Below are 51,230 nucleotides of genomic sequence, written 5' to 3'. Positions count from 1 at the left end.
CAACTTGGCTACAGCTACAGCGAAAGATCCAAAAGATAAACCAATAACGGCTACTTCTACTGATCCTACGCCTTGTACAACTTGCCCTAAAGATCCTGAGTGTACAAATTGTACTATTACTGAATTAACACAAGCTCCAAAAATTGCTTTAGTAAAAACAGCAAGCATAGCTGGATCAGGTGCTAAAGGAGATGTAATTACATATACTTTTACTGTAACAAATACCGGAAATACAACGTTGACTAATGTAGTTGTAACCGACCCGATGATAGGATTAACTATAACTGGAAATCCAATTGCAACTTTGAATGTGGGTGCTTCCAGTTCTGTAATCAAAGGAACATACACTATTACTCAGGCTGATATTGATACCGGAAAAGTAACTAATAGTGCTTTGGCAACTGCTAAAGATCCAAAAGGAAATAATGTAACTGACATCTCTGGAACTACAGTAGAAAATGACACTCCTACTACTACTCCATTGACTCAGAATCCTGGTATGACTTTAGTGAAAACGGCTATTGTTAATAGTCATGGTACTGAAAGTGATGTGTATAGTTTTGTTGATGATGTTATCAATTATACTATAACTGTACAAAATACAGGAAATGCTACTATTCATAACATTATTGTAAAAGATCCTTTAACTGGATTAGATACTACAAATCAAGCATTCAGTCTTGCTCCAGGTGAACAAAAACAATTCTTAGAAAGTCACACCATAACATTAAATGATTTAAGAGAAAATAACATTACTAATACTGCTAATGCTAGTGGATTAAGTCCGAACAATACTCCTGTAACAGCCGAAGATACTTTAGTTATCGAAAGAGCTCAGGTATTAGGATGTGGAACCATACTTGTTCACAATGCTTTTACTCCAAATGGTGATGGAATAAACGAATTATTTAAAATTGACAATATTGATGATGTCATTTGTTATCCTGAAAATTCAGTTGAAATTTATAACCGTTGGGGAATACTAGTTTATGAAACTAAAGGATATGATAATCTAACTAAAGCATTCAAAGGCTACTCTGAAGGAAGAGTAACATTCGATAAATCGGCTGGATTGCCAACTGGAACTTATTTCTATGTTTTGAACTATACTGCTGTAGGTTTACAAGGCGAGATGATTGCTAAAAAACAGCAAGGATTCCTATACCTTTCCAGATAAAACAACTCAATTTAATACCTGAGGTTGATTAAAAACCTCAGGTATTATTAAAACTAAGTAAAATGAAAACAAAACTACTACTAATCAGTCTAATGTTTACAGCTATGGTAAGTTACGCACAACAAGATGCACAATTTACCCAATACATGTACAACACTATAAATGTAAATCCAGCCTATGCTGGTTCAAGAGGAGCTATGAGTATTTTTGCCTTGCATCGTACACAATGGGTTGGACTTGATGGAGCACCTACAACTAATACCGTTTCGATTAATACTCCGTTTAATGGGAGTAGATTAGGTTTGGGAGTATCAATTATTAATGATAGAATTGGACCAACAACAGAAAATACACTTTCTGCAGATCTATCCTACACCATCCCTACTTCTGAAAATGTGAAACTTTCTTTTGGACTTAAAGCTTCGGCCAACTTATTCAATTTAGATGTTAACAAATTAAATCCTGAAAATGCTGGTGATCCAAGCTTGCAAGCATTCGATAATAAAATATCACCAAATATTGGAGCAGGTATTTATCTTCACTCTGATAAGGCTTATGTAGGAGTATCTGTTCCTAACTTCATTGAAACAAATCGGTATAATGATAATCAAGTAAGGGTTAACAAAGAAAAAATAAACTATTATTTAATTGCAGGCTATGTAATGGATTTAAGTTACAACCTAAAATTCAAACCAGCTTTGCTGACTAAAATGGTACAAGGCGCACCTTTGCAAGTAGATGTTTCAGGAAACTTTTTGTTTTTTGACAAATTAACAGCAGGTATTGCCTATCGTTGGAGTGCTTCTGTAAGTGCTATGGTTGGTTTTCAAATATCTGATGCCATGTATATTGGTTATGGATACGACTTAGAAACTACCAAATTAGACAATTACAATTCAGGATCTCATGAAATTTTCCTGAGATATGAAATTTTCAAAAACAATAATAAAATTACAACTCCAAGATTCTTTTAAATACAATTATTATGAGAAATCACGACTTTTTTTACATGATAATAAGTATTTTTTCATGTACTGTTTATTCGCAAAATACGGCTGTAATTACTGCTAACAAAAACTATGTGAGTTACTCTTATGTCGATCCGTTAAAAACCTACGAAAGAGTAATTGAAAAAGGATATAAATCTACTGATATGCTGAAAAAATTAGCAAATGCACATTATTTCAATGATGAATTAATAAAAGCGGCCAAATGGTATCAGGAATTGTTTGCCTTAGCTAAAAGTACTGATTTAGAACCCGAATATTATTTTAGATATGCTCAATGTTTAAAATCTATTAATAAGAATGATGAGGCCAATGAAATGATGAAACTATTCAATCAAAAAACAACGGTGAATACAGCTTCAAATAATTAAAACTCCACGATTCATCTAAAAACAACTATTATGAAAAAAAATATACTCCTTTGCATAGCTATAGTAAGTGTTTTTTCATGTAACATTTATTCCCAAAAAGCTAAACTGGCATCAGCTGATAAAAAATATGACAGCTATGCCTACATTAATGCTATTAAAACGTACGAACGAATTGCTGAAAAGGGATACAAATCGGTAATGATGTATCAGAAGTTAGGAAATGCCTACTATTTTAATGCTGAACTAGACAAGGCAGCAAAATGGTATGGCGAATTATTTGCCGCAACATCTGATGTTGAACCTGAATATTATTTCCGTTACGCTCAGTCATTACGTTCTATTGGCGAAAATGATAAAGCCAATGAAATGATGAATAAATTCAACCAATTATCAGACAACGATAACAGAGGGCAATTATTCAAAAAAAATCAAAATTATCTTGATGCTATAAAAGAAAATTCAGGACGATTTAAAATCGAAAATGCAGGAATAAATTCTAAATATTCTGATTATGGAACTACCATGTATAATAACAAAATCTATTTTGCCACAGCAAGAGATACCGGTAGTTTAGGACATCGCAAGCATTCCTGGACCGATCAGTTTTTTACTAATTTATATACTGCTGATTTAAGTGATGAAATGACGGCATCCAACCCTAAAAAGTTTGATAAAGCAATCAATACTAAATTTCACGAATCGACTCCGGTCTTCACAAAAGATGGCACCACAATGTACTTTACCCGAAATAATTATCTTGATGGTAAAAGAGGAAAAGATGGAAAAAATGTAATTCTGGTAAAACTATACAAAGCTACTTTGGTAGATAATAAATGGGCTAATACCACTGCATTATCTTTTACTAGTGATAATTACAGTACAGCTCATCCAACATTAAGTGCTGATGAAAAAACATTGTATTTTGCCTCAGATATGCCCGGAACATTAGGACAATCGGATATTTTTAAAGTGAAAATAAACAGTGACGGAAGCTTTGGAACTCCTGAAAATTTAGGAAACAGCATCAATACAGCCGGGCGGGAAACCTTTCCTTTTGTAAATGACGAAAACGAACTCTATTTTGCGTCCGATGGTCATCCCGGTCTAGGAGGATTAGACATATTTGTTTCTAAAATAAATACCAACGGAACTTTTAATGAAGTGAAAAATATTGGAGCTGATGCTAATTCGTCCAAAGATGATTTTGCTTTTGTAATTGATACCAAATCCAGAAAAGGTTTCTTTAGTTCGAATAGAGATGGCGGTCAGGGATTTGATGATATCTACCAGTTTTTAGAAACTAAAAGACTCATTTGCGAACAACTATTATATGGAGAAATTACCGATTTAAATTCTAAAATTTTGCTTCCTGATACAAAACTGACTTTATACGATAGCCAGTTTAATCTTATTAGTACAACAGTTTCTGACGAAAAAGGAAACTATTCATTTGCTGTAGAATGTGGTAAAAGTTATAATGTAAGGGCTGAAAAACCAGAATATACCACAATAGAACAAAAAGTAAAAGTTCCTAAAGAAAACGGAAAAACCTATTTACCATTAGCTCTCGAAAAAGAACAATGCAAAGTAACTATAGGTGACGATTTAGGCAAATGCTTTGGCATTAAAATGATTTATTTTGACTTAGATAAATCAGATATTAGAATGGAAGCAGCACTGGATTTAGAAAAAATATTAGATGTTTTAAATCAATATCCTAGTATGAAATTAGATATACGTTCGCATACTGACAGCCGTGCTTCTTTCAAATACAATGAAGCATTATCAGACAGAAGAGCTAAATCAACTATTGCATGGTTAGTTAAAAATGGTATTAAAGCCAACAGATTAACTGGTAAAGGTTATGGCGAAAATCAATTAGTTAACAAATGTTCAGATGGAGTACAATGTACTGAAGAAGAGCACCAAATGAACCGTAGAAGTGAATTTATCATTACTGATTTATAACTCTAAACCACTTTCCTGATTTGAAAATTAAAACCTTGAAAGCTTAGTTCTCTTTCGAGGTTTTTTATTTACAATTATATCTAAAATTTCAATTTATTATATTGAAAAATATGCTACAAAATCTTACTAAGAACGTGATTATTACACTTTTTATCGAAAAAAATACTGATTTTAGACAACGTATAATTTTTTCTATTACATTTAGCAAAATTAATTTTTGAATTTTATTAAATAATCAATTAGAAAAAAGACATAAAAAACTAATTTCAACTTTTTAATTTTATAATATGAAAGTAACCCCAATCTTCTTTTTCATGTTAGCAAGTTTATTGTCTTACAATAGCTATTCACAAAGTTCAAAAGTATATACTACTGATAAAATAGGAAAAAGCTATGCTTATGTAAACGTAACGAAAACTTACGAGCGTATTGCCGAAAAAGGTTATAAATCAGTTGATTTATTCCAAAAATTAGGAAATGCATTTTACACCGAATTAAATATGGTAAAAGCCGCAAAATGGTATGGCGAATTATTTGCAATGACTACTGATTTAGATCCTGTATATTACAACCAATATGCAAAATCATTATATGCCATTGGCGAAAATGATAAAGCAAATGCAATTGTAGAAAAACTTGATAAAAAACTACATACTAATAAATAAAATATTGAGTTCTTAAATATTAAAAGAAACTACATAAAATAAAAAAGAGGTTATAATTTAAAATTATAACCTCTTTTTTTAATTTTAAGAGAATAGATTTGGGGCAAATACTCTCTTTTTTTAATACTAAGAAGACAGATTTGGGGCAAATACCTTCTTTTGTACTTTATTTATAAACCAAATTAACTAATCAATTCTTGCGAAAATATTTGTATAATATTTTTTTCCTGTTGCAGCATCTTGTCTGATAGAGATACCAAAGTGAGTATAGTTACCTACTATGTTAGCTTTATGTCCTGCACTGTTTAACCAGGCTTTAACTGCTGCTTCCGGACTATTATAATTAAAAGCAACGTTCTCTGCAACTGTAGTAGCTCCTAACAATTTCATAATGTTATTAGAACGATCTACAAAACCATCATGACTTGGCGCTTTTTTGTCAATCATATAATAATCATGTTCTTCAGATTTAAAAGAAATATGATTAATTTTTTCTAATGGATTTAATCCAATACTTACTCGATAATCATTAATCAGTTTCATAGTTTCTAACTCAACCTCACTGTAAGTGTAGTTTTCAACAACTACAGCACTAACTGAATCGGCGGTTTCTTCTGAAGAATCTGAAGAGCAAGAATTCATAGTAAATATCACTGTGAAAAGCAACATTAAATTGAGTAATTTTACTTTCATAAGCTAGTAGTTTAAGTTTAAAGTAGATTGTGGGGCAAACTCTTTAAAGGGTGTTAGTTTTTGTTTTTTGCTTACTCAAACATACAACACTTTATCGTTAAACTACAAAAAAAATCGACGAAATACACTTTTTGAATTAAAAAAGAGTTAATTTCTTACATCAAGGCGATAATCTGTCGATTTTCCAGGAGTAATCTTTTTGAACAGAATATCGAATTCTGTCATGCAAACGATTAGCTCTTCCTTGCCAAAATTCGACTTCAACAGGACGTACTAAATAGCCTCCCCAATGTTTTGGTCTCAATATAGCCTGATTATCAATATCTGATTCTAATTTTTTTAAATTATTTTCTAAAAATTCGCGGGAAGGAATCACTTCACTCTGATTAGAAACTATAGCGCCCAGCTTACTTCCTTCCGGTCTTGAATCAAAATAATTATCTGAAACAATTTCAGAAGTTTTTTCGGCTATACCTTTTATGATAACCTGACGTTCGGCTGAATGCCAAAAAAAAGAAAGACATACATTAGGATTTTGCTCAATTGCTTTTCCTTTTTCCGAATTATAATTGGTGTAAAAAATAAATCCTTCTTCATTGTATTTTTTTAGCAATACAACTCTCGATTTAGGAAAACCGTCTAATCCAAAAGTGGAAACCGTCATAGCGTTTACTTCTTCTGTACCTCCAAAATCTTCTACTTCGTGAAACCAGCGGTGAAAAAGATTAATAGGGTCTTGCGGAATATTAGTTTCCAACAATTCACTTTTTTCGTAAGATCTTCTGTAATTACTTAAATCTTCCATAGTATTTGTAATTATAAATAGTAGTATAAAAAATTATAGTTCGAAACTTTCTCCATCATCTGCTAATAGAACATTTGGAAAAATAGTTTCAGCTTCTTCTTTAAATAAAGAAATAGCGTCATATCGTGTAGAATAATGTCCTAAGACCAATTGCTTCACTTGGGCTTTTTGAGCAATTGTAGCAGCTTCTTTAGCCGTACTGTGCATTGTTTTTGCCGCTAAATTTGCCTCAGATTGTAAAAAAGTAGCTTCATGGTACAAAATATCTACATTTTCAATTATTGGAATGATAGCTTCATTATAAGCCGTATCCGAACAAAAGGCATAACTTTTAGGTTTTTCTGGATCGAATGTCAATTCATTATTACTCACGAGCGTTCCATTATCTAAAAGAATGTCTTTTCCGTTCTTGATATTTTGATAATAACATTTCTCAATCTGATATTTTTGAACGGCTTCAATATTTAATTTTCGTTGATCTAATTTTTCTTCGAATAAAAAGCCATTGGTGTAAACGCGATGTTTTAACGGAATCGTTTTAACCAAAACTTTATCATCTTCAAAAATAACTTCACTTTGATTAGAGGTTAATTCGTGAAAAAACAATCCGAAATTAGGCCAGGAATTAGATAATTTAAGTTGTAATAAGATAATTTCTTTGATGCCTTTTGGACCAAAAATATGTAAATCGTTATTTCGATTCAACAAGGAAAAAGTAGAAATCAAACCAATCAAACCATAAAAATGATCTCCATGCAAATGCGAGATGAAAATTTGGTTAATCTTAGAAAACTTGATTTTGTTTTTTCGTAATTGCACTTGGGTACCTTCGCCGCAATCAATAAGAAAAAGTCGATTTTTTATTTCGATTAATTGTGCCGTAGGATTAGTTAATGTGCGAGGTGTAGCTGCATAACAGCCAAGGATAGTTAATTTCAAAGTTTATTTGGTTAACTGGTTATTTGTTTAATCGTTATCTAAGAATCATTCGATTAAACTTTTAAACGAATAAACAATTAAACGATTTAAAACCCTAAATCTCTCTCTATTTCTTCCATCTCAATAATATCATGAGCTTCTAATAAAGAGGGAACTACGGTAAATTTTTCAGGCAAAGCGTTGTAATCAAAATCAGCAACTACAACCACAAAGGATTTTTTTGTTTTCTTATGCTTTTTAGACATGGGCAAAAACAATTTTAAATCACTTACAGGCAATTCTTCTTTGTAGCCTAAAAGATCAATAATAATATTATGATTTTCATAACTTTTATATTGATGTGTAACTTTCATTAAAAAAGCAGTAAAATTGCCCTGAGTATCTTTAATTGTAATAGTATGGTCTTTTTGATCTACTTTCATAGGTGTAAATTTAATTGTTAGATTACAAAAATCTAAAGTTACTAAGATTTTTTAACTTACTGAATTTTTGATGCTAAAAGATAAATCACAGCCATTCTGATAGCTACTCCATTTTCAACCTGATTCAAAATCACTGATTGTCCGGAATCAGCCACTTCAGATGTAATTTCGACACCTCTGTTTATAGGTCCCGGGTGCATGATTACAATTTCTTTATTCAAAGATTCTAATAAGGTTTTATCAACACCATATTGCTGTGCATATTCTCTGGTTGAAGGAAAATAATTCACATCCATTCTTTCATTTTGCACACGCAACATATTAGCAACATCACACCATTCTAAGGCTTTACGCAAATTAGGTTCTACTTTTACTCCTAATGACTCAATATATTTAGGAATTAACGTTTTTGGACCACAAACTTTTACTTCGGCACCTTGCATTTGCAAAGCATAAATATTAGATAAGGCAACTCTTGAATGCAGAATATCACCCACAATCACTACTTTTTTTCCGGCTACATCTCCTAGTTTTTCTCTAATAGAATAACTGTCTAACAAAGCCTGAGTAGGATGTTCATGAGCTCCGTCACCGGCATTTACAATACTTGCTTTAACGTTTTGCGATAAAAAGTGTGCTGCTCCTGGATTAGAATGGCGCATCACCACCATATCTACTTTCATCGAAAGAATATTGTTTACAGTATCAATAAGCGTTTCTCCTTTTTTAACTGAAGATTGTGCCGCCGAAAAACTAATTACATCGGCAGATAAACGTTTTTGGGCTAATTCGAATGATAATTTAGTTCTGGTACTGTTTTCGAAAAAAATATTGGCAATAGTAATATCTCGTAACGAAGGTACTTTCTTAATAGGTCGATTAATAACTTCTTTAAAATGATCGGCTGTTTCAAAAATAAGGTCTATATCATTCTTGTTAATATATTTGATACCTAATAAATGATTTACGCTTAATTCTTTCATTCGTTTACGATTATTATTTTATTATAGATGATTTCAGATGATTAATTGTGCTTAGTTAGTCACTAAATACACTGCATCTTCCCCATCATTTTCTTTCCAGCTTACTTTTACTTTCTCATCATTAATAGCATCTACCTGTCTTCCTCTATAGTCAGGCTGAATTGGTAAATCCCTGCTAAAACGACGATCAATCAATGTTAACAATTCAATTCCCGATGGTCTACCAAAAGACTGAATAGCTGTCAAAGCTGCTCTGATACTTCTGCCGGTGTACAATACATCATCAATAAAAATAACTTTCTTATTTTCGACAATAAAATTGATATTGGTTTTATTAGCTTCCAATGGTTTTTCGGTTCTTCGGAAATCATCTCTAAAAAATGTGATGTCCAGATAACCTAATTTTATTTCGGGAGTTTCATACTCTTTTTCTAAAACTTCTTTTAGTCTTGCTGCTAAAAATGTTCCTCTGGGCTGAATACCAATTAAAATTGTGTCTTTAAAATCGAGATGTTTTTCAATTAGCTGACAAGCCAAACGATGAAGAATGATATTGACTTCTTTTGAATTGAGTAAAACTTTTTGAGTCATAGTAAAGAGTTGTGTTGGGTCATGCAAATATACAAAATCAGATTTTATTTGTTAGACTAAATCAGGTTGTAAATATTTTTTTGAATAAAAGCTAATTTAGATGAAAACCCATAATTTTAGCAGTCATCAAAATAGTTTTATCATGACAGACTTAGTTTATAGAAATGCCAATAATTCAGATCTGAAAAGAATTGTCGAAATATACAACACAACAATAGCATCAAGAATGGTTACGGCTGACACTGAACTTGTTTCGGTTGAAAGTAGGCAAAAATGGTTTGATGAACACAATCCAAACAACAGACCTCTTTGGGTTATCGAAAACTCTAACAAAGAAATAATTGGCTGGGTAAGTTTTCAATCATTCTACGGAAGACCTGCTTATAATGCAACAGTTGAAATAAGTATTTATATTGACGAATCACAAAGAGGAAAAGGTTTAGGTAAACAAATATTGAGCTATTGTATTGAAGAAGCACCAAAATTAGGAATCAAAACACTGCTGGGTTTTATTTTTTCTCACAACGAACCTAGTTTAAAACTATTTAGATATTTTGGATTTGAAGACTGGGCAACACTTCCAAACATTGCTTTACTTGACGAACAAGAATTTGGATTAAAAATTTTAGGAAAAAGAATTGCATAACAGAATTTCACTTTACCTCTATACTAAATATTATAACTCTTTTAGAAAATTATATAATACTGAAGTTTTCCTTATCAAGTAACTTTAAATTAGGATAATTAACTAATTTAAAATTATAGAAATCATGCAAAATACACTAAAAAGAACACTATTGTTATTGACTGTTATGTTTACATTCACTAGTTGCGAAGTAATTGGCGGAATTTTTAAAGCAGGAATGGGTGTTGGAATATTTCTTGTTATAGCAGTTATTGCACTTATCATTTTTCTAATAAGTAAGATAGGTGGAAAATAATAATTACTTTACTTTTAATCATAAAAAAACCGAGTCATCACTGACTCGGTTTTTGATTTTAATACTAATTACTTAGTGTAAAATTATTTTACTTCTTCGTAATCTACGTCTTGAACGTTATCACCTTCAGCTTGTGGTTCAGCAGCAGCCTGACCTTGCTCTCCTTGAGCATACATAGCTTCAGTAGCAGTTTTCCAAGCAGCATTTACGTTATCTAAACCTTTTTGAATAGCCTCAAGATCTTGAGATTGGTGAGCCATTCTTAATTCAGTTAAAGCAAATTCGATAGCTGTTTTGTGGTCAGCTGCAATTTTATCTCCTAACTCTTTCAATTGAGATTCAGTTTGGAAAATAGTACTATCAGCTTCGTTTATTTTTTCAGCTCTTTCCCTTGCAATTTTATCTGATTCAGCATTAGCTTCAGCATCTTGCTTCATTTTTTCGATTTCTTCAGAAGTTAATCCAGAAGAAGCTTCGATACGGATATCGTGAGATTTTCCAGTTCCTTTATCAGTAGCAGTTACTTTAATGATACCATTAGCATCAATATCAAAAGAAACTTCGATTTGAGGAACTCCTCTTGGTGCTGGTGGAATACCATCTAAGTGGAAACGACCAATAGTTTTGTTATCAGCAGCCATTGCTCTAGCTCCTTGCAACACGTGTAATTCAACAGATGGCTGAGAATCAGCAGCTGTAGAGAATACTTGAGATTTTTTAGTTGGGATAGTAGTATTAGCTTCGATAAGAACAGTCATTACACCACCCATAGTTTCGATACCTAAAGAAAGTGGAGTAACGTCAAGTAACAATACATCTTTTACATCTCCAGAAAGTACACCACCTTGAATAGCAGCTCCAATAGCTACAACTTCGTCAGGGTTAACTCCTTTAGACGCTTTTTTACCGAAGAATTTCTCAACTTCTTCAACGATTCTTGGGATACGAGTAGAACCTCCAACCAAGATTACTTCGTCGATATCAGATGTAGATAAACCTGCATCTTTTAAAGCTCTGGCAACTGGTGTCATAGAACGTTTTACTAAGTTATCAGCTAATTTCTCGAATTGAGAACGAGATAATTTTTTAACTAAGTGTTTAGGTCCTGAAGCCGTAGCAGTTACGTATGGTAAGTTGATTTCAGTTTCAGCAGAAGCAGATAATTCAATTTTAGCTTTCTCAGCAGCTTCTTTAATACGTTGTAAAGACATTGGGTCTAAACGTAAATCGATACCTTCTTCAGCTTTGAATTCGTCAGCTAACCAGTCAATAATAACTTGGTCAAAATCATCTCCTCCTAAGTGAGTATCTCCATTTGTAGATAATACTTCGAATACACCGTCTCCTAATTCAAGAACAGAAATATCAAAAGTACCTCCACCTAAATCGTAAACAGCAATTTTTTGATCAGTTCCTTTTTTATCTAATCCGTAAGCTAATGCAGCAGCAGTAGGCTCATTGATGATACGCATTACTTTAAGACCAGCAATTTCTCCAGCTTCTTTTGTAGCCTGACGTTGTGCATCGTTAAAGTAAGCAGGAACAGTAATAACTGCCTCAGAAACTGTTTGACCTAAATAGTCTTCAGCAGTTTTTTTCATTTTTTGAAGTGTCATTGCAGACAATTCTTGAGCAGTGTATAAACGACCATCAATATCCACACGTGGCGTATTGTTGTCACCTTTTACAACACTGTAAGGAACTCTTTTTGCTTCTTCTTGAGTTTCAGCAAATGATTGTCCCATAAAACGTTTGATAGAAGCAATAGTCTTAGTTGGATTAGTTACTGCTTGTCTTTTTGCAGGATCTCCTACTTTAATTTCTCCACCTTCAACAAAAGCGATGATAGACGGTGTAGTTCTTTTTCCTTCTGCGTTAGGAATAACAACTGCTTCACTACCTTCCATTACAGAAACACAAGAGTTAGTCGTACCTAAATCAATTCCGATTATTTTACCCATTTTTAATATATTTAGTTTTTATTATACTCAATTTAATAACTCAGGGTGCATAAGTCAATCTTTATGCCAATACGAAAGTCAGTTATAAATTGTCAGTTGTCATTATAATTGACATAAAACAATATGACAAACTGACATTTTTTTTATTTATTTCCAAGACAAATAGTTAATTAATCTTCTACTCTGCCAACTATTTCAAGGAAATTAATAATAACGTTTTATTCCCAAATATATTTTGCAAGAATATTTTAATATATTTGAAATTGAATGCTTTACATTTACAAATAAAGAAATTTAATCATCAAAAAACATACTAACCAAATGAAATTATTGTTAGCTTTTTGTATTGCAATATTCTCGCTATTTGCAGTTGTTAGCCAATTTGATTTAATGTTATCTAATAGTACAAATACCTTTCTCGAAACAACCGTTCGTTTCTTTAGCTTTTTTACTATTTTAACTAATAGTCTGGTTGCGGGTTATTTTTCTTTTCTCATTTACAATAGTTTAAAACATAAAAAATCTATTGAATTTAATTTTGCAACATTAACATCAATAACAGTTTACATTAGTATTGTAGGTTTAGTTTACCAAGTTTTATTACGCCACGCCTGGAATCCTGTGGGCTTGCAAAAAATTGTTGACGAAATGTTGCATTCTGTCAATCCTACACTAGTACTTCTTTATTGGTTTATAAATAAAAGTGACCACTCTTTACAATACAAGCACATTTTATCTTGGTTAATTTATCCATTAATTTATCTGGTTTGTGTTTTAGTTCGCGGACATTTTTCTAATTTCTACCCTTATCCGTTTTTAAATGTAAATATTATCGGATTTCAAAAAGTTATAATCAATAGTATTGGGATGACATTGCTTTTTATAATTATATCAATACTGTTTGTCTGGATTTCGAAATTAAATCCCAAAAAAGCAAATTAAAACAATCAACTTTTAAAAGATTTCATTGTGTTTTATTATTTTTAAAGTCTAAAAAATCGCACAATGCAAAATCTCCAAACCGATTTAAAATTACTTTCAATCATATCAATCATTCTATTTTTCACTTTTATCTTAGGATTAATAGTCGATCGTATGTTAAAACGTTTTTTGCAAAAGAAATTAACACACAAAAATTTTGACATTACAGGATTCAAGTTCTTAAAACATTTAATCATTACGATTATTTACATCATAGGAATTTCATTTGCATTAATCCAGATTCCCGAATTTAAAATTATCGGGCATTCTTTATTAGCTGGTGCCGGAGTCATTTCGCTAATAGCTGGTTTAGCTTCTCAACAAGCCTTAAGTAATATTATGAGCGGAATTTTTCTGGTAATTTTTAAGCCTTTTCGAATTAACGACCGTATTACAATCAACACTTTTACTGGTGTAGTCGAAGACATTAATTTAAGACAAGTAGTCCTAAAAGATGCCGAAAACAATAGAATTATTATTCCAAATTCGGTTATAAGCAATCAAATTATTCTAAACACCAATATGAAGGATACCAAATGCTGTAAAACAATCGAAATAGGAATTGGTTACGAATGTGATATCGAAAAAGCATTAGCAATCATGAAAGAAGAAGTTGCTCAACATCCATTGTTTATTGATACGCGAACTCCCGAGAACAAAAAAGAAAACATCCCTTTAGTGATTGCCAGAGTTGTTGCATTAGCCGATTCCAGCGTGAATTTAAAAGTCTGGGCATGGGCAAAAAACACTAATGACGGATTTGTAATGTACTGCGATTTATTACAAAGCATAAAAAAACGTTTTGATCAGGAAGGAATTTCGATTCCTTTTCCACAAAGGGAAATAACTATTAAAAATAATTTTCAAAAAAATCAGCAAGATCAAAACACTACAATTTTAGGTTTTTAAACTATATTTGAAAACCTAAAAATTTAAAATATGTTTACTATTGACCAAATTAAAGCAGCACATGAAAAAGTAAAATCGGGTGCTGATTTCCCTAATTATATTCAGGATTTAATTAATCTAGGCGTAAAAGGCTACGATACCATTGTAACTGACGGCAGTGTTTCTTATTTTGGAGACAATAATTTTACTGCAAATACTGATAAAAAATACAATGCATTAGCCGTACTTCCAACAGCTAATAAAGAACGTTTTATCGAATTTTTAGTAATGCACCAAGACGGTCAGACTGATTATTTAACTTTTTGCCAGCATGCAGCACAATGCGGAATTGCTAAATGGCGTGTAGATATTATCGAAATGACCTGTACTTATTATGATAGTTCCGAAAATCCTATTTTGATAGAAAAAATTCCTGAATAAAACCAACTATTCTATTAAAAACCAAAAATCAACCATGAAAAAAATTTTCATTACTCTTTTTGCACTTTGGAATTTTAATAATTATGCCCAAACCCAATCAATTAAAAATTCACCTAAACTTAGCGAAGATATTCCCAGTAATGTAGGAATGTCCAGCGAAAGACTGGCGCGAATTGATATTATGCTCAACAAAGCCGTTGCCGATTCTGAAATTCCAGGAGCTATTGCACTTGTAGCCCGCAAAGGCAAAATTGTCTATTTCAAAGCTTTTGGAATGGCAGATAATGCGACTTCAAAACCTTTAAAAACGGATGCTATTTTCAGGATTGCTTCTCAAACAAAAGCTATTACAACAGTTGCAGTTATGATGCTTTGGGAAGAAGGAAAATTTAAACTCGATGATCCAATTGCAAAATACATTCCCGAATTCAAAAACGCTCAGGTTTTAGATTCGGTTTATCCCAACGGAAAATACACAACAAAACCAGCCAAAAGAGAAATTACTATTCGTGATTTAATTACACATACTTCCGGAATTGGTTATGGCCAAATTGATAGTGATCCGCGTTTTAAAAAAATATATAAAGATGCCGGAGTAACTGATTTGTTTACGACAGATAAAATTACTATTGCCGAAAGCGTCAAAAAACTGGCAAAATTACCATTACATCATAATCCAGGAGAGAAATTTACTTATAGCGAAAGCTTAGACGTTATTGGGTATTTTATCGAAATTATGTCAGGAATGCCAATGGATGAATTTTACAAAACCCGAATTTTTGATCCGTTAGAAATGAACGATACTTATTTCTATTTACCAGAATCAAAATACAACCGACTTGTAACGGTACAAACCAAAGAAAAAGGCAAATGGATTCCGTTTCCAAATACATTTTACGATGTCAATTATCCAAAATCAGGAGCAAAAAGCTTTTTTTCAGGTGGTGCCGGACTTTCGAGTACAGCCAAAGATTATGCTACTTTTTTACAAATGTTCCTAAATAAAGGTGAACTCAACGGTATCCGATTATTAAGCAGAACTACCGTTCAGTTTATGTTAGCTAACCAAATTGGCGAAGTCTGGGGAAAAACCGATGCTGGTCACGGTTTAGGTTTTAGAGTTTTAAACCAAATGGGCGAAGATTTAGGCGGTCAGGGAAGCGCAGGAACTTTTAACTGGGGCGGCTATTTCAACACTCAATATTTTGCCGACCCAAAAGAAGAACTCATTGGTATTATCTTAAAACAAACTCAAAAAGCTAATGATAATACAGGCTGGAAATTTCAAATATTAGCCGAACAAGCTATTGACGATTAATCTATTCGAAAAAACATCTACAAAAGCGGTTTCTTTCTTAGAAATTGCTTTTTTTGTTTTTAAAGTACTACAGAATATTCAATAGTACCATTTTATTATAAAATGGATTTTATTAAATTTACGAGAACTTACTATTTAATACAGCAATATGACCTCTTTCAGTAAACAATTATCATTTCGTTGGGCAGATATTGATCCTAATTTTCATGTTCGCCATAGCGTGTATTACGATCAGGCTGCACAACATCGTGTCGAAATATTAGAAAGTCTTGGATTGACTATGAAAGCGTTTCAGACACAGCATTTTGGTCCTATTCTTTTTAGAGAAGAATGTATTTTTCGAAAAGAAATCAAACTCAGTGACACCATATTCATTCATACTAAAGTAGCCAAAATGAGAGCCGATGCCTCACGATGGACTATTAATCATGAATTGAGAAATGAAGAAGATTTACTTTGTGCAACTATTACAGTTGATGGCGCCTGGATGGATACTAAATTAAGAAAGTTAATCAATCCAGTACCCGAAATAGCAATACAAGCCTTAGCAAGTATTCCAAAATCTGATGACTTTATGGAATCCTAAAAACTCAAAAAAACACCTTTTTGAAAAGTAGCCTATGCAAACTAAAGTTGGAATCGTATTATCTGGTGGAGGTGCCCGCGGAATTGGGCATCTCGGAATGCTAAAAGCCTTAGAGGAATTTGGCATTAAACCTACACATATTTCGGGAACAAGTGCCGGAGCAATTGCCGGCGCTTTTTATGCGGCAGGTTATTCGGTACTTGATATTTTAAAGATTCTAAAAAAAGGGAATATCTTTAGTTTTTCTAATCTCTTAATGAAAAGACAAGGTTTATTTGCCATGAAAGGTTTTCATGATATTTATCTCGAATGCTTTCCAACAAACAGTTTCGATGATTTAAAAATACCGCTTTACATTGCTGCAACCGATATTTTAAAAGGCGAATTGGTCTATTTTTCATCAGGTAATTTGTCTAATGCTATTATGGCTTCCTCTTGCCTGCCCTTATTATTTCAGCCTATCAGTTTTAACGATACACTTTATGTTGATGGCGGTGTAATCAATAACTTTCCTATCGAACCTCTGGTAGGACAATGTGATGTAATCATTGGCAGTTATGTGAATTCCATCAAAAAAGAAGTTGACAAAGTAGGCATGAACAATATCTTGGATCGTTGTTTTCATCTGGCTATGAAAAGTTCAGTCGAGCAAAAAACACTCAGCTGTAATGTTTATTTCGAACCGCCAAATATGAGTCAGTTTAGTCTTTACAACCTTAAAAATGCCGATCAAATTTTCGAATACAGTTACGAATATGCACTTACTCTGGAAGACGAAATCAAAGCACTTAATGTTCAGTTATAAAATCAGAGTCTATTTTTCTAAACTGTTTTCTGAATTCTATTTTTTTGAATACTAAATACTAAACACTGCCTTCTATTTTCTTTTCTTATCTTTACGGCTAATAAAAATAGATTGCCCTTTATGAATACTGCTGCACATTGGAATATTTTATTATCCAATCAAATCAATAAAAAAGAATTTATAGAAACCATTCTTTCAGGAAGAGCCACTGCCGAATTAGCTCCGTTTAACGAATTAAAAGGAATTCTTTTTTCCGATTTAGCAATTGATCATTTTATCCAAAAAGAATTTCAATACCTGGAATTAACTGCGGTAGATAACAACCGAAAATTAAGTACTTTTTCTTCTGGTCAGCGTAAAAAGAAATTCTTGCAATTTTGCATGGATCAAAATCCTGATTTTATCATTTTTGATAATCCAATGGATCATTTAGATCAGGCTTCCCGAATTGAATTATCAAAACTATTAGAAGAACTAACTTCTAAAATTAAAATAATTCAGCTTATCAATCGTCATGCTGATGTATTGCCTTTTATTTCGAATAACAGACAAATCAATTCCAATACTTTTCTATTAGAAGAAATTACAAATGAAGTTCACGAGTCTAAAATTATAAACCAATCGGGAATTCCGCATCCGGCACATGCTATTGAATATAACGAAAAAGTGTTGATTCAAATGAATAATGTATGTGTTAGTTACGAAGGCCGTCCTGTAGTAAATAACATTAACTGGACCATACAGCAAGGTGAATTCTGGCAATTGATAGGTCCAAATGGTTCCGGAAAAAGTACGCTTTTATCATTAATCAACGGAGACAATCCTAAAGGTTATGGTCAGGATTTATACTTATTTGGTCGAAAAAAAGGAAGCGGCGAAAGTGTTTGGGATATCAAAAAGAACATTGGTTATTTTGCGACCAATATGACTAGTTTATTTACCAGAAATCACACCTTAGAACAAATGATTTTATCCGGTTTTTTTGATTCAATCGGATTGTATGATTTACCAACAACGCTGCACAAAAAAATTGCCGATCAATGGTTGGAATTAATCGGGATGAAACATCTTAAAAACCAAATGTTCAAACGTCTTTCGGTAGGTCAGCAACGACTGGCTATGATTGTACGTTCGGTTTTAAAACACCCGCCTTTGGTAATTTTAGACGAACCAGTTGAAGGATTAGATGATGAAAGTGTAGCCTTAGTTACCCAACTTATCAATTTACTAAAACAAGAATCGAATATGACTATTGTTTACGTTTCACACCGAATCGAACCTAATCTTGCTCCCAACTCAGTTTTTGAATTAATTCCTACCGATGAAGGTTCTACAGGAGTTATTAAATAATATTGAAATCCGATTTATGAAAGTAAGTCGGATTTTTTTATGGTCTTGGGACTATATTAAACGAAATTCAAACACTTCAAAAATTCAAACATTTTTCTCAATCTTTTTACAAAATCATTAAATTTTAATTTGATTTTATTTCTTTTGTTGCTAAAAACAATATTTTCCATAACTTCGTTTTTAACGAATGTATTAGCCAAAAACAAATAAGAATGATTAATCAGGAAGAAGAATTAAAACGAACCATAGGCGTAATGGGTTTATCAGCCAATATTATGAATGTAATAATTGGCGCCGGAATTTTTGCTCTTCCTGCTATTGTTGCCTCTTCTATGGGATCTTCCAGTATTTTTGCTTATATTTTTTGTGGCGTTTTAATGGCATTAATCATGCTCTGTTTTGCCGAAGCTTCGAGCAAAGTAACACAAACAGGAGGTGTTTATTCGTATATAGAAACAGCTTTTGGTCCTTATGCTGGTTTTTTAGCAGGTATTTTTACCGTAACCGGAACTTTATTAGCTGATGCTGCGGTTTCTAATGCCTTAATTAATGTGCTGGGTTCAGCAAATCCTGTTTTCCAAATTGCCTGGATGCGAATTTTATGTTTAACAATCGTCTTTGGTGGTTTAGCTTTTATCAATGTTATTGGTGTTAAACAAGGGATTGGTTTGGTAAAAATCAATACCGTTGCAAAATTAATTCCGCTGTTATTATTAATTATTTTTGGATGGGAAGCAGTTGCTATTGAAAATTTAACCATCGAAAGTTTTCCTGATATTCAGCAACTGGGCAAAACTTCTCTTATTTTATTTTTTGCATTTCAGGGCTGCGAATCAGGAATTGTAGTTTCTGGTGAAGTGATTAATCCAAAACGAACCATTCCAAAAGCAATTTTTATTAGTATTTCGGCAATTGTAGTGCTTTATATGTTGATTCAAACTGTCGCTCAGGGAGTATTAGGCAATCAGTTACCACAATTTACCGCTACTCCACTCGCTGCTACTGCTAATTTTATTTTTGGTCCTATTGGATTTGTAATTCTAACCATTGGTGCAGCTATTTCGATGTTTGGTTTTTTAAGTGGTGATATTCTAAACAATCCCAGAACGCTTTATGCATTAGGTCGTGACAGAGTTATTCCGATAAAAGCCATAGCTAAAATTCATCCTTCATTTGCCACTCCGTACATTGCTATCATTATTTATGCTTTGCTGGGCTTTACTTTTGCCGCTACCGGAAGTTTTGAAAGTTTGGTGGTTATTGCCAGCAGTTCGATACTCATTGTTTATTTAGGAGTGGTATTAGCCGTTATCAAATTACGCTACACCCGCGAAACCAAACCAGACGAATTTACGATTCCCGGCGGATTAACCATTCCTATACTTTCTATTAGCATTATTGTTTATTTTTTATCTAATTTAACTCGAAATGAAATCATTGGAACGCTGATTGCCATCGGTGTTTTATCTGTAATTTATTTTTTAATACGCTTTTCGAATAAAAAATAAGCTTCGTTTTCAATTTATTTCGAGTGTCCTGTCTGCAATGCAGGATGTATATTTGCTTATAATTTTCATATCTTCGTTTTTTCGCAAAATTTACCTTCGTTAAAAGAGGCATTCTTTTTGTGAACATCATTCTATTAACTTTTACAACAAGAAATGAAAAAAATCTGTTTACTCCTTCTTGCTTTTTTAGCAGTTACTCCGCAAGCATTTTCGCAAAAAAACAATAAAGATGTTTTTCCTGATGGAACTAAAATACCGAATTGGTTTCTGGATGCAACAAAAATAAATCCAAGCGATTTAGGTAAATTTTATTCTGTTACTGATTATGGTGCGGTAAACGATAGTACCATTGTACAAACTAAAGCAATCCAAAAAACTATTGACGAAGCTTATAATAATGGCGGTGGAGTTGTTGTGATTCCAAAAGGAGTTTTCATGAGTGGTGCATTATTTTTTAGAGCCAATACACATTTGCACGTATCAGAAGGAGCTACTTTAAAAGGTTCTGATAACATCAATGATTATCCTAAAATGCCTTCCAGAATTGAAGGACAAAGTATCGAATATTTCACAGCTTTGGTAAATGCTTATGGGATTAATGGTTTTACCATTACAGGAAAAGGTACTATTGACGGAAACGGATTAAAATACTGGGAAGCTTTCTGGCAAAGAAGAAAAGAAAATCCAAACTGTACTAATCTTGAAGTTTCAAGACCGCGTTTAGTATTTATATGGAAATGCGATAATGTTCAGGTTCAGGACGTAAAACTACACAACTCAGGTTTCTGGACAAGTCATTACTACCAATGTAATAATGTAAAAATCCTTGATTTGCATATTTTCTCTCCACACGAACCAGTAAAAGCGCCAAGTACTGATGCTATTGACATTGATGTATGTACTAATATGCTAATTAAAGGTTGTTATATGGCCGTAAATGATGATGCAATTGCATTAAAAGGCGGAAAAGGTCCTTGGGCTGATAAAGATTTAAGCAATGGTGGCAATGAAAATATTATTATCGAAGATTGTGAATTCGGATTCTGTCATGCAGCTTTAACAAGTGGTAGTGAAGCTATTCACAACAAAAATATCTTAATGCGTAATTGTACTGTTAATGATGCTAAAAGACTTTTATGGTTAAAAATGCGTCCTGACACACCACAAAATTACGAGTACATTACTGTTGAAAACATTAAAGGTTATGCCTACAGTTTAATTTATGTAAAACCCTGGACACAATTTTTTGATTTAAAAGGCCGAAAAGAAGTTCCGCTATCGTATTCAGATCATATTACTTTGAGAAATATTGATTTAAAATGTGATGTTTTCTATGATATGAAAATTACTGAATACGATAAATTAAGCAACTTTACTTTCGAAAATTTAAAAGTTGAAGCTAAAAATGGTGCTGTTGACAAAAGTATCATCAAAGGTTTAACACTTAAAAATGTTGTTGTAAATAATAAAGTAATTAAGTAATTACTACTTTTAGCTATTCTAATCATTAAAGGGTATAATATAATTTTATTATGCCCTTTGCTTTTTTTAAACCATTTCTATGAAACCACTATTTTCCTATTTTTCATTATTGCTTGTGCTTTTGACCGCTAATACAAATGCACAAAACACACCAGCACCATTAAAACTCGTTCAAATTATTCTAACCGCTAATCATGCTGATTGGAATTACAAACTCAACGAAGAAGCGACTATAACAATTAGCGTACTTAAATATGGTTCACCAGTTGAAAATGTTACCGTTGAATATCAATATGGTCCGGAACAATTAACTCCTGAAAAGAAAGGAGCACTTCAATTACAAAGTGGAATTGGAGAAATCAATATTGGAACTGCAAAAGTTCCCGGATTCCGTCAGTTAAAAGTAGAAACTAAAATTGATGGATATGTTTATAAAAACGAAATTAATGTAGGTTTTGCTCCTTTCGAAATCAAACCGACAGTCAATTTACCTAAAGATTTTGAGTCTTTTTGGCAAAAGGCAAAAGCTGAAAATGCTAAAATTCCAATGGATGCTGTAGTAACTCACAAGCCTAACTTATCAACTGCTACTGTAGATGTTTATTTGGTTCGTTTGCAAAATTATAAATTAGGTAACTACTTTTATGGCTATTTGAGTAAACCAAAAGACAATAAAAAACATCCGGTTTTATTCAATCCACCAGGAGCTGGAGTTAAAAAAATAGTTCCAATAACGGCTTATGCAGAAAAAGGTTTTATAAGCTTAACAACCGAAATTCATGGTATTTCTCCGGAAATGAGTGATGCAGATTTGAATGTAGCAAAAGAAAAACTTAAAGACTATTGGGCAATTAACTTAGATAATAAAGACAATTATTACTATAAAAAAGTATATTTAGATGGTGTTCGTGCCATTGATTTTTTAACCAGTCTTCCTGAATTTGACCAAAAAAATGTAGTCGTAACTGGCGGAAGTCAAGGAGGCGCATTGACTATTGTTGCTGCCGGAATTGACAAAAGAATTAATTATATTTCATCATTCTATCCAGCATTGAGCGACAACAGCGGTTATTTGCACAACAGAGCCGGAGGCTGGCCTGCTATGTTTAGCGACAAATATCAAAACAATAGTCCTGAAAAAATTAAAACAATGGAATATTATGATGTAGTAAATTTTGCCCGAAACATTAGTGTTCCTGGATTTTATTCTACTGGATATAACGATAATACTTGTCCGCCTACTTCTACTCTTTCGGCTTTTAATTCGGTAAAAGCCCCTAAAGAGATTGTTATCACTCCTATTTCGGCACATTGGCGATTTGGTGAAACCGATGATAAATCAATGAAATGGCTGCGAGAAAAATGCGGAATCGAATAAATAAAAACGCTTTAATATTGTAATTATGACTAAAAAAACCACCTTTCTTATGTTATTATTACTTGCAGTAAGCTTATCTTCTTACAGTCAGGTAAAAGATTCAATATCAGATTATATTTCGATTATAAAAACCAATATTTACAAAGATTATAAAAAAATGTATCGCAAAGGCGGCGGTTCATTAGTGTATCCGTTTCTTACGCCTGGAAGCAATCAATATGATAATGTATTGTGGGATTGGGATTCCTGGTTGAGTAATATAGCACTTCGACAAATTTTAACCGACATTGGTACACAAAAAGACAAAGAAGAAGCTCTAAAATACGAACAAGGCTGTGTACTCAACTTTTTACATTATGGAGATTGGGATGGTTATTTGCCAATTGTAATTTGGGAAGATTCAAAACCCCGTGATATTCGTCCTGAAAATATTTATGATGTCAATATGCACAAACCTGTTTTGGCACAACACGCAGCATTTATTACCAAAACTAATGGCGGTAATGCAGAGTGGATTCGGGAAAAATTTTACCATCTTCAAACATTTGTAAATGCTTATAAATCGCATCACAGAAATCAGGCTACAGGACTTTATTACTGGCAAAGTGATGTTGCAATAGGTGTAGATAATGATCCCAGTACTTTTTTCAGACCTAATAAAAGTTCAGCTTCCATCTATCTCAACTGTTTGATGTATAAAGAATTATTATCGATGGTTTATTTAGCGAATCAATTGAATTTATCGAATGTAGGTCAGGAATTTGCTACTGATGCTGAAAATCTGAAAACAGCAATTCAAAAAAATTGTTGGGACGAAAGAGACGGTTTCTTTTATAGTGTGGATTTAAACTTGCGTCCTGTTACCAATGTTGAAGACAATACGTTGGGTCGCTCGTTTATTATTCACAGTGGTTATCCACGAGATTATGATTGTTTAATCCAAAGAATTGGTGTTTGGAGCGGATTTTTAGCACTTTGGTCAGGAATTGCTACTCCAGAACAAGCTGAAAGAATTGTAAAAGAACATTATTCGAATAAAAAAACATTCAACTCTGCATCTGGTGTTAGAACGCTTTCAAAAATGGAAAAAATGTACAGTTTAAGATCAAGTGCAAATCCGTCGAATTGGAGAGGCCCTATTTGGGGAATTTCAAACTACATGGTTTTTAAAGGTTTAGAAAAATACGGCTATAAAAAAGAAGCGAATGAATTAGCTCAAAAAACAATCAATTTATTCGGAAAAGATTTTAAAAAGAATGGCGCTTTGCATGAATATTACGAACCAGAAACTGGTGTACCTATGTTAAACAAAGGATTTCAAAACTGGAATTACCTTGTTTTGAATATGGTAGCCTGGTTAGAAGGTAAAAAAGCGGTGGAAGAATTCTAAGACTACTTTTAAAACCGTTTTTAGTAAACATGAAATTAATAAGGAGTCAGAACGCTATTTGAGTTTTTATTCATTTCATCCAAATTTGTTTTACTACTTTTGTATTTCATAAAACTATCACTATGTCTACAGCAAAAAAAGACTATAAAAAAATTACAACAAAGTCATTAATCGATATGAAAGCTCAGGGAGAAAAAATTTCCATGCTTACGGCGTACGATTATACTATGGCAAAAATTGTTGATTCGGCTGGAATCGATGTAATACTTGTAGGAGATTCTGCTTCTAATGTTATGGCAGGACACGAAACTACGCTACCTATTACTTTAGACCAAATGATTTATCATGCATCATCAGTGGTAAGAGGTGCTGACAGAGCTTTAGTAGTTGTTGATTTGCCTTTTGGTAGTTATCAATCTGATCCTAAAGAGGCTTTGCGTTCTTCTATTCGAATAATGAAAGAAAGCGGCGGACATGCCGTAAAATTAGAAGGAGGAAAAGAAATTAAAGAGTCTATCAAAAAAATATTAAACGCAGGAATTCCTGTAATGGGACATTTAGGTTTAACACCACAATCGATCTATAAATTTGGAACTTACACCGTAAGAGCCAAAGAAGAACAGGAAGCGATAAAATTAATCGAGGATGCTAAATTATTAGAAAAGTTAGGTTGCTTTGCTTTAGTTTTAGAAAAAATTCCAGCCAAATTAGCCCAACAAATTGCCGAGAGTATTTCTATTCCGGTAATTGGAATTGGAGCAGGCTCAGGTGTTGACGGTCAGGTATTAGTTATCCACGATATGTTGGGAATGAATAATGAATTCAGTCCGAGATTTTTACGCAGATACATGAATTTATACGAAGGAATGACTTCGGCTATTAGCCAATATGTAACTGATGTTAAATCGTCTGACTTCCCTAACGAAAAAGAACAATACTAAGATGTATTCGAATAGATATAAATTCTAATTCTTCTTATTATTTACTAAAAATGCCCAAAATACCGCTTATCTTTGTGACTACGAAGAAAACGCTGTTTCGGGCATTTATTTTGTATTCAAATTAATTCATTAATGAAAGAACTTTCAAATAAAAATAACCTTCAGGTTTTACATGAAGACAATCATATTATTGTAATCAACAAACGTGTAGGCGACATTGTTCAGGGTGACAAAACGGGAGACAAACCACTTAGTGAAGTAGTTAAAGAATACATTAAAGACAAATATAATAAACCTGGCGAAGTTTTTCTAGGCGTAGTGCATCGTTTGGATCGACCTACAACCGGAATTGTAGTTTTTGCCAGAACCAGCAAGGCTTTAACAAGATTGAATGAATTATTTAAAAACAGAGAAACTCAAAAAACTTATTGGACAGTTGTAAAAAATAAGCCTTCGCAAAAGGAAGCAAAACTGATTCATTACATTAAAAGAAACGAAAAAAACAATACTTCTAAAGCACATTTAAAAGAAGTTCCTGATAGTAAAATGGCAAGTTTGGATTACCAAATCATCAAAGAACTTAATAATTATTTTGCATTAGAAATCAATTTACATACAGGAAGGCATCACCAAATCAGAGCGCAGCTTTCTGCTATTGGATGTCCTATAAAAGGTGATTTAAAATACGGATTTGATCGCAGTAATCCTGACGGCGGAATTCATTTACATGCCAGAAAATTAGTTTTTATACATCCTGTTTCTAAAGAATCACTTACTATTACTGCTCCTACTCCTAACGAAGTTATCTGGAATGCAGTCTAACTAACAAATTACTTTACCCAAAATTGCATCAAAAAATCATGAAATCAAATAGAAACCGAATTCAGGAATTAAAAAATAATGGATACAACTTACAGTTTGAAACTGTATTCAATTTTGCTTTTGAAAATTATAAAAAAATAGCAATCTATGCCGGATTATTGCTTTTGGTTTTATTGGTGTTTTTTGGAATTGCTGCATCCATAATTTTAGCCTTTAGTGTAGATATTGAAAATCTTCAGGAATTATCGAAGCTCGAAAACTTTAATCCAAAAAATTTATCGGATGAATTTTTAGCTTATTATTTAGTTGGTTCTACCCTATTTAGCTGTATTATAAGTCCTATTTATGCTGGATTTATCAAAATGGCGCATTGTGCACAAATAGATGAAGAGTTTCATGTTTCTACCGTTTTTGAATACTATCGATTTTCTTATTTTAAAGAATTATTCATGGCTACTTTATTAATCACAGTAATGAGTTTAGGAATTTCTTCTTTGTTTAATTTAACGGGAATTCCTGTGCTGGGATTATTTGGATCAATAACAATTTCTTTATTAAGTATTCTTAGTATTCCGTTAATCATTTTTGATGATTATAAAGCTTTTGAAGCTATTAATACCAGTTTCAATCTAATTTCAAAACAGCCACTAGTAATTTTAGGACTTTTTGCGGTAGGTTATTTATTTTCTATGGTTGGACTTATGGTTTTTATAATTGGTTTATTATTTACATTACCCTTAATGTTTTCTTTATATTATGCTATTTACAGTATCATAATTGGTCATGAATAATAGATTTTCGAGGTATTAATTACAGAATTTATTTTTTTAACAAAAGAGCCGTTGTTTTCTTCCAAATTATGTTATTTTTAACAAAATTTAACAATCTCTTTTTATTGATAAATTTCAGTATTTAACCCCCTAAGAAATTTATGACACCACTATATTATTACATATTAAAAACCTTTTTAACTAATACTGGTTTTAGTGGTAGTACAGATATTTCTGCAATTAAAATGTTTGATATTATAGATCAATTACCAATTGATAAAACGCTTTATCGCACCATTTTACCATTCATATTTTTAATCATTTTTCTATTAGTTTATAAGTTTATCAAAATAAAATATACATTAGGAAATAAATTCATTGAAGATTTAACACCTCAGAATTCAGAAAAAAAAGAATACCAATTGTATTTTATTACATTGGGAATTATCATTCTAATATTAGAATTAACTTTTGAATATTTCAAATTAAGACCTCAAAGCCAATTATTTACTAATGCATCAATAGCCATTTTTTTAATTGCAACTGCTTACATTAGCACAAAATCAAATTTTGTTTTTAAAAACATCAAGACAATATTTCGAATTATATTTTTGCTTGCATTTCTTAATGTTTGCAAACATTTAGTAATCTTAGACGGTGATAATATTCCGTTTTTAAGCTTTTTATTGTTTGTCTATTTTTCATACAATATATTAAAACCATCCCGATTTTACTGGTTATTTGTAACATTTACACTTAGCTATCTTATTATTATTTCTTTATTAAAATTGACTCCTTTAAACAGAGTAACCATAATTTTCAATTATACTCTGGTTGTAATTTTTATCAATTACATCCGACACATGTCTATTAAAAACATCAATGATAAATTCGATTTTAATAATCAGATTATTAATAAAGGAAATTCGCTGATTATGGCAAAAAACAAAAACAATGAAATAGTTTTTTGTAGCGAAAATGTAAAAACAATTCTGGGTTATTCTATTGAAGATCTTATGGGATTTGGCTATTATAATTTAACTGAAAATCCCAAAATTACTTCAAAAGAATCTTTTGACAGTCAAATAGATGACAAGGTTTTTGTTCGAAAATTAAAATGTAAAAACGGAGATATTAAGTTCATTCAATGGAAAAACAAACAGTTTTCTGAAGATTTAATTATCGGAATTGGTCAGGATATTACTAACGAAATCCAAATTCAAAATCAATATAAAAATCTAATTCAGAATGCTCAGGATTTTATTTACGAAATTGATATGCAAGGTAATATCGTTTTTGCAAATAATTACAGTCTTAAAACCTTGAATTATTCTGAAGAGGAGTTTTTAAATAAACACTATTCTAATTTTATTCGAAAAGATTACATCGATACACTTCATCAATTTTACAGTAAAAATAAAGAGCAGAATTTAGAATTTCCGCAACTGGAAATTCCTCTTTTGAAAAAGAACGGTGAAACTATCTGGGTGGCTCAAAAAGTGATGATCAGAGTTAATGATTTAGGTAAAATCACTGGTTATTCAAGCATTGCCAGAGATATTACTTTTATCAAAAACATCGAAATTGAAAACGAAACAAGAAATCTAAAAAACAAAAAATATAATGAAAGCCTAAAAAATTTAACTGTAAAAAGTTATTCTATTCAGGAAACTTTAGAAACAAAACTAAAATCAATTCTAAAAAATACTAGTACAACTATTGAAGTTAGTCGTGTTAGTTATTGGGAATATTTAGGTGACAGTATACGCTGCATACAACTCTATGATTCAAGAACAGATGAATTTGCCAATGGTTTTATTTTAACAAAAGAACAATATCCTGAATATTTTTTATCAATAGAAAGTAAAACTCCATTGGTTGCTTCTAATGTTATGAATAATCCCATTACGGAACAATTGTACACTAATTGTTTAAAAGACAAAAACATTCTTTCTATTATCAAAACTCCTGTTTTTATAAATGGAGAATTGATAGGATTAATTTCTATTGAAGCAACTGATACAATTATACAATGGGACAATGAAGATATTAATTTTTCCAGAGCTGTAGCTGACAACATTGCCATAGCATTTGAATCTAAAAAAAGACTAGAAGTAGAACAAAGATTGACTTATAAAAGTGATTTGCTTTCGGCAATGAACTTGTGTACTGAACGATTTTTGAATGTAAAAAATATCGATGCTATTTTCACTGATTTGCTTATCATCATTGGAAAAGCTACAAAATCATATCGCAGTTTTTATTATCAAATTAATCATGAAAATAAAACGATTAGTCAAAAATACCGTTGGACAGCAGGCAATGAAACTTTAACCGAAATAAATCCTGCATATCAAAACTTACCTTATTCTTTTTTTGGAGGTTTTGATCCTGAAAAAATAGAAAACAGAGCTTACCGAACTGTTATTTCAAAAATACAAGATCCTCTATTGAAGCAAAAACTGAAAGCCTTAGATGCAGCTTCATTAATATTATTTCCTGTTTTTGTCAAAAATAAATTTCATGGAGTTCTTGGTTTAAACGATTTGAATGAAGCTCGTGTTTGGGCTGATGACGAAGTGCAAATTTTGCAAACTTTGACTATGAATATTGGAACTTCTATCGAGCGAATTGAAAATGAAATTGCAGTCAATGAAAGCGAAGAAAAATTTAGATTATTAGCAAACAATATTCCTGGTACTGTTTATCTTTCTGAAAATGACGAAGATTACACCAAAATTTATCTTAATGATGAAATTGAAAAATTAACAGGTTATCCAAAAGAAGATTTTCTTGAAAAAAGAATTATTTTCAAGAATTTAATTCATCCTGATGATTTAGAAAAAACACTCTCAAAATCAAAATTAAAATTATCCAGAAAGGAAGCGTTTCATATCACCTATCGCATTATAAACAGTAAAGGAGCAATTATCTGGATCGATGAATTCATTGATACCGTAGTTAAAAACGGAGAAATAAAATATATCGAAGGAATTATGCTTGACATAAGCAAGCGTAAAGAAGCCGAAAAAGCTATCAAAGACAGAGAATATGCTGAAACTGCAAACAAAGCAAAATCAGAGTTTTTAGCCAATATGAGTCATGAAATCAGAACTCCGCTTAATGGAATTATAGGTTTTACTGACTTATTGATGAAAACCCAATTAGATCATATTCAGGAAAAACACATGAATACTGTAAATCAATCAGCACATTCATTGTTAGAAATTGTAAATGATATTTTAGATTTTTCGAAAATTGAAGCCGGAAAACTGGAATTACACATCGAAAAACATCAATTAAAAGATTTGATGACTCAAATTATTGATTTAATTCAATATGAAGCCAATCAAAAAAATCTAAAATTAGAACTAAATATAGACAGTGATGTTCCTGATTATTTCTGGATTGACATTGTTCGAATTAAACAAATCCTTGTCAATTTGCTTTCGAATGCTGTTAAATTTACTGAACAAGGCAGTGTTAAACTAAACATTAATGTCAAGGAAAAAACAAGTGCAACACAAACAAAAATTCGATTTTCGGTTGTAGATTCAGGCATTGGAATTTTAGAACAAAATCAGAAAAAAATATTCAAAGCATTTTCTCAGGAAGATAGTTCTACCACTAAAAAATTTGGAGGAACAGGATTAGGATTAACTATTTCGAACAAACTTTTAAATCTAATGAACAGTCATTTACGTTTAAAAAGTGAAGTAGGAAAAGGAAGTTGTTTTTATTTTGATATTGATTTAAAAACAAGTAATCATGAGCTAAAAGACAAAACAATTAGTCCAAAAGTGTTAAGTATTGAAACCCAAAAATTATTTGAAACTAATCCTAATTTAGAAAATTCTAAAATTTTGTTAGTTGAAGACAATAAAATTAATATGCTTTTGTTGAAGACAATTATAAAAAATACGGTACCAAAAGCTACAGTTTTTGAAGCTTCAAACGGACTCGAAGCTATTATCCAGTTCGAAAATATTCTTCCCGATATTATATTTATGGATATTCAAATGCCAATTATGAATGGTTATGAAGCCACCGAAGCTATTAGAAATTTAACTGCTGGTAAAAATGTTCCTATTATCGCAATTACTGCAGGAACAGAAAAAGATGAAAAAAATAAATGCATGGAAGTAGCAATGAATGATTACATTTCGAAACCTATAGTAAAAGGAATTATCGAAAAAACCCTTGTAAAATGGGTTAAATAAACAATTAAATTTTAGCATTATGAAATGGATAGGCAGAAGACAAAGTAACAATGTTGATGACCGTAGAGGAATGTCCTCCGGAGGAAAAACAGTAATTGGCGGTGGAATTCTAGGGATTATCATTTTACTGCTCAATGTTTTTGGAGGAGAAAATGGTCAAATGATTGCTCCTATTTTAGAACAAATGAATCAAGGACAAAGTCAGCCTGCTACTGAACAACGGGATTTAACAGCTAAAGAACTCGAAGAACAAGCTTTTGTAAAAACAGTATTGGCAGATAATGAAGATGTATGGTCGAAAATATTTGAAGAAAACAATCTAAGTTATAAAAAGCCAGTTATTGTTTTATTTAGTGGCGGAGTTCAAACCGCTTGTGGAAATGCAACTTCCGATTCTGGTCCTTTTTATTGTCCGGGAGACCAAAAAGTATATATGGATTTGACTTTTTTTGAAGAACTGAAAACAAAGTTTGGAGCTCAAGGAGGCGACTTTGCAACAGCTTACGTAATTGCACACGAAATAGGTCATCATGTGCAAACTTTATTAGGAACTTCTAATAAAATGAGGCAAATGCAGCAAGGAAAAACTAAGGCTGAGGCCAATAAATTATCAGTTGCTCTGGAATTACAGGCAGATTTTTATGCCGGAGTCTGGACACATTATAATCAAAAGATGAATAATATACTGGAAGCAGGAGATCTTGACGAAGCTTTAAGTGCTGCTCATGCTGTGGGAGACGATGCTATACAGGCAAAAATGCAGGGGCATATTGTACCAGAATCTTTCACGCATGGAACTTCTGAACAACGTAAATATTGGTTTATGAAAGGTTATAAATCCGGTGATATTAATCAGGGAAATACTTTTAAAGAATTAGGATTATAAAATCATTTTAACAATAAGAAAAAAAGGATTACTATTCGATAATAGTAATCCTTTTTTTTATGTCTATCAATTTATAAACTTCTACCGTTTATTAATATAAATAAGCCTAGTTATTGTTTGACAGAGATACGCTAAGTTAATTTAATCTTTGTGTTTCTCCGTGTTAGCTTTGCGTATCTCCTATGTTTGCGAAGTTATTGATTAGATATTAAAAAGTCAATAAATTTGAAATCTAAAATGAAAAAGGATGAGAGCGAATTAGCGTATAAATGACTCAAGAAGTACATTCTCGCAGAGAGACAGCCTCATTCTTTTTTATCTTTTAGAGTCTGAACAGAATGTAAGGAGTCGAACATGCTTCGGTATCCAGAATATCCAACCAGGAGAAAAGACGAAGGAAGATTCATCACTTTATTAATCAAATTTAGAGTTATGAAAGAAAACATGTATTAGGAGTTGATGTTGCTCAGAAAGAATTAGTTGTGACATTAGGCAAAATGTACGAAGATTTTTCAATCAATTTATATGCCTATAAGGTTTTTAGAAATTCCGAATCAGGCTTTGTGGCTCTTACAAATTGGATTAAACGACTGTTGAAAGATCAAGCTAGAGAAGTCCATTATGTAATGGAAGCAACAGGGGTTTATCATCAAAAGTTTGCTTATTATTTAGATGACAATCAATCAAAAGTCAGTGTAGTTTTGCCTAACAGGATAAGTAACTACATTCGAACTTTGGAGTTGAAAACCATCACAGATAAAACTTGTTCTGAAGCTATAACAAGATTTGGACTAGAGAGGAAATTAAATTATTGGAAAAGACCCAAAGATGTATATAGAGAGTTGGAACAATTAACCAGAGAACGGGATCAGATTGTAAATGAAAGAGTTGTTGTAAAAAATCAATTACACGCAGAACAAACCGAGGCAAAACCCAATTTAAGAAGTTTGGAAAGATTAGAATCCCGAATCAAATTTTTAAATGGTCAGGAAAAAGAGATTAAGGTAGATATAGCAGAGATTGTAAAAGTTAATTCCGAATTAAAAACCGAAATAGAAAGAATGATTTCAATTCCGGGAATTGGAGCGCTAACAGCTGTCATTATTTTGGCTGAAACAAACGGTTTTGAATTGATACGAAATAAAAAACAACTTGTTAGTTATGTAGGGCTAGATGTTAAAGAAAAACAATCAGGGACATCAGTAAAAGTAAAACCTAAAATATCAAAAAGAGGAAATAAAAGCATTAGAAAAGCAATGCATTTTCCGGCATTAGTAGCTGTTAAACATGATGATAATTATAGAGATTCGTATGCACGGTTGGTATCTAAACACGGAATAAAAATGAAAGCATTGGTATCCATTCAACGAAAATTACTTGAATTGACATACATATTGTATAAGAATAAAACAACTTACAATAAAGAATACAAAAATAGCGTGCAAACACAAATGGTTTAACACGCTATAGAGTCTAGTTCTTGACTGACTTGATAAGACAAAACTAAAAAAAAATATAGATTAAATTTTGAAATCAACACAGAATCTCTGTGTAAAAACTAATAGAGTTCATCAATTCTGGTTAACAATAATACTAGTTTATAAATATAATTGGTATCATTTTATCAATTGTACTAGCATGAACCAATCAAACTACTGTATCTAATTAAAATAATTAAAACTTCTAGAAAATGGAAGTTTATAAAATTAAAAAAGCTTAGTCAAACAAACTTGTTTAACTAAGCTTTTTTATTATGAAGTTTTAAGTCTTACCAGAACCTTTTAAACTATTAGAGTAATGACTACAAGAATTCTCCGTGTTGAGAAATATCTAAACCTAACTCTTCTTTTTCTTCACTAACTCTTAGAGGAGTAATTTTATTAACAATGAAGAATAAAATATATGAACCTACAAAAGCAAATACTGATGTAATTACTAAAGCTGTTAATTGGCTAATGAATAAAGTAGATTCTCCAAAGATTAATCCTTGATCTGTAATTGCTGGATTAGCTTCTTTTGAAGCAAAAACTCCAGTTAACAACATACCTACCATACCACCTACACCGTGACAAGCAAATACATCTAAAGCATCATCAATTTTTCCTTTTGGAAATTTACTTACCATATAGTTACTTACAATACTACTGAACAACCCAATGAAAACAGCGTGTGGTAAGCTTACAAAACCAGCAGCTGGTGTAATAGCTACTAAACCTACAACAGTACCAATACAAGCGCCCATAGCAGATAATTTATGACCTAAAATTTTATCCATAAATACCCAAGCCATACCAGCAGCAGCAGCAGCAACAGTAGTTGTTCCTAAAGCCTGAACAGCTAAAGCATTAGAACCTAAAGAAGATCCCGCGTTGAAACCAAACCATCCAAACCATAATAAAGCAGTACCTAATAATACATAAGTAATACGAGCTGGATTAACTTTTTGTACTTTTCTTTTTCCTAAGAAAATTGCACCTGCAAGAGCAGCCCAACCTGCACTCATGTGTACTACTGTACCTCCTGCAAAGTCTAACACTCCCATTTTGAAGAAGATTCCTTCTGAATGCCAAGTCATATGACATAATGGAGTATAGATAAATAAAATAAATAAAACCATGAACAATAAGTAAGCCCAGAAACGAACTCTCTCAGCAAAAGCTCCTGTAATCAAAGCTGGTGTGATAACTGCAAATTTAGCTTGGAATAAAGCAAAAAGCATAAAAGGAATAGTTCCCCAAGCTGTTGTAACACCTACATTTTGAAACATAAAGAACTCTGTTGGATCTCCGATTACACCTCCAAAATCAGTTCCAAAAGATAAACTAAATCCAATAACCAGCCATAATACAGTTACTACTAGCATAGCCATAAAACTTTGTAGCATGGTACTAATTACGTTTTTCTTACCAACCATACCTCCGTAAAAGAATCCTAATCCAGGAGTCATGATTAATACTAATGCTGTAGCAACAATCATCCAAGCTGTATCACCTGTATCAAATTTAGCTGCCTCTGCAGGAACTGTAACTCCAGTTAAAATAGAACTTGAAAATAGTGTAACGACTAATAACGCAATCATTATCACACTTAAACTAATTTTTCTCATATTGTTTTGGTTTAAAATTTTACCAAAAGTATAAAACTACACACATACCCCCTAAAAAAGAACACTAAATGTTTTAACTTTTATTATTATTCTATTTTAGCCCCTATAATTTTACGGGTATATTTCGCAAAACACACAAAAAATATCATTTTCTCAAAATCAGATTCAGCAAAATTCATATTTTTTTATCTTTTCTTTAAAATACGTCTATTTATTTTAAAGAAATAACTTACTTTATTTATAATTATGCAACCAAAAATAGTTTTACCCGATTTTTTTTTCGATATATCCCGAATTTAGTAAATAAAGTGCACCCATATACCTCAAATTGAATGATATCAAATCGCCCACTTTATAATTTTTTTTAGAAAAAGTAATATCAACTACTAACATATCTGAACTGGCATCTATAATAAGAATATCCATGTCATCACTGCTAATGTATTGAGGCTGCATATCTAGCAGGCCAATATCAAGAATGGCTCTTAATGAAGAACTGCTGAAATCATCTATTTGCTGCATCGAAAAAGTGTTTCCAGCAACATTCTCTCCTAATTCACCAATAGGTGTATTAGGTTTTTCAGTAATCTCAATAATTTCAGCAAATAATTTAAAAACATCATTATACATTCCTTTAATGGTTTTTCCGGTAAATAAGTCTTTTCCAAAAAACAAGGCTTCTCCAATTCTAAAATGATTCACCGCCATAGGACGGGCATTTTTTAATATTAAGGGTACAGCCACAGAAGTTCCTCCGGAAACCCAGGGGATTTTAATATTGAACTTAGCTTCTATTAATTGTTTGTACAAACTCAATTGAATTAGTTTATCCTGAGTAGGCATAACTCCGCTTAAACAATTCAGGTTTGTTCCAATACCTCTGATTTCTATATTAGGTAAACTCAAAACCTTACCGTAAAACTCAACCAGCTCTTCTCCCATTACTCCTTCTCTTAGATCGCCCATTTCAACCATAATAATAATTTTATGGATTTTATTTTGCTTTTGAGCTTCTTTCGAAAGTAATTCAATAGTGTAAATTTCAGTATTAAAGCTCACATCAGCATAGCGTACAATACGTTCGATACTTCTTTGTGCCGGTGGTTTTATATATACTGTCTGGATTTCAGGATTTAAATCTTTTATTTTTTTTAGGTTACTTATTCGGGAATCGTGAATTTCTTTAACACCTAAATCTATTATTTCTTTAAGATAAATTACATTTCCGCATAACATTTTTGAAACCACGCCCCAGTTGATATCTCTGGATTTAAAAATACTATCTAAATATTGATAATTTTCTCTTAATTTTTCTCTGTATAATTTGACAAATGCCATTAGCCTTTATTTTGTTGAATTGTTTTACAGTAATTCGAGTTAATAATTAATAATTTTTAATTTTTCAAAAACTACTTTATTAATCTCATTTCTAAATATTTATTTGTAAAACCTAATTTCTCGTACAATTTTCGAGCAGGATTATTAGGTTCAACATGTAAAGCAATAGCACCATCAGTTATTGAAATTGCTTTTTGCATTAAACTTTTACCATAACCTTTTCCTCGCTTATTATTATCGACAGCTATATAGACCAATATGTTTTCAGGAATAAATCTTTTCATACCAGTATTATTCAAAATCACAGCTCCTACAATTTCTTCATTATCAATTGCCAGAATAATATTTCCTCCTTTTTCGGGATGCATAACGTATGCAATACATTCTAATATATCATCCACGGGATCACCAAACTCTTCCAGATGTGTATGTAAAAAATCAGCAATGAACTGATTTGAATATTTGTTGTCTTCTCCTGTACTACCATTAATTTGTTTAAAGTCCATTTTTTATTTGTTTGTTAAAATGACGAATTAATATCTAGACTAAATACTTTTCAGTATTAGCCAGCATACAAAAATGACATAATAAATTATGCACATTTTTTAAATTATCAAGATTATTTAATAGCCTGTATATGGAATTCTTCCAAAGGCAAAGATGTAGCATGCTACAAAAGGTGATTTTTAAAATTATTCCAAGAATATGAAATAGCTGAAAGGCTCAAAAACTGAAAATAAATCAATTTTAACCACTTAAAAATCAATTAACATCTGCAAATATACAAAAATCGCCTCAAAATTTAGCATTTAATCAGTTTTACGACTTAACAAATATTATAAATACAAAATTATTGTAAGTTAAATTCTATTATTAAACACTTTTTGTATTTGAAATTTTACTATTTTTAACAAAAAACATCTTATATGCTAGTAAAAGTTTATGGAAGTGCCGTTTTTGGAGTAGAAGCCACAACAATTACTGTCGAAGTAAATATTGATAAAGGAGTCGGCTATCACTTAGTTGGATTACCAGATAATGCTATTAAAGAAAGTAGTTACAGAATTGCAGCTGCTCTTAAAAACAATGGCTATATGTTACCAGGCAAAAAAATAACCATCAATATGGCTCCTGCCGATTTACGTAAAGAAGGTTCAGCTTATGATTTGACACTTGCCTTGGGAATTCTGGTGGCTTCAGGACAAATCCAAGGAGACGAAATTGAGCAATACATTATCATGGGCGAAATGTCTCTCGACGGAAGTTTACAGCCTATTCGCGGTGCTTTACCTATTGCCATTAAAGCAAAAGAAGAAGGTTTTAAAGGTTTTTTTCTTCCAAAACAAAATGTAAAAGAAGCAGCAATAGTAAAAGGATTAGATGTTTATGGAATTGAAAACATTCAGGAAATAATTGATTTTTTCGAAGGTAAAGCTAATTTAGAGCCTACAAAAATCGATACCAGAAGTGAATTTTATAAAGACTTAGATTTTCCTGAGTTTGATTTTTCAGATGTTAAAGGTCAGGAAAGTATCAAAAGATGTATGGAAATTGCTGCAGCTGGCGGACATAACATCATCTTAATTGGTCCTCCGGGAGCAGGAAAAACAATGCTTGCCAAACGTTTACCAAGTATCCTTCCGCCAATGACTTTACACGAAGCATTAGAAACTACAAAAATTCATAGTGTTGCGGGTAAACTTAAAGAAGTAGGATTAATGAATCAACGTCCTTTTCGATCACCTCACCATACTATTTCTAATGTTGCTTTAGTTGGCGGTGGGAGTTATCCGCAACCGGGTGAAATCTCGATGGCTCATAATGGGGTTTTATTTTTAGACGAATTACCAGAATTTAAACGTGATGTACTTGAAGTAATGCGCCAACCTCTGGAAGATAGAGAAGTTACTATTTCGAGAGCCAAATTTACAGTGACATATCCTTCTTCATTCATGTTGGTTGCCAGTATGAATCCTAGTCCAAGTGGATTTTTTAATGATCCAAATGCCGCCCAAACTGCTTCACCTTATGAAATGCAGCGTTATTTGAGTAAAATTTCAGGTCCTTTATTAGATCGAATTGACATTCATATTGAAGTAACTCCAGTTCCTTTCGAAAAATTATCGGATAATCAAAAAGCAGAAAATAGTATGACTATTCGAAAAAGAGTAACAGCTGCCCGCGAAATTCAATCGGTACGATTCGAAAATATGGATCATATTCATTACAACGCGCAAATGAATACCAAACACATTCGGGAGTATTGTGCCTTAGATGAAACTTCAAAAAACTTACTTAAAAATGCGATGGAAAGATTAAATCTTTCCGCCAGAGCTTATGACAGGATTTTGAAAGTAGCCCGCACAATTTCTGATTTAGAAGCTTCTGAAAATATAAATGCTTCTCATATTGCCGAAGCTATTCAATACAGAAGTTTAGACCGAGATGGTTGGTTAGGATAATTAAATTTTGAATGCAAATTAACGATCTTTTTACTTAAATTGAGCAATTCCTACATTCAGCCAATTATAATATTCTTCTACGCCTACATAACTAATTGTTGGCTTTGCAGTATTTAAACTATTTCCTTCTAAATCAGTCAATACATATAAGGGTTGTGTATTCGTTTTATATTTAGAAATCATAAAATCAGTCCACTTCTCGCCTATAGTTCTTATTTCTTCACCAGTACTTGGCGAAATAAACTGCTGTTCTTTAGGCAAATCTCTTTTATCATCTACATACAATGATATCAAAACAATTTTGTCTTTTAAAATTGGTAAAACTTTGGCGTCTGACCAAACATTATTTTCCATTTTTCGACAATTTACACAGGCAAACCCAGTAAAATCAAGCATAATTGGTTTGTTTACTTTTTTGGCGTAAGCCAATCCATATTGGTAATTATCGAAAACAACTAAACCATGAGGCCCTATTTTTGCACCTTCAGGCAAATCAGTCTGAATAGTTTTCCCTCCAGACCCCAATCCCATTGGGCTTTCGCTGTATTCCATTGGCGGAGGAAAGGCACTAATTATTTTCAGCGGCGCTCCCCATAATCCAGGAATTAAGTAAACAGTAAAAGTTAAAACTAAAAGTCCCATCATTAATCGCCCTACTGAAATATGTCCCGACGGACTATCGTGTGGTAAGCTAATTTTTCCAAATAAATACAAGGCTAAAGTTCCAAAAATAGCAATCCAAATCGCTAAAAAAACTTCTCTTTCTAACAAATGCAATTGTAAAACCAAATCAGCATTCGATAAAAATTTAAAAGCTAAAGCCAGTTCTAAAAATCCTAAAAATACTTTTACGGTATTCAGCCATCCTCCCGATTTTGGTAACGAATTCAACCAACCCGGAAACAACGCAAATAACATAAATGGTAAGGCCAAAGCTAATGAAAACCCGAACATTCCCACAATTGGAGCGATTCCGCCATTCGAAGCTGCTTCAACCAATAATGTACCCACAATTGGACCTGTACAAGAAAAAGAAACAACAGCTAACGCCAATGCCATAAAAATAATACCTATAATTCCGCCTTTATCCGCCTGACTATCTACTTTATTTGCCCATGAATTAGGTAACATAATTTCGAAAGCACCTAAAAAAGAAGCTGCAAAAACAATCAGTAAAACAAAAAAAAGCAGATTGAACCAAACATTAGTTGACAAAGCATTCAAAGCACCTGCACCGAAAATCCATGTGACTAAAATTCCTAGCAACACATAAATTACAATAATCGAAATTCCATAAATAATGGCATTTCTTATTCCTTTGGCACGCGTTTTACTTTGTTTGGTAAAAAAACTAACGGTCATAGGAATCATTGGGAAAACGCAAGGAGTCAACAAGGCTGCAAATCCTGATAAAAACGCAATAATAAAGATAGACCAGATACTTCTTGGAGGAGTTTCCGCAGTTTCTGGCAAAGCCACTTTTTCGATAGTTTCTGCTACATTACTAGCACCAAGACTTGGAGCAGGAACCGAATCTATTTTTGTACCATCGGCTACTTTTATACTTTCAACCGCTTCTTTCTCATTAGTTATTTTTGTATTCGAACTAGCAGCAGCAACGGCAACAGCAGGAATTTGGAAAGTAAATTTCTTAGACTGATTGATACATACTTCTTTACAAACTTGGTAATTAAGCTCCACTTCAACCTTAGCTAATTTTGGATTTGTTAACTTAATTTCCTGCTGAATTTGGGCTTTTCCTTCAAAGAAAGTTTCGTTTACCTCAAAAATATCATTATAAGCTGTTCTGGTTTTGCTTTCTTTGGTTTTGCCAATTAAACTAAAATTATCCGCCTGATTTTTAAAAATAAGTTCCATTGCCAGCGGTCCTCCATCGGGAGTAAACTGCGAATACATGTGCCATTCTTTTTCAATTACGGCATTAAAAGTTAGTGTAAAAACGCCTTCTGATTTCTGTTCTATTTTTGTTGTCCATTTTACCGGATCCAAAATTTGAGAATTAACATTGGTAAAAACCAAAAAGGCAGTAAGTATAAATAATAGTTTTTTCATTATTGCAATGCTATTTTTAAAATATGGTTTGTAGAACTGTCAATTTTAAAGCGTTCATCTTGTCGAATACCAATTACCCAAACAATTTGATTTCCAGACCATAAAACCCAGCAATTCTCTTTTTCGAATAAAGATAATTTTTCGTCTTTAAAAAGTTTACTCAACTTTTTAGCCTTTCCGTTCATTCCAAATGGCTGAAAAGAATCACCTTCCTGCCATTTTTTTAAAACTAAAGGATAAACTAATTTATTTTCGTCAACAAATATAATCGAATTTGAAGCTCCCGAAATAGTCTCGGCTTTAGAAAAACTAAGATTTAAGGGAATATTAACTTCTATAACATTTTTTTCGATAAAATATACTTCGTCATTTTCCTGTTCCTGCAACGGACTCAGAATTAACTCCGTTCTGTCTTTCAGTAATCGGTAATTAGGAGCAAAAACCTGCTTGCCGGATTGGCTTTCAACTAAACTATAGACATCATCCCAGGCAGTAAATCCAAACTCACGCAGCCATTGGTACAAATACGATGTATAATTTGGTAATTTTAGCAATTGATTCAAATCAAAAACTATGGTTTCTCCCTCTTCTCTTGCGACTTGCTGATAAACCATAATTGCGGCATCCTCGACTAATTCCTGAGATTCCTTTAAATACGATTGCATTTTTTGAAAAGACTGTATAAACTGCGGATTCAGTTCTTTCAACAAAGGAACTAAATGATGCCTGATTTTATTTCGTAAATATTTATCAGAAGCATTACTGCTATCTTCCCGCCATTCAATAGTATTTTCTTTGGCATAAGCCAAAATTTCTTCTCTTGTAAAAGGCAACAACGGACGGATTACTTTATCATTTTGAGCAGGAATTCCAAGCAAACCTTCTAAACCTGTTCCACGACTCAGATTAATTAGAAAAGTTTCTATCGTATCATCAGCATGATGAGCCGTTAAAATATAGTCGAAATTTTCCGTTTCTAACAATTCGTAAAACCAATTATAACGCAATTCGCGTGCTGCAATTTGGGTCGAAAGTTTGTAATCTTTAGCAAAAGCTTCGGTATCAAACTGTGTTAAAAACAACGGAATTTCATTTGCATTAGCATATTCCTGAATAAAATTCTGATCACCAAAACTTTCCATTCCACGCAATTGAAAATTACAGTGTGCTAATGCTATATCATACTTTAATTGATGTAATAAATGAACTAAAACTATACTATCAATTCCACCGCTTGTAGCCAAAAGCAATTTGCTATTTTCTAAAAAAGGAAAGTTTTGATAGATATGTTTTTTGAACTTATTGAGCATAGATTTTAATTTAGAAATTATTGCAAAACTTCAAACATGGCTTTGGCTTTCAGCAAACATTCCTGATATTCATTTTCAGGAACTGAAAGCGAAGTTATGGCACTTCCTACTGAAAATGACAAATACTGATTTTGCTGATTGTATAATATACTTCGAATGACAACATTAAAATCAAAATCGCCTTCGGGAGTAAAATAACCTACGGCTCCGCTATATAAACCTCTTTTGGTTTCTTCCAGTTCTTCAATAATTTTCATTGTCGAAATCTTAGGAGCACCGGTCATACTTCCCATCGGAAATGTAGTCTTTAAAGCCTCAACTGCTGAATATTGCGGATCCAGTTTTGAAGTAATTGTCGAAATCATTTGGTGTACTTGCAAAAACGAATAAATGCCACATAATTCCGTTACCTGTACTGAACTTTTTTGTGCGGTATGCGATAAATCATTACGAACTAAATCAGTAATCATGATATTTTCGGCACGTTCTTTAGCATCTGTTGCCAGTTTATTTTTGGATGCTTCGTCTTCAATTGGATCTGAAAAACGCTTGGCTGTTCCCTTTATTGGTTGAGAAATCAACAAATCACCTTCTTTTTTCAAATAACGTTCAGGAGAAGCTGACAGTAAAAATTGCTTGTGATTTTTAAAAAATACTGCAAAAGGTGGTTTCGAAATTTCATTCAGCTTCAAGAAAGTAGTCAAAGGATCAATTTGCGTATTTTCGGCATAGAATTCCATACAAAAATTAGCTTCATATAAATCGCCATGATGAATATGTTCTAACATTTTTGATACTTTTTCCTGATAGGCTTCGGCTGAAATTCGTTGTTGAATTACTACATTAGGAATCAAACTTTCAGCATCCGTAAAAATTGATTCAATTTCGTTCCAATCATCTTCAAACTCATCATCACAACAATGCAAATACCTAATTTCGAGTTGATTTCCTTTGGCTAAAAAAAGTTTTTTTGGTTGGAAGAAAAATAAATCCGGAAATTCTAAACCATCAAAATTATTTGAAGTTAAATTTTCGGTATCATTTTTTAAATCATAAGACAAATAGCCAAAAATCCAATCTCTGCTTGTTTGCTGATATTGTTTTAAATCTTCAAAAGCATTAAAATAATCGGTTTTTATAGAAGTAAAAGCATCAACAGCCAGAATCCAGTCGTAATTTGAATACTCTTGCTGGTAGTCATTGCTATCCATAAAAGTCACTTCACGAAACTGTTGCGACCACAATAAAAGCTTTTTCTTGAAATCAGCTAAATGCGTTATATCTTGTAAAAAGGATGTTCTCAAAGTAAAATTTTAAAAAGTAAAATTACGATAAATAGACGACTTATTTTTCATCGACTAAAAGGAATTCTACTTAAGTAGTTTTAAAAATTCATTAAAAAAATCAACAAAATCTTCTTGTTTTTTCTTAACGAACAATAAATTGATTATTAAATTAACATTTAAGCAAATAATAATTTGATAAAATAAGAAAAATAAGTTTACTTTTTTGTAAATTTACTATAGAATACAGCGTAAAATAGTTGATTTTTTCATAAAGGCTAGTTTTTTTTCTGATTGAAACGGTTATCAAGGGAGAATTTATATTAAGAATGAAAGTGCGACCGCTACAGAATTTTTTGATTTGTTAACCAATAAACCTATTATATCATGAAAATCGCAATTCTTGTTGTCCGTACATTAATGGGAGCTTTATTTCTTTGTACTTCTGTTAGTTATTTTTTACACCTTAATCCTGAACCAGCAACTACCGGAGATTTCAAAGCCTTTCAGGTTGGTTTAGTTGCTTCAACTTATTTAATTCCATTAGCAAAAACAATCGAATTTTTATGTGGATTATCTTTTATTTCCGGAAAATTTACCACCTTAGCTAATATTGTTATTTTTCCTGTAATCATCAATATTCTACTGATAAATTATTTTTTAACTCCTGATAATCTGCCTATTGCCATTGCTGTGTTTCTAGGCAACATTTTCCTTATTTACAGCCATTGGAAAAATTACAAAGGATTATTTAAAATGAATGGTTAAGAAATAAAACAAAGAAACCCGTCCTGATAGTGTTAGGATGGGTTTCTTTTTATAATAAAAATAGTGAGTTTTAAACGTGTATTGCTCTGTTTTCAGTTGCCGCTAATGCTGCTTCTTTTACTGCTTCTGCAAATGTAGGATGCGCATGAGACATTCTTGAAATATCTTCAGCCGAAGCTTTGTATTCCATTGCTACAACAGCTTCTGCAATTAAATCAGCTGTTCTTGCACCAATCATGTGAACTCCTAAAACTTCATCAGTTGTTGCATCAGCTAAGATTTTTACAAATCCATCTAAATCAGCACTTGCTCTTGCACGCCCTAAAGCTTTAAATGGAAAACTTCCTGATTTGTAAGCAACTCCTGCCGCTTTTAATTGCTCTTCTGTTTGTCCAACAGCTGCAACTTCCGGCCAAGTGTAAACTACTCCAGGAATTAAGTTATAATCGATATGTGGTTTTTGACCTGCTAAAATTTCAGCAACCATTGTTCCTTCTTCTTCTGCTTTATGCGCTAACATCGCACCACGAACCACATCACCAATAGCATAAATATTAGAAGCCGAAGTTTGTAAATGATCGTTTACTTCAACCTGTCCTCTTTCAGAGATTTTTACTCCGGCAGCTTCTGCGTTCAATCCGTCAGTATAAGGACGACGACCTACAGAAACTAATGAATAATCTCCTTCAAGAGTAATTACTTCTCCTTTTGCATTTTCAGCTTTCACAGTAACTACATCACCAGCTCTTTCTACTGATTGTACTTTGTGAGAAGTATAGAATTTCATTCCTTGCTTTTTCAAGACTTTAGTCAATTCTTTAGACAAAGCACCATCCATTCCAGGAATAATTCTGTCCATGAATTCTACTACCGAAACCTGAGCTCCAAGACGCAAGTAAACTTGTCCTAATTCGATACCAATAACACCACCACCAATGATTACAAGGTGTTTAGGCACTTCAGTCAAACTTAAAGCTTCAGTTGAAGTGATGATTCTTTCTTTATCAATTTTGATAAACGGTAAAGAAGATGGCTTAGAACCTGTTGCAATAATTGTATGTTTTGCTTCAATAGTTTCAGAAGTTCCATCTGCTTTTGCAATAGCAACATGCGTAGCATCAACAAAAGAACCTAAACCATTAAAAACAGTAATCTTATTTTTATCCATCAAGTAGTTGATTCCACCAGAAGTTTGATCTACAACCGCTGTTTTGCGAGCAATCATTTTCTCTAAATTAACTTTTACTTCTCCACAAACTTCGATTCCGTGATCAGCAAAGTGAGCAATTTCAGCATAATGATGTGAAGATGATAACAAAGCTTTTGAAGGAATACATCCTACATTAAGACAAGTTCCTCCAAGAGTGGAATATTTTTCGATAATAGCTGTTTTGAAGCCTAGTTGCGCACAACGAATCGCTGATACATATCCTCCAGGTCCAGAACCTATAACGACTACGTCAAATGAATTCATAGTATATTGATTTTATTATTTTTTAAATTGTCGAAAAGCAAAAATAGGGAATTCTATTTTGTTTAAAGTTTAAAAAATAAGATATTTTGTTAGGTTTTTGTAATCCTTGTTTAGGTTTTTGATTTCATTTTAGTCCAAACAAAAAAGCACCAAACTAAGATAATCCTATGTTTAGCACTTTTTTTTATAAAAACTCAATTCTAATTATGACAATCCACGGGTTAGCCAGCCTCTTTTATTAGCTGTAGCTATGGCGTAAGGAGCAATCCAAAACAAACCAAATGTATAAAATATACTATAAGAATAAGCCCAAAATGATTCTGACCAATTGTATCTTTTTCCGTAAAACAAAACAGGAAAACTAGATAAAATTAAGATTCCCAATAAGGTCGAACTTAGAAATAATAACGGATAATTGATGATTAGAAAAAACATAAACAACATAAATGGATAGGTCATAATCAATCGGAATGACTGATTTAAAAACAACAATCTTGCTCCAAATTTTGATCCTTCTCTAAAATTTTTAAATACATATTGTGCCATCATAATGTTTTCACGCACATTGCTTCTACCCCATCGTATGAACATTTTATACAAACCTCTATACTCTTCAGGAACATTCGTCAATACAACAGCATTTCTTTGAAACAAAACATGATGCCCTTGTTTTAAAATCATATTCGTCATCGCTCGGTCTTCGCCAATATCAGATGGTTCACCCATAAAGGTTTGGTTAATCCAATCTTCTAAACAACCAAAAACTGCCGTTTTACTATAAGCCGCTGCGGCTCCGGGAGTACACAACACAGATCCTAATCTGCTTTCTACCGAACGCATGAACTCAAAACTCATTACAAAACTCACATTCAGCATTTTAGGAATTATTGCTTTCGAATTATTCAAAACCTGGACATTTCCTGCAACAGCACCACAATTTTTATCAACAACAAATGGACTAACTAAGTTCCGTAAAGTATCTTTTTTTACTATCGAATCGCTATCAACTGTAACGAAAACTTCACCTGTTCCTAATTTGAATCCACGGTAAAGTGCGTGACGCTTTCCTTTGTTTTCCGGCTGCTTAAAAATTGTCAAACGATCGCCTAACTTATTTTTTGCCTCCTGCATCCAGTACCAGGTATCATCTTTACTTCCGTCATCAACCGCTAACAACTCCATTTTGTGTGCCGGAAAATCACTTTCTGCCAGACTCATTAAAGTGTCCCAAACCTGTTTGCTCTCGTTGTAAGCAGGAACAATTACGGTAACTGTTGGCAACAAATCATCCGAAACAGATTCTATAGGTTTGTATCTAAGATAAAGATAGACATTGTATAAAAACACAGCCGCCTGAAAAAAGAATAAACCCACTGTAAGAATCAAAAAATAAAATCCCCAACCAGAATTGATTCTGTTAGTATGAAACTGATCGAAATCAGGCTGTAATAAATACATTGAAAGTGCTCCTAAAATCATTGCTATAAAAGTACCAATCAATATGGCTAAACCCAAAGGACTTGCTTTGATAATACTATTTTTAGTAGTTGATTTTTGCTGAAAATTAAATATAGAATTATTTGGAGTTACAGCTGCAGTATTATTTTCGGTTGAAGAAAAAAATTGTTCTGAAGTTATTGTTTCGCTTTTCATTGTTGGACTTATTATTGATTTTATCTAAAGGCTTATATTTTATTTTTATCTACGGTCTTAGTTTTTGAAAAACTCAACCGAGAAAAAACTTCACATAGGCTCAATAACAAGTCTTATACCATTTTAAGCTAACACTGATAACTAAGGGATTAACAAAAAGAACTGTTTTTTAAGTGTATAATCCTTTCTCAAATTGTGTAAAAATTACACACACTATACTTCATCATTATGGACTTTTTCACATCGCCATAGGCACGAGCAAGATGCTCACGCTAGTTGGGTTTAAGTTTATTTTTGTTATAATAGCTTACAAAAAAAGAACTAAACTCCATTTAAGAAGAATAGCTCTTTTACTATTGATTTTTGAAATTGTTATTACAATTGCATTTTAATTAATCAAACAACTTTTCAATATAGATACAGGATGCTGTGCTTTTCGGCTCGTTCCATCATAAATTTGGTGACGGCAGGAAGTTCCTGCGGCTGAAATAGCTACATTTTCTTCGGTAGCTCTGATTTTTGGGAATAAGGTATCTTCACCCATTTTCATACTGATATCATAATGCTCTTCTTCATAACCAAAAGAACCCGCCATACCGCAACAACCAGAGTTATAAATAGTAACCGAGTTATTTTTTGGCACATTCAACATTGTAAAAGTAGCTTCAACAGTACTCAGGGATTTTTGGTGGCAATGTCCGTGAATTTTAATCTGTTTTTCCTCAGTCGAAAACTGTCCCGCATGAATTTTTCCTAAGGCAATTTCTTTCTTAAAAAACTCTTCAATCGTTAGCACATTTCTAGCTAATTGTTGAGCTGCCTCTTTATTTTCTGCTAAACGCAAATACTCATCTCTAAAAGTCAATATCGCCGAAGGTTCAATTCCTATTAACTGGCAATCGTCTGTAATTATTGGTGCAAACGTTGCTACATTTTTAATCGCAATCATTTTGGCTTCTTCGAGGAATCCTTTCGAGAGATAGGCTCTTCCGCTTTCTTCATGATCAACAGTAATCACTTCGTAGCCTAATTTTGTAAGCAATTCAAAAGCATCAATTCCAACATTAACATCATAATAATTCGTGAATTCGTCACAAAACAAAACCACTTTTCCATTTTTATTATTGTCATTGCTTTTATTGCTATTGACATTGCCATTTTTATCCAGCCATTTTCTAAAAGTTGTTTTGGCTAATAATGGAACTTCTCTTTGCTGCGCTACACCCATTCCTTTTTTGACAAAAGAAAGATTAGAAACAAAATTAGTCAACGCCGGAAAAAAACTTCCCACCTTATTCATCTTAGCATTATTGGCAAAGATTTTATTTCGAAACGAAAAACCATTCGCTTTTTGATATTGGTACAAAAATTCGGTTTTCAAAGTCGCCACATCTACATTTGAAGGGCATTCGCTGGCACAGGCTTTGCAGCTTACACACAATTCAAAAACCTCATATAATTCCTTATGATTGAATTTATTTTCTTTATCAGAATGCGTTAAGTATTCACGCAAAGCATTGGCACGGGCACGCGTCGTATCCTTTTCATCTCGGGTAGCGCGATAACTCGGACACAAAGTTCCTCCTGCCGAAGGTAATCGTCTACAATCACCTGAACCATTACATTTTTCAGCCAATCTTAAAATCCCTAAACTATCTGAAAAATCCTGAATGGTTTGGATATCTGGTTCTACTCTACCCGTCTCAAAACGGAAATTTTCATCCATTTTTAAGGCATTGACAATTTTCCCCATATTCAACACCGAATGTGGATCGAAAGCCAATTTTAGTCTTTTAAGCAATTCATAATTCTTTTCACCAATCATAAAAGGCAGAAACTCTCCTCTTACAATTCCGTCACCGTGTTCCCCACTCAACGAACCACGGTATTTTTTCACTAAAATTGCTACTTCAGTGGCGATATTTCTAAACTGATAAACACCTTCTTTGGTCTTTAAATTCAGCACCGGACGCAGGTGCAATTCGCCCGCACCGGCATGAGCATAATAAATGGCTTCCTGTCCGTGACGCTGCATCATCGCCGAAAAATCGGCAATGTAAGCAGGCAAATCACTCAATTCTACAGCCGTATCTTCAATAGAATCGGCGGCTTTATCATCGCCCACAATACTTCCTAAAAGTCCTAAACCAGCTTTACGCAATTCGTTTACTTTCTCAATATCAGCGCCATATAATTTTACCGATGCATAACCAAAATTGTTCTCTTCTAATTCTTTTATCAAAGCATCTGCTTGTTTTTCGGCCTCGTCCATATTGATATATGAAGCTAATTCAAACATCATAATCGCTTTGGGTTCACCCTGAATAAAAAAGCGGTTTTTACTCTGCTCTTTATTATTTTTAGTACAGTCCAAAATGGTATCATCAATCATTTCGCAGGTGTACAAATGATGTTTCATTGCAATCATTACTGCTTCTAAACTCTCCTGAATGGTCTCAAAGTGAGTCACCACCATAATGTTGTTTGTTGGCGACAAATCATCTACTTTTAAGGTTACTTCGGTAGTAACCGCTAGAGTTCCTTCACTTCCGCAAAGCAATTTTCCCACATTGATTGTTCCTTCAGTTCCACCAAATAAATCTGATTTTAGTAAAACATCAACAGCATAACCGGTGTTTCTTCTATGGATTTCAGGTTTTGGAAATTCGCTTTTTATTTCCTGCTGGTTGGCTTCATTCGATAATTCTTCATATAACTTTCTGTAAATAGCACTCTCTAAAGAATCTCCTTTAGTTTTTGCTAAAAACTCAGCTGAAGTTATCGTATTAAAAACCGCTATCGAACCATCGGCCAAAACGGTTTTTATTTCTACAATTTTATCACGGGTTACGCCATAACGAATAGAAGTGGTTCCCGAAGAATTATTCCCCACCATTCCGCCTATCATACAGCGATTAGACGTAGAAGTATTTGGACCAAAAAATACTCCGTGTGGTTTTAAATACAAATTCAATTCATCCCGAATAACACCTGGTTGTACCGTAACCGTTTTCTCAATAGCATTAAAAGAAAGGATTTTAGTAAAATGTTTTGAGACATCAACCACAATTCCGTCACCAATGGTTTGCCCTGCTAAGGAAGTTCCAGCCGTTCTGGGGATTAATGTAGTTTTGTTTTTAATAGCATACTGTACCAACTTTACAATATCTTCCGTTGATTTTGGCAAAGCCACAGCCAAAGGAATAATTCTATAAGCAGAAGCATCTGTAGCGTAAAGTGTTTTATGAAGATTATCATATAAAAGTGTTCCTTCTAACGAATCAGATAATTGCTTTAGTGAATGAGTATTAGACATACGAGGCTGTATTAATAAATCCTGAAATAATATTGTATTTTTTGACAAATATAAAAATATCGGTTTTTAAAAAATACAAATATCAATAATTAATACTTCTAATTATCTCATGGGTTTTCTAACTTGGTTTAGTAAAATTTCACCGCAAATTCGCAAAT

At 32.5% G+C, this 51,230-nt stretch carries 41 protein-coding genes and 1 pseudogene; 26 read left to right on the top strand and 16 right to left on the bottom strand.

Annotated elements, in window-relative coordinates:
• The 5 genes from FEM21_RS15455 to FEM21_RS15435 all read left to right on the top strand — a co-directional run.
• Nucleotides 1-1,177 (top strand): gliding motility-associated C-terminal domain-containing protein (locus tag FEM21_RS15455; protein ID WP_152547425.1); only part of this gene is annotated, 1,177 nt, incomplete at its 5' end.
• Between the two features lie 62 nt (nt 1,178-1,239).
• Nucleotides 1,240-2,151 (top strand): PorP/SprF family type IX secretion system membrane protein, encoded by a 912-nt coding sequence (locus FEM21_RS15450; RefSeq protein ID WP_035662407.1) that lies wholly within the window; start codon nt 1,240-1,242, stop codon nt 2,149-2,151.
• A gap of 11 nt (nt 2,152-2,162) precedes the next feature.
• A complete protein-coding gene (locus tag FEM21_RS15445) occupies nt 2,163-2,555 on the top strand; it encodes a tetratricopeptide repeat protein (RefSeq protein WP_236353689.1) in 393 nt (130 codons plus the stop codon).
• 30 nt (nt 2,556-2,585) lie between these two features.
• The gene (locus FEM21_RS15440; RefSeq protein WP_035662393.1) at nt 2,586-4,523 is read left to right on the top strand and encodes an OmpA family protein; all 1,938 of its coding nucleotides are present in this window, start codon (nt 2,586-2,588) and stop codon (nt 4,521-4,523) included.
• A 287-nt stretch (nt 4,524-4,810) separates the two neighbouring features.
• Complete coding sequence (locus FEM21_RS15435) at nt 4,811-5,188, top strand: flagellar motor protein MotB (protein WP_236353688.1); 378 nt, start codon at nt 4,811-4,813, stop codon at nt 5,186-5,188.
• Nucleotides 5,189-5,374: 186 nt separating this feature from the next.
• On the opposite strand, the gene FEM21_RS15430 is transcribed toward FEM21_RS15435, so the two are convergent.
• The 6 genes from FEM21_RS15430 to pyrR form a co-directional block, all read right to left on the bottom strand.
• Nucleotides 5,375-5,881 (bottom strand): CAP domain-containing protein, encoded by a 507-nt coding sequence (locus FEM21_RS15430; protein WP_035662387.1) that lies wholly within the window; start codon nt 5,879-5,881, stop codon nt 5,375-5,377.
• Nucleotides 5,882-6,041: 160 nt separating this feature from the next.
• Nucleotides 6,042-6,686 carry a pyridoxamine 5'-phosphate oxidase gene (pdxH, locus tag FEM21_RS15425; RefSeq protein WP_035662385.1) on the bottom strand — a complete coding sequence of 215 codons (645 nt, stop codon included), beginning with the start codon at nt 6,684-6,686 and terminating at the stop codon, nt 6,042-6,044.
• Between the two features lie 33 nt (nt 6,687-6,719).
• Nucleotides 6,720-7,625, bottom strand: coding sequence for a ribonuclease Z (locus FEM21_RS15420; protein WP_035662383.1), 906 nt, complete (start codon nt 7,623-7,625; stop codon nt 6,720-6,722).
• A gap of 86 nt (nt 7,626-7,711) precedes the next feature.
• Nucleotides 7,712-8,047, bottom strand: a complete 336-nt coding sequence (locus FEM21_RS15415; RefSeq protein ID WP_035662381.1) for a hypothetical protein — start codon at nt 8,045-8,047, stop codon at nt 7,712-7,714.
• Between the two features lie 56 nt (nt 8,048-8,103).
• Entirely contained in the window at nt 8,104-9,030 is a 927-nt protein-coding gene (locus FEM21_RS15410; RefSeq protein ID WP_035662380.1) for an aspartate carbamoyltransferase catalytic subunit, read from the bottom strand.
• Between the two features lie 51 nt (nt 9,031-9,081).
• Complete coding sequence (pyrR, locus tag FEM21_RS15405) at nt 9,082-9,621, bottom strand: bifunctional pyr operon transcriptional regulator/uracil phosphoribosyltransferase PyrR (RefSeq protein ID WP_035662372.1); 540 nt, start codon at nt 9,619-9,621, stop codon at nt 9,082-9,084.
• Between the two features lie 100 nt (nt 9,622-9,721).
• Between pyrR and FEM21_RS15400 the strand changes: the two genes are divergently transcribed.
• Together FEM21_RS15400 and FEM21_RS16625 are read left to right on the top strand one after the other, a co-directional pair.
• Entirely contained in the window at nt 9,722-10,267 is a 546-nt protein-coding gene (locus FEM21_RS15400) for a GNAT family N-acetyltransferase (protein WP_236353686.1), read from the top strand.
• Nucleotides 10,268-10,391: 124 nt separating this feature from the next.
• The gene (locus FEM21_RS16625) at nt 10,392-10,562 is read left to right on the top strand and encodes a hypothetical protein (protein WP_201448301.1); all 171 of its coding nucleotides are present in this window, start codon (nt 10,392-10,394) and stop codon (nt 10,560-10,562) included.
• An 83-nt stretch (nt 10,563-10,645) separates the two neighbouring features.
• On the opposite strand, the gene dnaK is transcribed toward FEM21_RS16625, so the two are convergent.
• The gene (dnaK, locus tag FEM21_RS15395; protein WP_035662362.1) at nt 10,646-12,523 is read right to left on the bottom strand and encodes a molecular chaperone DnaK; all 1,878 of its coding nucleotides are present in this window, start codon (nt 12,521-12,523) and stop codon (nt 10,646-10,648) included.
• Between the two features lie 321 nt (nt 12,524-12,844).
• Here dnaK and FEM21_RS15390 point away from each other — a divergent pair, with 321 nt between their 5' ends.
• The 17 genes and pseudogenes from FEM21_RS15390 to FEM21_RS15310 all read left to right on the top strand — a co-directional run.
• On the top strand, nt 12,845-13,465 hold the full coding sequence (locus FEM21_RS15390) for a Pr6Pr family membrane protein (RefSeq protein ID WP_035662360.1): 621 nt from the start codon (nt 12,845-12,847) through the stop codon (nt 13,463-13,465).
• A gap of 63 nt (nt 13,466-13,528) precedes the next feature.
• Nucleotides 13,529-14,413, top strand: coding sequence for a mechanosensitive ion channel family protein (locus FEM21_RS15385; RefSeq protein ID WP_035662356.1), 885 nt, complete (start codon nt 13,529-13,531; stop codon nt 14,411-14,413).
• A gap of 30 nt (nt 14,414-14,443) precedes the next feature.
• Nucleotides 14,444-14,833, top strand: coding sequence for a DUF1398 domain-containing protein (locus tag FEM21_RS15380; protein ID WP_035662353.1), 390 nt, complete (start codon nt 14,444-14,446; stop codon nt 14,831-14,833).
• Between the two features lie 34 nt (nt 14,834-14,867).
• On the top strand, nt 14,868-16,151 hold the full coding sequence (locus tag FEM21_RS15375) for a serine hydrolase domain-containing protein (protein WP_035662349.1): 1,284 nt from the start codon (nt 14,868-14,870) through the stop codon (nt 16,149-16,151).
• 148 nt (nt 16,152-16,299) lie between these two features.
• Nucleotides 16,300-16,737: an acyl-CoA thioesterase gene (locus tag FEM21_RS15370; protein WP_035662346.1), complete on the top strand. Its 438-nt coding sequence runs from the start codon at nt 16,300-16,302 to the stop codon at nt 16,735-16,737.
• Between the two features lie 34 nt (nt 16,738-16,771).
• Nucleotides 16,772-17,542 carry a patatin-like phospholipase family protein gene (locus FEM21_RS15365; protein WP_035662343.1) on the top strand — a complete coding sequence of 257 codons (771 nt, stop codon included), beginning with the start codon at nt 16,772-16,774 and terminating at the stop codon, nt 17,540-17,542.
• 120 nt (nt 17,543-17,662) lie between these two features.
• Complete coding sequence (locus FEM21_RS15360; RefSeq protein WP_035662338.1) at nt 17,663-18,892, top strand: ATP-binding cassette domain-containing protein; 1,230 nt, start codon at nt 17,663-17,665, stop codon at nt 18,890-18,892.
• Between the two features lie 212 nt (nt 18,893-19,104).
• Nucleotides 19,105-20,400, top strand: a complete 1,296-nt coding sequence (locus FEM21_RS15355) for an APC family permease (protein ID WP_035662335.1) — start codon at nt 19,105-19,107, stop codon at nt 20,398-20,400.
• Nucleotides 20,401-20,553: 153 nt separating this feature from the next.
• A complete protein-coding gene (locus tag FEM21_RS15350) occupies nt 20,554-21,882 on the top strand; it encodes a rhamnogalacturonidase (RefSeq protein WP_035662331.1) in 1,329 nt (442 codons plus the stop codon).
• A gap of 79 nt (nt 21,883-21,961) precedes the next feature.
• On the top strand, nt 21,962-23,260 hold the full coding sequence (locus FEM21_RS15345) for an acetylxylan esterase (RefSeq protein ID WP_035662329.1): 1,299 nt from the start codon (nt 21,962-21,964) through the stop codon (nt 23,258-23,260).
• 49 nt (nt 23,261-23,309) lie between these two features.
• A complete protein-coding gene (locus FEM21_RS15340) occupies nt 23,310-24,650 on the top strand; it encodes an MGH1-like glycoside hydrolase domain-containing protein (protein WP_201448300.1) in 1,341 nt (446 codons plus the stop codon).
• A 122-nt stretch (nt 24,651-24,772) separates the two neighbouring features.
• The gene (gene panB / locus FEM21_RS15335; RefSeq protein WP_035662319.1) at nt 24,773-25,591 is read left to right on the top strand and encodes a 3-methyl-2-oxobutanoate hydroxymethyltransferase; all 819 of its coding nucleotides are present in this window, start codon (nt 24,773-24,775) and stop codon (nt 25,589-25,591) included.
• Between the two features lie 132 nt (nt 25,592-25,723).
• A complete protein-coding gene (locus tag FEM21_RS15330) occupies nt 25,724-26,413 on the top strand; it encodes an RluA family pseudouridine synthase (protein WP_035662317.1) in 690 nt (229 codons plus the stop codon).
• Nucleotides 26,414-26,451: 38 nt separating this feature from the next.
• On the top strand, nt 26,452-27,204 hold the full coding sequence (locus FEM21_RS15325; RefSeq protein WP_051627638.1) for a DUF2189 domain-containing protein: 753 nt from the start codon (nt 26,452-26,454) through the stop codon (nt 27,202-27,204).
• A gap of 140 nt (nt 27,205-27,344) precedes the next feature.
• Nucleotides 27,345-31,403, top strand: a complete 4,059-nt coding sequence (locus tag FEM21_RS15320) for a PAS domain S-box protein (RefSeq protein WP_051627637.1) — start codon at nt 27,345-27,347, stop codon at nt 31,401-31,403.
• Nucleotides 31,404-31,422: 19 nt separating this feature from the next.
• Entirely contained in the window at nt 31,423-32,289 is an 867-nt protein-coding gene (gene ypfJ, locus FEM21_RS15315; protein WP_035662315.1) for a KPN_02809 family neutral zinc metallopeptidase, read from the top strand.
• A gap of 458 nt (nt 32,290-32,747) precedes the next feature.
• Nucleotides 32,748-33,749 (top strand): annotated as a pseudogene (locus FEM21_RS15310) (IS110 family transposase); the annotation flags it as partial.
• Between the two features lie 341 nt (nt 33,750-34,090).
• Here FEM21_RS15310 and FEM21_RS15305 read toward each other — a convergent pair.
• The 3 genes from FEM21_RS15305 to FEM21_RS15295 all read right to left on the bottom strand — a co-directional run bounded on the left by FEM21_RS15305 (nt 34,091) and on the right by FEM21_RS15295 (nt 37,239).
• A complete protein-coding gene (locus tag FEM21_RS15305; RefSeq protein ID WP_035662314.1) occupies nt 34,091-35,395 on the bottom strand; it encodes an ammonium transporter in 1,305 nt (434 codons plus the stop codon).
• A 264-nt stretch (nt 35,396-35,659) separates the two neighbouring features.
• Nucleotides 35,660-36,733 (bottom strand): alanine/ornithine racemase family PLP-dependent enzyme, encoded by a 1,074-nt coding sequence (locus FEM21_RS15300; RefSeq protein WP_035662311.1) that lies wholly within the window; start codon nt 36,731-36,733, stop codon nt 35,660-35,662.
• Between the two features lie 71 nt (nt 36,734-36,804).
• On the bottom strand, nt 36,805-37,239 hold the full coding sequence (locus FEM21_RS15295; RefSeq protein WP_035662307.1) for a GNAT family N-acetyltransferase: 435 nt from the start codon (nt 37,237-37,239) through the stop codon (nt 36,805-36,807).
• 420 nt (nt 37,240-37,659) lie between these two features.
• Between FEM21_RS15295 and FEM21_RS15290 the strand changes: the two genes are divergently transcribed.
• The gene (locus tag FEM21_RS15290) at nt 37,660-39,195 is read left to right on the top strand and encodes a YifB family Mg chelatase-like AAA ATPase (RefSeq protein ID WP_035662306.1); all 1,536 of its coding nucleotides are present in this window, start codon (nt 37,660-37,662) and stop codon (nt 39,193-39,195) included.
• Nucleotides 39,196-39,225: 30 nt separating this feature from the next.
• Here the strand turns inward: FEM21_RS15290 and FEM21_RS15285 are convergent, their stop codons facing one another.
• Genes FEM21_RS15285 through FEM21_RS15275 form a run of 3 tightly spaced genes read right to left on the bottom strand, consistent with a single transcriptional unit; the run spans nt 39,226 to nt 43,882 of the window.
• Nucleotides 39,226-41,268, bottom strand: coding sequence for a protein-disulfide reductase DsbD family protein (locus tag FEM21_RS15285; protein ID WP_035662305.1), 2,043 nt, complete (start codon nt 41,266-41,268; stop codon nt 39,226-39,228).
• Nucleotides 41,268-42,578 carry a tRNA lysidine(34) synthetase TilS gene (tilS, locus tag FEM21_RS15280; RefSeq protein WP_035662303.1) on the bottom strand — a complete coding sequence of 437 codons (1,311 nt, stop codon included), beginning with the start codon at nt 42,576-42,578 and terminating at the stop codon, nt 41,268-41,270. Before tilS ends, FEM21_RS15285 begins: the two co-directional genes overlap by 1 nt.
• A 17-nt stretch (nt 42,579-42,595) precedes the next feature.
• Nucleotides 42,596-43,882, bottom strand: a complete 1,287-nt coding sequence (locus FEM21_RS15275) for an anthranilate synthase component I family protein (RefSeq protein ID WP_035662300.1) — start codon at nt 43,880-43,882, stop codon at nt 42,596-42,598.
• Between the two features lie 366 nt (nt 43,883-44,248).
• Between FEM21_RS15275 and FEM21_RS15270 the strand changes: the two genes are divergently transcribed.
• Nucleotides 44,249-44,629: a DoxX family membrane protein gene (locus tag FEM21_RS15270; RefSeq protein WP_035662297.1), complete on the top strand. Its 381-nt coding sequence runs from the start codon at nt 44,249-44,251 to the stop codon at nt 44,627-44,629.
• A gap of 70 nt (nt 44,630-44,699) precedes the next feature.
• Here the strand turns inward: FEM21_RS15270 and lpdA are convergent, their stop codons facing one another.
• From lpdA to FEM21_RS15255, 3 genes are all read right to left on the bottom strand, one after another.
• Entirely contained in the window at nt 44,700-46,103 is a 1,404-nt protein-coding gene (gene lpdA, locus FEM21_RS15265; RefSeq protein ID WP_035662294.1) for a dihydrolipoyl dehydrogenase, read from the bottom strand.
• 204 nt (nt 46,104-46,307) lie between these two features.
• Nucleotides 46,308-47,756, bottom strand: coding sequence for a glycosyltransferase (locus FEM21_RS15260; protein WP_035662290.1), 1,449 nt, complete (start codon nt 47,754-47,756; stop codon nt 46,308-46,310).
• Between the two features lie 388 nt (nt 47,757-48,144).
• Nucleotides 48,145-51,072, bottom strand: a complete 2,928-nt coding sequence (locus FEM21_RS15255; protein ID WP_035662414.1) for an FAD-binding and (Fe-S)-binding domain-containing protein — start codon at nt 51,070-51,072, stop codon at nt 48,145-48,147.
• Nucleotides 51,073-51,230 lie beyond the last annotated feature (158 nt).

The organism is Flavobacterium seoulense (assembly GCF_000695795.1).
In the GTDB taxonomy this organism is placed as follows: domain Bacteria; phylum Bacteroidota; class Bacteroidia; order Flavobacteriales; family Flavobacteriaceae; genus Flavobacterium; species Flavobacterium seoulense.
Note: the sequence above shows the minus strand (reverse complement) of the source record. Positions and strands in the feature narration are given on the sequence as shown.

Bases quoted from the DNA above. Each gene is read 5' to 3' on its own strand.
- FEM21_RS15450 (WP_035662407.1), top strand. From the start codon at position 1,240: ATGAAAACAAAACTACTACTAATCAGTCTAATGTTTACAGCTATGGTA.
- FEM21_RS15445 (WP_236353689.1), top strand. From the start codon at position 2,163: ATGAGAAATCACGACTTTTTTTACATGATAATAAGTATTTTTTCATGT.
- FEM21_RS15440 (WP_035662393.1), top strand. From the start codon at position 2,586: ATGAAAAAAAATATACTCCTTTGCATAGCTATAGTAAGTGTTTTTTCA.
- FEM21_RS15435 (WP_236353688.1), top strand. From the start codon at position 4,811: ATGAAAGTAACCCCAATCTTCTTTTTCATGTTAGCAAGTTTATTGTCT.
- FEM21_RS15430 (WP_035662387.1), bottom strand. From the start codon at position 5,881: ATGAAAGTAAAATTACTCAATTTAATGTTGCTTTTCACAGTGATATTT.
- pdxH (WP_035662385.1), bottom strand. From the start codon at position 6,686: ATGGAAGATTTAAGTAATTACAGAAGATCTTACGAAAAAAGTGAATTG.
- FEM21_RS15415 (WP_035662381.1), bottom strand. From the start codon at position 8,047: ATGAAAGTAGATCAAAAAGACCATACTATTACAATTAAAGATACTCAG.
- FEM21_RS15410 (WP_035662380.1), bottom strand. From the start codon at position 9,030: ATGAAAGAATTAAGCGTAAATCATTTATTAGGTATCAAATATATTAAC.
- pyrR (WP_035662372.1), bottom strand. From the start codon at position 9,621: ATGACTCAAAAAGTTTTACTCAATTCAAAAGAAGTCAATATCATTCTT.
- FEM21_RS15400 (WP_236353686.1), top strand. From the start codon at position 9,722: ATGAAAACCCATAATTTTAGCAGTCATCAAAATAGTTTTATCATGACA.
- FEM21_RS16625 (WP_201448301.1), top strand. From the start codon at position 10,392: ATGCAAAATACACTAAAAAGAACACTATTGTTATTGACTGTTATGTTT.
- dnaK (WP_035662362.1), bottom strand. From the start codon at position 12,523: ATGGGTAAAATAATCGGAATTGATTTAGGTACGACTAACTCTTGTGTT.
- FEM21_RS15390 (WP_035662360.1), top strand. From the start codon at position 12,845: ATGAAATTATTGTTAGCTTTTTGTATTGCAATATTCTCGCTATTTGCA.
- FEM21_RS15385 (WP_035662356.1), top strand. From the start codon at position 13,529: ATGCAAAATCTCCAAACCGATTTAAAATTACTTTCAATCATATCAATC.
- FEM21_RS15380 (WP_035662353.1), top strand. From the start codon at position 14,444: ATGTTTACTATTGACCAAATTAAAGCAGCACATGAAAAAGTAAAATCG.
- FEM21_RS15375 (WP_035662349.1), top strand. From the start codon at position 14,868: ATGAAAAAAATTTTCATTACTCTTTTTGCACTTTGGAATTTTAATAAT.
- FEM21_RS15370 (WP_035662346.1), top strand. From the start codon at position 16,300: ATGACCTCTTTCAGTAAACAATTATCATTTCGTTGGGCAGATATTGAT.
- FEM21_RS15365 (WP_035662343.1), top strand. From the start codon at position 16,772: ATGCAAACTAAAGTTGGAATCGTATTATCTGGTGGAGGTGCCCGCGGA.
- FEM21_RS15360 (WP_035662338.1), top strand. From the start codon at position 17,663: ATGAATACTGCTGCACATTGGAATATTTTATTATCCAATCAAATCAAT.
- FEM21_RS15355 (WP_035662335.1), top strand. From the start codon at position 19,105: ATGATTAATCAGGAAGAAGAATTAAAACGAACCATAGGCGTAATGGGT.
- FEM21_RS15350 (WP_035662331.1), top strand. From the start codon at position 20,554: ATGAAAAAAATCTGTTTACTCCTTCTTGCTTTTTTAGCAGTTACTCCG.
- FEM21_RS15345 (WP_035662329.1), top strand. From the start codon at position 21,962: ATGAAACCACTATTTTCCTATTTTTCATTATTGCTTGTGCTTTTGACC.
- FEM21_RS15340 (WP_201448300.1), top strand. From the start codon at position 23,310: ATGTTATTATTACTTGCAGTAAGCTTATCTTCTTACAGTCAGGTAAAA.
- panB (WP_035662319.1), top strand. From the start codon at position 24,773: ATGTCTACAGCAAAAAAAGACTATAAAAAAATTACAACAAAGTCATTA.
- FEM21_RS15330 (WP_035662317.1), top strand. From the start codon at position 25,724: ATGAAAGAACTTTCAAATAAAAATAACCTTCAGGTTTTACATGAAGAC.
- FEM21_RS15325 (WP_051627638.1), top strand. From the start codon at position 26,452: ATGAAATCAAATAGAAACCGAATTCAGGAATTAAAAAATAATGGATAC.
- FEM21_RS15320 (WP_051627637.1), top strand. From the start codon at position 27,345: ATGACACCACTATATTATTACATATTAAAAACCTTTTTAACTAATACT.
- ypfJ (WP_035662315.1), top strand. From the start codon at position 31,423: ATGAAATGGATAGGCAGAAGACAAAGTAACAATGTTGATGACCGTAGA.
- FEM21_RS15305 (WP_035662314.1), bottom strand. From the start codon at position 35,395: ATGAGAAAAATTAGTTTAAGTGTGATAATGATTGCGTTATTAGTCGTT.
- FEM21_RS15300 (WP_035662311.1), bottom strand. From the start codon at position 36,733: ATGGCATTTGTCAAATTATACAGAGAAAAATTAAGAGAAAATTATCAA.
- FEM21_RS15295 (WP_035662307.1), bottom strand. From the start codon at position 37,239: ATGGACTTTAAACAAATTAATGGTAGTACAGGAGAAGACAACAAATAT.
- FEM21_RS15290 (WP_035662306.1), top strand. From the start codon at position 37,660: ATGCTAGTAAAAGTTTATGGAAGTGCCGTTTTTGGAGTAGAAGCCACA.
- FEM21_RS15285 (WP_035662305.1), bottom strand. From the start codon at position 41,268: ATGAAAAAACTATTATTTATACTTACTGCCTTTTTGGTTTTTACCAAT.
- tilS (WP_035662303.1), bottom strand. From the start codon at position 42,578: ATGCTCAATAAGTTCAAAAAACATATCTATCAAAACTTTCCTTTTTTA.
- FEM21_RS15270 (WP_035662297.1), top strand. From the start codon at position 44,249: ATGAAAATCGCAATTCTTGTTGTCCGTACATTAATGGGAGCTTTATTT.
- lpdA (WP_035662294.1), bottom strand. From the start codon at position 46,103: ATGAATTCATTTGACGTAGTCGTTATAGGTTCTGGACCTGGAGGATAT.
- FEM21_RS15260 (WP_035662290.1), bottom strand. From the start codon at position 47,756: ATGAAAAGCGAAACAATAACTTCAGAACAATTTTTTTCTTCAACCGAA.
- FEM21_RS15255 (WP_035662414.1), bottom strand. From the start codon at position 51,072: ATGTCTAATACTCATTCACTAAAGCAATTATCTGATTCGTTAGAAGGA.